The following is a 57,095-nucleotide window of genomic DNA, read 5'->3' as shown; positions in this document are numbered from 1 at the left end:
TTGATGGAGGAGCTGTTCAAGAATGGCGTGACCCTGGTGGCTACCTCCAACATCGTCCCGGACGGCCTTTACAAGGACGGCCTGCAACGTGCCCGCTTCTTGCCAGCGATTGCCCTGATCAAGCAGAACACTGAAATCGTCAACGTCGACAGCGGTGTGGATTATCGCCTGCGTCATCTGGAACAGGCGGAACTGTTCCACTTTCCGTTGAACGAGGCGTCCCAGGAAAACCTGCGCAAGAGTTTTCGGGCGCTGACGCCTGAGTGTACTCAGGCAGTGGAAAACGATGTGCTGATGATCGAGAACCGTGAGATCCGCGCAGTGCGTACCTGCGATGACGTGGCCTGGTTTGATTTTCGTGACTTGTGCGACGGTCCTCGCAGCCAGAACGACTACATCGAACTGGGCAAGATCTTCCACGCGGTACTGCTCAGCGGCGTGGAGCAGATGAGCGTCACCACCGACGATATTGCTCGGCGCTTCATCAATATGGTCGACGAGTTCTATGACCGTAACGTCAAGTTGATCATCTCCGCCGAAGTTGAGCTCAAGGATCTCTACACCGGGGGGCGGCTGACGTTCGAGTTCCAGCGGACCCTCAGCCGGCTGCTGGAGATGCAGTCCCACGAGTTTCTCTCGCGGGCGCACAGGCCGTAACCACAAGCCAATGAAAAAGGGCCTGCATCGCAGGCCCTTTTTTTATGCCGCCTGTTGCTGGAACTGCTGGCGGTACTGGTTGGGTGAGAGCTCGGTGTGCTGGCGGAACAGGCGGGCGAAGAAACTGGCGTCGTCATAGCCGACTTCGTAGCTGATGGTCTTGATGCTCTTGCGTGTCCCGGAGAGCAGGCCCTTGGCGGTTTCGATGCGCAGGCGCTGCAAGTAATGCAGGGGCTTGTCACCGGTGGCCGTCTGGAAGCGGCGCATGAAGTTGCGGATGCTCATACCGTGTTCGCGGGCCACGTCCTCGAAGCGGAACTTGTCGGCGAAGTGCTCTTCGAGCCAATGCTGGATCTGCAGGATGATCACGTCCTGATGCAGCTTCTGGCCACCGAAGCCAATGCGTCCGGGGGCGTAGCTGCGTTGCACTTCGTAGAGGATGTCCCGCGCTACTGCCTGGGCCACGTTGGCCCCGCAGAAGCGTTCGATCAGGTAGATGTACAGGTCGCAGGCCGAGGTGGTGCCGCCGGCGCAATACAGGTTGTCGGCGTCGGTCAGGTGCTTGTCCTGATTGAGCTGGACCTTGGGGAAGCGCTCGCTGAAGGCGCTGAAGAAGCGCCAGTAGGTGGTGGCTTCCTTGCCATCGAGCAATCCGGCTTCAGCCAGCCAGAACACCCCGGTGGCTTCGCCGCAGAGTACCGCGCCACGAGCGTGCTGGGCTCGCAGCCAGGGCAATATCTGTGGGTAGCGCTGGCATAGGGTGTCGAAGTCATCCCAGAACGCCGGGAGGATGATCACATCGGCGTCTTCCAGCGGGCCATCCACCGGCATGATCACGTTGCTGAAACTGCAGACCGGCTGACCGTCGGGGCTGACCAGGCGGGTTTCAAATGCCGGAGTCAGGCCTTGGCCCAGTTGTTTGCCGTAGCGCAGGCTGGCCAGATGGAAAAAATCCTTGGCCTGCATGAGGGTAGAAGCGAAAACCCGGTCGATAGCCAGGATGCTGACGCGCCGCAAGGGCGTAGAGGTTTGGTTAGACATAAATTCAATTGTTCTTATAGGGGAAAGTGGTCACCAGACGGCTGGATCGTCTTATTTTTTGTCGGATGTGTCCAGTGTCCCGTGCAGGCACCTGGGCTTAGGCTCTGGCAGCTAATCTCGATCAACAACCACAGGTGGCTGCATGATTCCCAGAACCTTGTTCAGTTCCGAGCACGAGCTTTTCCGTGACAGCGTGCGTACTTTCCTTGAGAAAGAGGCGGTGCCCTTCCATGGGGAGTGGGAGAAGCAGGGTTATATCGACCGTCAACTGTGGAGCAAGGCCGGCGAGGCAGGAATGCTGTGCTCGCATATTCCGGAAGAGTACGGCGGCCTGGGCGCGGACTTTCTCTATAGCGCAGTGGTGATCGAAGAAGTCGGCCGGTTGGGGCTGACCGGCATCGGTTTTTCCCTGCATTCGGACATTGTCGCGCCCTATATCCTGCATTACGGCAGTGAGGCGCTGAAGCACAAGTACCTGCCCAAGCTGGTATCGGGTGAAATGGTTACCGCCATCGCCATGACTGAGCCGGGGGCAGGTTCCGACCTGCAAGGGGTGAAAACCACCGCGGTGCTCGACGGTGATGAGTACGTGATCAATGGCTCCAAGACCTTTATCACCAATGGCTTTCTGGCGGAGCTGGTGATTGTGGTGGTCAAGACCGATCCCAAGGCGGGGGCCAAGGGCACCAGCCTGCTCCTGGTGGAGGCCAATACCCCCGGCTTCTCTAGAGGCAAGCGTCTGGAGAAGATCGGGATGAAGGCTCAGGACACCTCTGAGTTGTTCTTCCAGGATGTGCGAGTGCCCAAGGAGAACCTCCTGGGGCAGGCCGGGATGGGGTTTGCCTATCTGATGCAGGAGCTGCCACAGGAACGCCTGACCGTCGCAATTGGTGGCCTGGCCAGTGCCGAGGCGGCTCTGCAGTGGACGTTGCAATACACCCGTGAGCGCAAGGCATTCGGCAAGGCCATTGCTGATTTCCAGAACACGCGTTTCAAACTGGCAGAAATGGCCACGGAAATTCAGATCGGCCGGGTCTTTGTCGATCGCTGCCTGGAGCTGCACCTGCAAGGCAAGCTCGATGTGCCGACGGCGGCGATGGCCAAGTATTGGGGCACTGACCTGCAGTGCAAGGTGCTGGACGAATGCGTGCAATTGCACGGCGGCTACGGCTACATGTTGGAGTACCCGGTGGCCCGGGCCTGGGCGGATGCCAGGGTGCAACGCATCTACGCCGGGACCAACGAGATCATGAAGGAAATCATCGCCCGCTCGTTGTAGAAGTGGCCGGGTAGCACTCGGCTAGCAGGTGAAACAAGGCAGCGCGGAGTCCGAGCTGCCTCATTTACTGATAAGCCGGCGTGTGGCGGCCTTATGGGGCTGGGTTGGGGTGGTCCTTGTGGATCGCCTCGATGCCGGCGAGCACCTCTTCCGACAGCTTCAACTCGGCACTGGCGATGTTGCTATCCAGTTGTTCCAGGGTGGTGGCACCGATGATGTTGCTGGTCACGAATGCCTGCTGGGTGACGAAGGCCAAGGCCATTTGTGCCGGATCCAGCCCATGCTCGCGGGCCAGGGCCACGTAGCGGCTGCAGGCTGCTTCCGACTGAGGGTTGAAGTAGCGACTAAAGCGGCTATAGAGACTCAAGCGCGCTTTGGCCGGGCGAGCGCCGCCTTCGTATTTGCCGGACAGATAACCGAACGCCAGGGGCGAGTAGGCCAGTAAGCCGCATTGTTCGCGAATGGCGATTTCCGCGAGGCCCACTTCAAAGCTGCGGTTGAGCAGGTTATAGGGGTTCTGGATCGAAACGGCCCGTGGCCAGCCACGGCTCTCGGCCAGGGCGAGGAATCTCATGGTGCCCCAAGGGGTTTCATTGGACAGGCCGATATGGCGGATCTTGCCAGCCTTGACCTGTTCATCCAGGGCTTCAAGGGTTTCTTCCAGTGGGGTGAAGTCTTCGTTGGCCTGGTGCTGGTAGCCCAGTTGGCCGAAGTAATTGGTACTGCGTTCGGGCCAATGCAGTTGATAGAGGTCAATCCAGTCGGTCTGCAGGCGTTTGAGGCTGGCATCCACGGCTTCGACAATGTGCTTGCGGTTGTGCTTGAGCTGCTTGTCACGAATGTAGTCGATGGTGTTGCCGGGGCCGGCAATCTTGCTGGCGAGGATCCAGTCGGCGCGATCACCACGCTGCTTGAACCAGTTGCCGATATAGCGCTCGGTAGTCGCGTAGGTCTCGGCCTTGGGTGGGACCGGGTACATTTCGGCGGTATCAATGAAATTGATTCCGGCGTCCTTGGCGCGTTCGATCTGGGCGAAGGCTTCAGCCTCGGTGTTTTGCTCGCCCCAAGTCATGGTGCCCAGGCAAATCGCACTCACATTCAGATCGGTTCGGCCCAGCTGGCGATAGTCCATCGGGTGCTCCCTTGGCAAAACAATCATAAAAGCAGGTTGAAATTTTTTTCGCAATCTGCATAATTCGGCAGCTCTTTCTGCAGTGGAAGTGATGCGCCGCCTGCCGAAGAATCTTGCCGTATATCAGACGCGCTGACCCGAGCCCCCGAAAGCGTCTGTGTTCGGCTGCCTTTGACCTTGTCAAAGTACGCACTATTCAGTAAGATCCGCCGTCTATTTTGCTGGACGGCCCCTGAGGCTATAAAGAATGAAAACTTTTACTGCTAAACCGGAAACAGTAAAGCGCGACTGGTTTGTCGTCGACGCTGCTGGTCAGACCCTGGGTCGTCTGGCCACCGAAATCGCGAGCCGTCTGCGTGGCAAGCACAAGCCTGAGTACACTCCTCACGTTGATACCGGCGACTACATCGTCGTGATCAATGCCGAGCAGGTACGTGTTACTGGCGCTAAAACCACTGACAAAATGTACTACTCCCACTCCGGTTTCCCGGGCGGCATCAAGTCGATCAACTTCGAAAAGCTGATCGCCAAGGCCCCTGAGCGCGTGATCGAGACCGCGGTAAAAGGCATGCTGCCTAAAAACCCGCTGGGTCGCGACATGTACCGTAAGCTGAAAGTCTATGCGGGCGCTGCTCACCCTCATACTGCTCAGCAGCCCCAAGAACTGAAGATTTAACGGAATAGTTCATTATGTCGGCGACTCAAAATTACGGCACTGGCCGTCGCAAGACTGCAACCGCACGCGTTTTCCTGCGTCCGGGTACTGGCAATATCTCCATCAACAACCGCACTCTGGAGAACTTCTTCGGTCGCGAAACTGCCCGCATGGTAGTTCGTCAACCGCTGGAGCTGACCGAGACTGTTGAGAAGTTCGATATCTACGTTACCGTTATTGGCGGCGGCGTAAGTGGTCAAGCTGGCGCAATCCGCCACGGCATCACTCGTGCTTTGATGGACTACGATGACACCCTGCGCGGCGCGCTGCGCAAAGCTGGCTTCGTTACTCGCGATGCCCGTGAAGTTGAACGTAAGAAAGTGGGTCTGCGTAAAGCGCGTAAGCGTCCGCAATACTCCAAGCGTTAATTCGCAGCTGCGTTCCAAAAACGCCCAGCCTCCTCGCGGAGCTGGGCGTTTTTTATTGTCTGAAATTTGCTCTGTGACAACTTGCCACATCCGCGGAAGCCCTATACTGCAAGGCTTCTGGCTTGGCCAGCTTGGTAATTACCTTGTCAGAATAGGGGCTTTTCATTACCATTCGGCAAAATTTTTATAAGTTCAGATTTTTACTTAGTAGATGCCTGATTTAACAGGCCACAAAGCTGATGGGAGAGGACTGAATGAGCAATGACGGCGTGAATGCAGGCCGGCGTCGCTTCTTGGTAGCAGCCACATCCGTGGTGGGTGCTGCTGGAGCGGTGGGGGCTGCGGTCCCGTTCGTGGGGTCATGGTTTCCCAGTGCCAAGGCGAAAGCCGCAGGTGCACCGGTGAAAGTGAATATCAGCAAGATCGATCCAGGCCAGCAGATGATTGCTGAGTGGCGCGGTCAGCCGGTGTTCATCGTCCGCCGTACCGAGGAAATCCTGGGCAATCTTAAAAAGATCGAGGGCCAGCTATCTGACCCGGACTCCAAGAACTCGGTACAACCAACCTACGTCGACCCGGAAGTGCGTTCGATCAAGCCAGAGATCCTTCTGCTGATCGGTATTTGCACCCACCTGGGCTGTTCTCCGACCTTCCGTCCTGAAGTGGCGCCCGCAGATCTGGGCAAGGATTGGGTCGGTGGTTATTTCTGCCCTTGCCACGGCTCCCACTACGATCTGGCTGGTCGCGTCTACAAGTCGCAACCTGCGCCTTTGAACCTGCCAGTACCGCCGCATTCCTATGAGTCGGATGACATCATCGTCATTGGCGTCGACACGGAGAAAGCGTGATGAGCAAGTTCATGGATTGGGTGGATGCGCGCTTCCCCGCAACCAAAATGTGGGAAGACCATCTCAGCAAGTATTACGCTCCGAAGAACTTCAACTTCTTCTATTTCTTTGGCTCCCTGGCACTGTTGGTTCTGGTCAATCAGATCGTTACCGGCGTCTGGCTGACCATGAGCTACACCCCTTCGGCGGAAGAAGCCTTTGCTTCCGTTGAATACATCATGCGTGACGTCGAATACGGCGCCATCCTGCGATTACTGCACTCCACTGGCGCTTCGGCGTTCTTCATCGTGGTCTATCTGCACATGTTCCGTGGCCTGCTTTACGGTTCCTACCAGAAGCCTCGTGAGCTGGTGTGGTTGTTCGGCATGCTGATCTATCTGGCGTTGATGGCCGAGGCCTTCATGGGCTACCTGTTGCCTTGGGGACAGATGTCCTACTGGGGTGCCCAGGTGATCATCTCGCTGTTCGGTGCGATCCCGGTTATCGGTGACGACCTGACCCAGTGGATTCGTGGTGACTACCTGATTTCCGGGATCACCTTGAACCGCTTCTTCGCCTTGCACGTCGTGGCCTTGCCAATCGTTATTCTTGGCCTGGTGGTGCTGCATATCCTCGCGTTGCACGAGGTGGGTTCGAACAACCCGGATGGCGTGGACATCAAGAAGCACAAGGACGAGAACGGTATTCCGCTGGACGGCATTCCTTTCCACCCTTACTACACCGTGAAAGATATCGTCGGCGTGGTGGTGTTCCTGTTCATCTTCTGCTCGATCGTGTTCTTCTTTCCGGAAATGGGTGGTTATTTCCTCGAAAAACCGAACTTCGAACAAGCTAACGCGTTCAAGACGCCTGAGCACATTGCTCCGGTGTGGTACTTCACTCCGTTCTACGCAATTTTGCGTGCAATCCCAGACAAGCTCATGGGTGTTGTTGCCATGGGTGCCGCTATTGCCGTGCTGTTCGTGCTGCCATGGCTGGACCGTAGTCCGGTCAAGTCAATGCGCTACAAAGGCATGCTGAGCAAGATCTGGTTGCTGGTGTTCTGCATCTCGTTCGTGATCCTGGGAGTGCTGGGCGTGCTCGCACCGACTCCGGGTCGTACGTTGCTGTCGCAGGTGTGTACCTTCCTGTACTTCGCCTACTTCATTCTGATGCCGTTCTATACCAGGCTCGAGAAGACCAAACCGGTTCCGGAAAGGGTGACTGGCTGATGAAAAAGCTATTTGCTGTACTGATTCTTGCTGCTATGCCTGTATTGTCTTTCGCAGCCGAGCACGGTCCTGAGTTGGAAAAGGTCGACATCGACCTGTCTGACAAAGCTGCCCTGCAAGATGGTGCGCGTACCTTTGCCAACTACTGCATGGGCTGCCACAGCGCCAAGTTCCAGCGTTATGAGCGAGTTGCCGATGACTTGGGCATCCCTCACGACCTGATGCTGAGCAATCTGGTGTTCACCGGAGCAAAGATCGGTGACCACATGAACATCGGCATGCAGCCGGCGGATGCCAAGACCTGGTTCGGTGCTGCGCCGCCGGACCTGACCTTGGTAGCTCGTGTGCGTGGTACCGACTGGCTCTATGGTTACCTGAAGTCCTTCTACGAGGACCCTTCGCGGCCTTGGGGTGTGAACAACACGGTGTTCCCGAATGTGGGTATGCCTAACGTTCTGGTCGGTCTGCAAGGCCGTCAGGTGATTGGTTGCAAGCAGGTCCAGATTGTCGAGGACGGCAAGAAGCAATACGATCCGCTGACCGGCACGCCTCTGACGCATGAGGCTTGCGATCAGCTGACCATCAAGGAAAACACGGGCACCCTCAATGAGGCGCAGTTCGACGAGAAGGTCAAGAATCTGGTGACCTTCCTGGCTTACTCGGCCAACCCGGTCAAACTGCAGCACCAGCGCATCGGTACTTATGTACTCTTGTACCTGGCCTTCTTCTTCGTGTTCGCCTATCTGCTGAAGCGCGAATATTGGAAAGATGTGCATTAATAACGTTTTAAGCATCAGTTGTTGAACGTGCGCGCCCAAGGGCGTCTCTGAAACTGTAACAACCCTGTATCATCCGGGTGTTACCAGAGGCGCCTTCAGGGCGCGCTCGTTTTTTCTGCTTCCGATAATTTCAACAAGCGAGGAGGACCGCCATGGGCGTGACCAATCGGTTGGCCTGTTACTCCGACCCCGCCGACCACTATTCCCACCGGGTGCGCATTGTGCTTGCGGAGAAAGGTGTCAGCGCCGAGATCATCAGTGTGGAGGCGGGTCGTCAGCCGCCAAAGCTGATCGAAGTGAATCCATACGGGAGCTTGCCTACGCTGGTCGATCGTGACCTGGCGTTGTGGGAGTCGACAGTGGTGATGGAGTACCTGGATGAGCGTTATCCGCACCCACCATTGCTGCCGGTTTATCCTGTGGCGCGGGCTAATAGCCGTTTGCTGATACACCGGATTCAGCGTGACTGGTGTGGGCAGGTGGACTTGATTCTTGATGCTCGAACCAAGGAAGCCGCTCGGGTGCTGGCGCGTAAGGAATTGCGTGAAAGTTTGACCGGAGTTTCTCCGCTATTCGCAGACAAGCCATTTTTCCTCAGTGAGGAACAAAGCCTGGTGGACTGCTGCCTACTGCCCATACTCTGGAGATTGCCGATTCTGGGTATTGAACTGCCGCGGCAGGCCAAGCCGTTGCTCGATTATATGGAGCGTCAATTTGCGCGTGAGGCTTTCCAGGCGAGTCTGTCTGGTGTCGAACGTGATATGCGCTGAGGCTTAAGGAGCCGCTATGAACTCCAGTCGACCTTATCTGGTCCGTGCGCTCTATGAGTGGATTGTGGACAACGATTGCACCCCGCACATGCTGGTGAATTCCGAGTACCCGGCGGTGCAGGTGCCCCAGGGCTTTGCCAGTGACGGACAGATCGTCCTGAACATTTCGCCCAGTGCTGTGCGCCATCTGCACATGGACAACGATGCCGTGACCTTTGAGGGACGCTTTGGTGGTGTGCCTCACAGCTTGCACGTGCCTATCGCTGCGATTCTCGGGATTTACGCGCGAGAGAATGGCCAGGGTATGGTCTTCGATCTCGAGTCGTCTCTTGATGAAGATGAAGAGGGCGTCGAGTCGGATGATGATATGCCGCCACCTGACAGTGAGCCGCCGCGTCCAAGTGGCCGGCCGAGCTTGAAGGTGGTCAAGTAATAAAAAAGGCGATCCGAATGGATCGCCTTTTTTGTATCTGTCAGAGCTGCGTGTCAGTCGATGTATTCAAACAATTTGACGATTCTCTGTACGCCGGAAACGCCCTGCACCAGGTTGGTGGCTTGAGCGGCTTCCTGTTGGGTCAGCAGGCCCAGCAGGTAAACGATGCCGTTCTCGGTCACGACCTTGATGCGCGAGGCGGGTACGCTAGCGTCGGCGAGCATCTGGGTCTTGATCTTGGTGGTCAGCCAGCCATCGTTCTGGCGCGCCAGAAATCCGGAAGGCGGTAGTACCTGCAGTTCGTTATGGACCTTCTTGACCCGCTGTACCTCGCTGGCGGCCTGCTCGGCCATGGCCTTGAGGTCGGCGCGCGGTGTCTGGCCCGCCAGCAGAACGATGCCGTTGAAGCTGCTGACGACGATGTGCGAGTTGTTTTCCAGGTCCGGGTTGGCTTTGGCGACGTTGACGCTGACTTTGGTCTCGATCAGTGAGTCGTCGATCTTGCTGCCGAAGGTGCGAGTACCGCGATCATCATCAATGGGCTTGTCGCGGGTGGCGGTGATCACCGAGCTGCAACCAGTGATGCTTAGACACAAGGTCAGGGCTAGAAGGCCAAGGCGATTAGGGGTCATTCTTCACTCCCGAACAATTGGCTGTCGATCAAGTCGCAAAGGCAGTGGATCGCCAGCAGGTGGACTTCTTGAATACGTGCAGTGACGGTGGCCGGGACGCGAATCTCGACATCTTCGGGCAGTAGCAGCGAAGCCATGCCGCCGCCGTCGCGGCCGGTCAATGCTACGACAATCATTTCTCGATCATGTGCGGCCTGGATGGCTTGAATAATGTTCGCCGAGTTGCCACTGGTGGAAATCGCCAGCAACACATCGCCGGGCTGGCCCAGGGCGCGGATCTGTTTGGAGAAGATTTCGTTGTAGCTGTAGTCGTTGGCAATCGAGGTAATGGTCGAGCTGTCGGTGGTCAGGGCAATCGCCGGCAGGCTGGGGCGTTCACGTTCAAAGCGGTTGAGCAGCTCGGAGGAGAAGTGCTGGGCGTCGCCGGCGGAGCCACCGTTGCCACAGGAGAGCATTTTGCCTTCGTTGAGCAGGGCGTTGACCATGACCTGGCTGGCTTGCTCGATGTGCGGTGCAAGTACGTCCATCGCCTGTTGCTTGGTATCGATACTGGCCTGAAAAAGCTGGCGAATTCGGGATTGCATGTCCATCTGTGTGACCTTAAGTGGCGCGGCTTGGTGGCACGTGAATGTGCAGCCCGCAAAGCAAAGAGCAAAAAAGTTGAGTGAAAATGGGTGCGGCCTGAGGGCGTCTTTCAGCTGTCAAAGGCATTGCGTAGCCAGTTCAAGTGGGCTTCTGCACCCGGGCTGCCGTCAATGGCGACCACGTCGAAACGGCAGGGGTGGTTGGACCAGCGTGATTCGCGTTGCAGGAAGCTCTGCGCAGCGAGGATCAGCTTTTGGCGCTTGCGCCCATCGATACTGCCCAGCGCGCCACCCCATTGAGTGTGTTGTCTGTAGCGGACTTCGACGAATACTACTGTATCGCCGTCAAGCATGACCAGATCAAGCTCGCCGCGCTTACACAGCCAGTTCTGCGCCAATAGGCGCAGTCCTTGCTGCTGCAGATGCCTGAGTGCTTGGCACTCGGCATCTCTTCCGCTTTGCTGGCGTGATCCTTGAGGCATTAGCGCGGCGTGTCGGGCAGGCGAGTGACCTGGCCCCCGACGAACTTGGCCCATGGCAACTGGCGTTCGATGCGCTGGCCTGCGGCCATGCCCAGGCTGCCGGATTCACCTTCTATCCGGCTGTCTGGCAAAGCCTTGAGTTGGCCCAGGCGTGGCGCCAGGCGATAGGCGTCGGCCCCCATGGCGTAAAGACGGCCGAGGCTGCCTCCGGCTTGTGGCCATTGTGCGGTGACCTGACGGCGCAGAGTGCCGTTGGCATCCAGCAGCCAAGGCGTTTCGCAGAACATCACGCCATTCATGTCGTTGTACTGGTTCTGGTCCCCGCTGGCGCTGAACACGTTGGAGGTGGCGTACACCGGAACGTCGCCAGCGTACTGGAAGTTCAGGGTCGGCTTGATCTGTTGGGCCTGTTGCGGAGTGGCAGCGAGGAAAATGAACTCGATGTCCTGGCGGCGCGATGGTTGTGCGGCGACTTGAGTGCCTACGGTGCTCTGCAGGCTCTTGGCGCGGCCTTCGCTTTGGCGCAATTTGAACAGGTCGGCAATCTGCTGGGCCAAGGCGACAGGTTGGTCAACGCGTTCGATACCGATCACGCTACCGCCATTGGCTTCCCAATCCTGGCGGAAGGCCTTCAGCACGCGGTCGCCCCACTCGCCTTTGGGGACCAGCGCAGCAGCACGATGCAAACCATCGGCGCGGGCGCGGCGAGAAACTTCACGAGCTTCGTCTTCTGCCGCCAGGCCAAACTGGAACAACTGCGCCGGGCCTTGTTCGCCCTCGCTGTAGTTCAGGGCAAGGGTAGTGATCGGCAGTTGTGGGCGCGCGGCGAGTTGCTTGACCAGTGGTTTTTCCAGCGGGCCAACCACCAGTTGCACGCCGGCAGCCTGGGCCTTGCGGTAGAAGTCATCCAGGGAGCTCAGGCGCGAGCTGTCGTAGAACTCGATGCTAGGTGGTTTTTGTCCGGCTTGCTGAGCCTGATAGTGAGCGGCCATGAAGCCTTCACGCAGCGCTTTGGAGACTGAAGCCAGAGGGCCGTCCTGTGGCAGCAGCAAAGCGATTTTCGAAATCGGCTGGCTGGCCAGTTCCTTGAGCTTGATCAGCGGTTGCGGCAGTTGAAGGGCGGCAGGGTGCTTCGGATTCTGCGCGCGCCAGTTATCGATGGCTGCCTGTTGCTGCTCCAGGGTGCCCGCAGTCTTGACTGCCAGGGCCAGGCTCAGCCAGCCGGCCAGGTCGTCGTTGCCTGCAGGCTGCAACTGATCGGTGGGCAGGGCGGCAATCAGGGCCCAGATGGCCTCATGGTTTTTCGCTGCGGCGTCATCTTTCAGTAGCGGTGCGATCAGGATTCGCTGCTTTGCAGCGGCCAATGTCTGGCCATCGGCTTCCAGGGCACGAGCGTAAACGCTGCCGGTACGGATCTGCTGAGCTGCTGGCAACTCGCCCAAGTGTTGCAGGCTGGGGTGGCTCAGCGCGGTCAGCGCAGCTTTTGGCTGATTGCGCACCATCGCCAGTTCTGCAGCCAGGGTGCTGGCAAAGATCTGCTGGGCGGGTTTGAGCTGGTCCAGCGGTACTTGCTGGAGGATCTGTCCGGCGCGTCCGGCATTGCCTTGACGATAGGCCAGGTCAGCAGCGCTCAGGCGCAAGAGGGCGGCCTTGTCCGGGCTTTTGCTGGCGGCGGCCTGTTCGAGCAGCTGCTCGATGCTGGCATCCGGTGTCCGTGGAAGTTCGCCAAGACTGGAGGAGGGCGAGCTGGCGCAAGCCACCAGAAGGGTAGCCAGGCAGAGGGCAAGAAACAGCCGCAGGCAAGCGATCATGTAAGTGTTCCTGATACTCGATCAAATTAGCGTGGAATTGTACCCAAGCGCTGGCCGGGGCGCGATGTTAGAGGTGATAAACCGTCTATTTAGCTGATGCAAATGTTGCTGTGGTGCATAAAAGGTCGCAATGGGCTGGAGCGTTGCGCGATTGTGAGGCGTATTGAGAAGACTTCAACGCGCTACAATGACGCTTTTGTCGATCAAGAGGTGTGCGCTTTGACTGCTCCAGGTCCTTTGAATTCCATTGCTGGCTCGCTTTATGTGGTGGCGACGCCCATTGGCAACCTGGATGACATCAGTGCTCGGGCCCTGAAGTTATTGCGCGAGGTGTCATTGATCGCGGCTGAGGATACTCGGCACTCCCAGCGATTGATGCAGCACTTCGGGATTTCCACTCCTTTGGCAGCCTGTCATGAGCATAACGAGCGTGATGAGGGTAGTCGTTTCATTACCCGTTTATTGGCGGGCGATAACGTTGCCTTGATCTCCGATGCTGGTACCCCGCTGATTTCCGATCCGGGTTATCACTTGGTGCGCCAGGCTCGGGCCGCAGGTATCAACGTGGTGCCGGTGCCAGGGGCTTGTGCGCTGATCGCAGCGCTGTCGGCAGCGGGCCTGCCGTCGGATCGGTTTATCTTCGAGGGATTTCTGCCGGCCAAGGCCGTTGGGCGTCGGGCGCGACTGGAGTTGGTCAAGGAAGAGCCGCGGACGCTGATTTTCTATGAGGCGCCGCATCGCATTCTCGAGTGTCTGCAGGACATGGAGTCGGTGTTCGGTGGTGAGCGGCCGGCGTTGCTGGCTCGTGAACTGACCAAAACCTTCGAAACCCTCAAGGGCTTGCCGCTTTCCGAGTTGCGCCAGTTCGTCGAGTCCGACAGCAATCAGCAGCGTGGAGAGTGCGTGGTGTTGGTCGCGGGATGGACGGTGCCGGAAAGTGACGAAGCGATCAGCAGTGAGTCGATGCGTATTCTTGATTTGCTGCTCAAGGAGATGCCGCTCAAGAGGGCGGCTGCGTTGGCTGCTGAAATTACCGGTGAGCGCAAGAATGTGCTGTATCAGGTGGCCCTGGATAAACAGAAGGGGCAATAAATTACGTAGCAGGGTGGCCAAAGGCTTTTAGCGCTTGTTCTTAGGCCGCTCTGCCGTTAATCTGCGCGGCGGAGAGTCGATTGGACAGTCGCTGCCCTCTATGAAAATTAGAGGGGGGAGGAAAGTCCGGGCTCCATAGGGCGGAGTGCCAGGTAATGCCTGGGAGGCGCGAGCCTACGGAAAGTGCCACAGAAAATAACCGCCTAAGCACTTCGGTGCCGGTAAGGGTGAAAAGGTGCGGTAAGAGCGCACCGCACGTCTGGTAACAGTTCGTGGCTAGGTAAACCCCACTCGGAGCAAGACCAAATAGGGTTCCAAGGCGTGGCCCGCGCTGGAACCGGGTAGGTTGCTAAAGATGTCCAGTGATGGCCATCGTAGAGGAATGACTGTCCTCGACAGAACCCGGCTTACAGATCGACTCTCCACCTTTTCCCTCCCTGCTTGAATCAATAGCAGAAGCGTTCTTGTAATACCGAAAAAATCTTACTCTTAACAAATCACTTTAACTTCGTGCTGTAGCTCAATGAGCTGTCTGAAGTTAATGCTCTGGAACGCCCCCCTAATTCTCGTTACCTCTCCTTTTTGCGTCCTAAATCTCCGTTCTATAAGGCTTTTCCGTCGCTGCGCGCCTTGACGGTGGTATGGGCGCATTCCTATAGTGTGCGCAAGTGGCGGAAAGTGGCATGAAGTGGGTTTTTTGAGCGTAAAACGCTAAAAATTGGAGAAACGCTGACGTGTTTCGCGGAGCTAACGCTATCAGTCTCGATGCAAAAGGCCGTCTCGCCATGCCGAGCCGGTATCGTGACGAGCTCGTTTCGCGAAGTTCCGGGCAGTTAATCGTCACGATTGACGCTGTTGATCCTTGTTTGTGTGTTTATCCCCTCGATGAGTGGGAGCTTATAGAAACCAAACTGCGCGCACTGCCTTCGCTGCGTGAAGAAAACCGTCGTTTACAGCGTTTGCTGATTGGTAATGCCGTCGATCTTGAACTCGATGGCAGTGGTCGTTTTCTGGTGCCGCCGCGCCTGCGTGAATATGCCAAGTTGGATAAGCGCGCAATGCTGGTGGGCCAACTGAACAAGTTCCAATTGTGGGACGAGGATGCCTGGAATGCTGTCTCTGCAGCGGACCTGGCGGCTATTCAACAACCGGGCGCGATGCCTGATGAACTGCGTGATTTGATCCTGTGACTATTGATAGCGGCTTTAACCACATCACCGTGCTGCTTGACGAAGCCGTCGAGGCTCTCGCCGTACGCCCTGATGGCTGCTATTTAGATGGCACCTTCGGCCGTGGCGGGCATAGCCGGCTGATTCTCAGCAAGCTCGGGCCGGACGGCCGGCTCCTTGGATTTGACAAGGACCCACAAGCGATTGCCACCGGGCAAGCGCTAGCGGCCGAAGACGGCCGCTTTGTCGTTGTACAGCGCAGCTTTGCCGAGCTTGGTTCCGAGGTCGCTGATCGCGGCCTGGCAGGCAAGGTCAGTGGTGTGTTGCTGGACCTGGGGGTGTCGTCGCCACAGCTGGACGACCCTGAGCGTGGTTTCAGCTTTCTCAATGATGGCCCGCTGGATATGCGTATGGATCCAACGCGTGGCGTCAGTGCTGCGCAGTTCATTGCCACGGCGCCCGTGGAAGAAATCGCCCGGGTATTCAAGGAGTACGGTGAAGAGCGCTTCTCTGGTCGTATGGCGCGCGCAGTGGTTGAGCGGCGTGAGATCCAGCCTTTCGAGCGTACTGCTGATCTGGCCGAAGTATTGAAAGTCGCCAACCCGGCTTGGGAGAAGGGCAAGAACCCGGCTACCCGCGCTTTTCAGGGTTTGCGCATTCACGTGAATAACGAACTGGGCGATCTCGAGGCCGGCCTTGAAGCTGCACTGGAGTCCTTGGAAATCGGTGGTCGCCTGGTGGTGATCAGCTTCCACTCCCTGGAAGATCGCATCGTCAAGCTGTTCATGCGGCGCCTGGTAAAAGGTGAGTCCGATAATCTGCCGCGCAACCTGCCGGTACGTTTTGAAGCTTTTGTGCCGAAAATCAAGGTTCATGGCAAAGCGCAGTTCGCCTCCGAGGCTGAACTCAAAGCCAACCCCCGCTCCCGTAGTGCTGTCATGCGTATCGCGGAGAAGCTTCGGTGAGCAAGCTTTTCGCCAAGCCACTTCCAGGCGGAAGCTTTTTCATGCTCCTGCTATTTGTTGGGGTTTTGGTTTCCGCGATTGCGGTGTCCTACAGCGCCCACTGGAACCGTCAGCTACTCAATACGCTGTTTGGCGAGCTGAGTGTGCGTGACAAGGCCCAGGCCGAATGGGGTCGGCTGATTCTTGAGCAAAGCACCTGGACTGCCCACAGCCGGATCGAAGTGCTGGCCACCGAACAGCTGAAAATGCACATCCCCGGTGCTGCTGAAGTTCGCATGGTGACGCCATGAAACTTGAAGGCGCTCTCTATCCTTGGCGTTTTCGTCTGGTGTTGGGCTTGCTGGCAATCATGGTGTCGGCAATTGCCTGGCGCATTATCGACTTGCAAGTGGTCGACCGTGACTTCCTCAAGGGGCAAGGCGATGCGCGTAGCGTCCGCCATATTCCTATTCCTGCACACCGTGGCTTGATCACTGACCGCAACGGCGAGCCGTTGGCGGTGAGTACGCCGGTGACGACCTTGTGGGCCAACGCCAAGGAAATGCAATTGGCCAAGGACCGTTGGCCAGCGCTGGCTATGGCCCTGGGGCAGGATCCGAAAGTCTTGAGCGAGCGTCTTGAGGCCCAGGCCAACAAAGAATTCATCTACCTGGTTCGGGGTCTGACTCCGGAACAGGGCCAGGCTGTGCTCGATCTGAAGGTTCCAGGTGTCTATGGCATTGAGGAGTTCCGGCGGTTCTATCCGGCCGGTGAAGTGACCGCACACATGGTGGGTTTTACCGACATCGATGACCGTGGTCGTGAAGGGGTCGAACTGGCCTATGACGAATGGCTTGCGGGGGTTGCTGGTAAGCGTCAGGTGATCAAGGACCGGCGTGGCAGGTTGATCAAGGATGTTCAGGTCACCAAGAACGCCAAGGCCGGCAAGCCTTTGGCGTTGTCGATCGACCTGCGCCTGCAGTATCTGGCCAACCGCGAACTGCGCAACGCCATTGTCGAGAACGGCGCCAAGGCCGGCAGCCTGGTGATCATGGATGTGAAGACTGGCGAGATCCTCGCCATGGTCAACCAGCCGACTTACAACCCCAACAACCGCCGCAACCTGCAGCCAGCGATGATGCGTAACCGCGCGATGATCGACGTGTTCGAGCCAGGCTCGACCATGAAGGCGATCTCCATGAGTGCTGCGCTGGAAACCGGTCGCTGGAAGCCCAGCGATACCGTGGAGGTCTACCCGGGCACTCTGCAGTTGGGCAAGTACACCATCCGCGACGTCTCCAAGACCGAAGGGCCGGTGCTCGACCTGACCGGGATCCTGATCAACTCCAGTAACGTGGGCATGAGTAAGGTCGCCTTCGATATTGGTGGTGAAACCATTTTCCGTCTGGCGCAGAAGATCGGTCTGGGCCAGGACACGGGCCTTGGCTTCCCTGGCGAGCGGGTCGGTAACCTGCCGAACTATCGCGAGTGGCGCAAAGCCGAAACCGCGACCCTGTCTTATGGCTACGGCCTGTCGGTGACGGCGATCCAGTTGGTTCACGCATTCTCTGCATTGGCCAACAACGGGCGCATCGCTCCACTCACGCTGATCAAGTCCGACAAGGCTCCGCAAACCACGCAGGTGATTCCGGAAAACATCGCCAAGACCATGCAGGGCATGCTGCAGCAAGTGATTGAAGCACCTCGTGGCGTGTTCCGTGCCCAGGTGCCGGCCTATCACGTGGCGGGCAAGAGTGGTACGGCGCGTAAGACTTCGGTAGGTACCAAAGGGTATGCCGAGAATTCCTATCGCTCACTGTTTGCCGGCTTTGGCCCCATGAGCGATCCACGCTACGCCATCGTGGTGGTGATCGATGAGCCAAGCAAAGCCGGTTACTTCGGTGGCCTGGTATCCGCGCCGGTATTTAGCAAAGTAATGTCCGGAACCCTGCGTTTGATGAACATCACCCCGGATAACCTGCCGACTACGCAACAGGCCAACGCGGCACCCGGTACACCTGTACGAGCCAATGGAGGGCGCGGCTAATGTCTCTTAGCCTGAATAAGATTTTCGCCCACGCCGGTCGTGACCTGTTGATCCGCGAGTTGACCCTGGACAGCCGAAATGTTCGCGCTGGCGATCTGTTCCTGGCGGTACCCGGTGCCAAGTTCGATGGTCGTGCGCACATCGCCGACGCATTGCAACGCGGTGCGGCTGCGGTGGCCTATGAGGTCGAAGGGGCAACGGTATTGCCGCTGACCGATGCGCCGCTGATTCCCGTCAAGGGCCTGGCGGCGCAGCTCTCGGATATTGCCGGGCGCTTCTACGGCGATCCAAGTCGTCAGTTGAACCTGATAGGCGTGACCGGTACCAACGGTAAGACCAGCGTCACCCAGTTGGTGGCCCAGGCGCTGGATCTGCTCGGCCAGCGCTGCGGGCTGGTGGGCACCCTGGGCACGGGGTTCCATGGCGCACTGGAAAGTGGTTTGCACACCACGCCGAACCCGATTGCCGTGCAGGCAACCCTGGCTGACCTGAAGAATGCCGGCGCCAAAGCCGTAGCCATGGAGGTTTCCTCTCACGGCCTGGATCAGGGGCGCGTGGCAGCCCTGGCGTTCGATGTGGCAGTGCTGACCAATTTGTCCCGTGATCATCTGGATTATCACGGGACCATGGAAGCCTATGGTGCGGCCAAGGCCAAGCTCTTCAATTGGACCGACCTGCGTTGCCGGGTGATCAATCTCGACGACGGCTTTGGGCGGCAATTGGCGGCGGACAAGCACGAGTCGCGATTGATCACCTACAGCCTCGAAGACTCTGCTGCCTACCTGTTCTGCCGCGAAGCGAATTTTGACGACGACGGCGTGCGCGCGACTCTGGTGACCCCGCAAGGCGAACATCATCTGCGCAGCAGCCTGCTCGGGCGCTTCAACCTGAGCAATGTGCTGGCTGCCGTGGGAGCGTTGCTGGGCCTGGAGTATGCGCTGGATGAAATCCTTGCAGTCCTGCCCAAACTGGAAGGTCCTGCTGGACGCATGCAGCGCCTGGGCGGCGGTACCCAGCCGTTGGTAGTGGTCGATTACGCCCATACCCCGGACGCCCTGGAAAAGGTCCTGCAGGCCCTGCGTCCCCACGCCAAGGGTCGTTTGCTGTGCCTGTTCGGCTGCGGTGGCGATCGTGATCGCGGCAAGCGTCCATTGATGGCGGAAGTGGTCGAGCGTCTGGCCGACGGCGTGCTGGTCACCGATGACAATCCGCGCAGCGAAGACCCAGCACAAATTTTCGACGACATTCGCGCCGGCTTCAACACGGTGGACAAGGTCGACTTTGTCGCCGGTCGTGGTCTGGCGATCGCCCGCTTGATTGCTTCTGCATCGGCCGATGATGTGGTGGTTCTGGCGGGCAAGGGCCATGAGGACTACCAGGAAATCAATGGCCAGCGCCATGCCTTCTCTGACCTGGCCGAGGCGGATAAAGCTTTGACTGCGTGGGAGGTGGCCCGTGCTTAAAGTCTTGAGGCTCAGTGACGTATCAGCTCCGTTGGACGCCCGCCTGATCGCGGGCGATGTTCGTTTCAGCGGTGTCAGTATTGATAGTCGGGCAATCCAGGCCGGGCAGCTGTTTGTTGCCCTGACCGGCCCGCGTTTTGATGGCCACGACTACTTGAATGACGTGGCGAGTAAAGGTGCGGTGGCGGCGTTGGTGGAACGTGAAGTTGCCGATAGCACGCTGCCGCAACTGCTGGTCAAGGATACCCGTCTGGCGCTGGGGCAATTGGGCGCGCTCAACCGCGGAGCCTTTACCCGTCCGGTTGCTGCGGTGACCGGTTCCAGTGGCAAGACCACGGTCAAGGAAATGCTCGCCAGCATCTTGCGCACCCGTGGTCCGGTGCTGGCCACTCGTGGCAACTTGAATAATGATCTGGGCGCGCCGCTGACGCTGTTGGAGCTGGCCCCGGAACACACCGCTGCGGTGATTGAGCTCGGCGCGTCGCGCATCGGCGAGATTGCCTACACCGTGGCCATGACTCGACCTCATGTAGCAATCATCAGTAACGCCGGTACCGCTCACGTCGGTGAGTTTGGCGGTCCGGAGAAAATCGTCGAGGCCAAGGGTGAAATCCTTGAAGGGCTCGATACTGCCGGGATTGCCGTGCTCAACCTGGACGATAAGGCGTTCCCGATCTGGAAGGCTCGCGCAGGTGCTCGTCAGGTGCTGAGCTTCGCCCTGAGCAACAGTGCCGCCGACTTTCATGCCTCTGAGATGGGCCGTGACGCCCGCGGCTGCCCGTCCTTCAAGTTGCACAGCCCCAAGGGTGTGGAACGGGTCCAGTTGAACCTGCTGGGCACGCATAACGTCGCCAATGCCCTGGCCGCTGCAGCCGCGGCCCACGCCATGGGCGTGTCGCTATTTGGCATCGTCACCGGCCTGAATGCGGTGCAACCGGTCAAGGGACGCACCGTCGTGCAGCTGGCGAAAAATGGCATGCGGGTGATCGATGACACTTACAACGCAAACCCCACCTCAATGTGCGCTGCCGTTGATATACTCACCGGCTTTTCCGGCCGCACCGTCCTGGTGCTCGGAGACATCGGCGAGTTGGGCGAGTGGGCGGAGCAGGGGCACCGCGAAGTAGGTGCGTATGCCGCTGACAAGGTTTCGGCCCTCTACGCCGTAGGCCCGATGATGGCTCATGCCGTCGCCGCCTTTGGCGAGCACGCGCGCCACTTTGCCAGTCAGGCTGATCTGATTGCCGCCCTGGGCGTCGAGCAAGACCCAAACACCACAATTTTGATCAAGGGATCGCGCAGCGCGGTGATGGAAAACATCGTCGCGGCTTTGTGTGGTCCCCATCTTCAAGAAAAAAACGGAGAGAAACATTAATGCTGCTGCTGCTAGCGGAGTACCTGCAACAGTTCTACAAAGGCTTTGCGGTCTTTCAGTACCTGACCCTGCGCGGGATTCTCGGAGTACTGACGGCTCTGTCTTTGTCGCTGTGCCTGGGTCCGTGGATGATCCGTACTCTGCAGAACCGGCAGATTGGCCAGTCCGTGCGTAACGATGGCCCGCAGTCGCACCTGTCCAAGTCGGGCACCCCGACCATGGGCGGGGCACTGATTCTTTCTGCCATCGGTATCAGCACCCTGCTTTGGGCCGACCTGCGCAACCATTATGTGTGGGTGGTGTTGCTGGTGACCCTGGCGTTCGGTGCCATCGGCTGGGTCGATGACTATCGCAAAGTGATCGAGAAAAACTCCCGTGGGCTGCCCAGCCGCTGGAAGTACTTCTGGCAATCGGTGTTCGGCCTGGCTGCCGCGATCTTCCTTTATGTGACTGCGCAGAGCCCGGTGGAAACCACTCTGCTGATCCCGATGCTCAAGGACGTGAGCATTCCCCTGGGTATCGGCTTTGTGGTCCTGACCTACTTCGTCATCGTCGGCTCCAGCAACGCGGTCAACCTGACCGATGGCCTCGATGGCCTGGCGATCATGCCGACGGTAATGGTCGGCGGTGCGCTGGGGATCTTCTGCTACCTGTCGGGTAACGTGAAGTTCGCCGAATACCTGCTGATTCCTTATGTACCGGGAGCGGGGGAGCTGATTGTCTTCTGTGGCGCGTTGATCGGTGCCGGCCTGGGTTTCCTGTGGTTCAACACCTACCCGGCGCAAGTGTTCATGGGCGATGTCGGTGCGCTGGCGCTGGGCGCGGCCTTGGGCACTATTGCGGTGATCGTGCGTCAGGAAATCGTCCTGTTCATCATGGGCGGTGTGTTCGTGATGGAAACCCTGTCCGTAGTGATCCAGGTCGCCTCCTTTAAATTGACCGGTCGGCGAGTGTTCCGCATGGCGCCGATTCACCACCACTTTGAACTCAAGGGCTGGCCCGAGCCACGCGTGATCGTCCGTTTCTGGATTATTACCGTGATCCTCGTGTTGATCGGCCTTGCCACCCTGAAGCTGAGGTAGAACGAGTGTCTCTGATCGCTTCTGACCACTTCCGCATCGTTGTCGGCCTCGGCAAGAGCGGCATGTCCCTGGTTCGCTTCCTGGCGAGCCGGGGCGTTGCTTTTGCAGTGGCCGATACGCGGGACAATCCACCTGAACTGGCCACGTTGCGTCGTGACTATCCGCAGGTGGAAGTGCGTTGTGGCGACTTGGATGTCGAGTTCCTGTGCCGCGCCGACGAGCTGTACGTGAGCCCCGGCCTGGCCCTGGCGACCCCGGCGTTACAGGCCGCGGCCGCCCGTGGCGTGAAATTGTCCGGTGATATCGAACTGTTCGCGCGTAACGCGAAGGCGCCGATCGTCGCCATCAGCGGCTCCAACGCCAAGAGCACCGTGACCACCCTGGTGGGCGAAATGGCCGCCGCGGCGGGTAAGCGTGTAGCGGTAGGCGGCAACCTCGGTACTCCGGCTCTGGACCTGCTCAGCGACGACATCGAGTTGTATGTCATGGAGCTGTCCAGTTTCCAGCTGGAAACCACCGACCAATTGGGCGCTGAAGTGGCCACCGTGCTCAACGTCAGCGAAGACCATATGGACCGCTACAGCGGTCTGCCGGCGTATCACCTGGCCAAGCACCGGATCTTCCGTGGTGCCCGGCAGGTGGTGGTCAATCGCCAGGATGCCTTGTCTCGCCCGCTGATGAGCGAGGGCCTGCCGTGCTGGACCTTCGGCCTGAGCACGCCCGACTTCAAGGCCTTTGGCCTGCGCGAAGAGAATGGCGAAAAGTACTTGGCTTTCGAATTCCACAACCTGATGCCGGTGCGCGAGCTGAAGATCCGCGGTGCCCATAACCAGTCCAACGCCCTGGCGGCATTGGCCCTGGGGCATGCGGTTGGCTTGCCGTTCGAGGCCATGCTCTCGGCGCTGCGCACCTTCGCCGGCCTCGAGCACCGCTGTCAGTGGGTGCGCGACCTGGATGGTGTGGGCTATTACAACGACTCCAAAGCCACCAACGTCGGTGCTGCACTGGCTGCCATCGAAGGGCTGGGTGCTGACATCGACGGCAAGGTCGTGCTGATCGCCGGTGGCGATGGCAAGGGTGCCGAGTTCAAGGATCTACGTGATCCGGTGGCGGCCAACTGCCGCGCCGTGATCTTGATGGGCCGCGACTCCGACAAGATCGGTGAGGCCATCGGCGATGCCGTGCCGTTGATTCGCGTTGGCTCGCTGCTCGACGCCGTAGCGCAATGCCGTGCCACCGCCCAAGCCGGTGACGTGGTGCTGCTATCGCCTGCCTGCGCCAGTTTCGACATGTTCAAGAATTATGAAGACCGTGGTCACCAGTTCGTCCGCGTCGTGGAGGATCTGGCATGAACCTGAGAAACATCATCAAGCCCTACCCATCGCCGATCATCACCGGGCGCGGTATCGACCTCGATTTCCCGATGCTCGTCGGTTGCCTGACGCTGCTGGGGCTTGGGCTGGTCATGATTGCATCGGCTTCGACCGAAGTGGCGGCGGCCCAGTCGGGCAGCGCGCTGTATTACATGACGCGTCACCTGATCTATATCTTGCTGGGCCTGGTGGCCTGCGTCGTCACCATGATGATTCCCATCGCTACCTGGCAACGCCTGGGCTGGCTGATGCTGATTGGCGCGTTCGGTCTGCTGGTGATGGTGATCATCCCGGGGATCGGTCGTGAAGTGAACGGCTCGATGCGCTGGATCGGCTTCAGCTTCTTCAACGTGCAGCCTTCCGAGATCGCCAAAGTGTTCGTGGTGATCTACCTCGCCGGCTACCTGGTGCGACGTCAGAAAGAGGTGCGTGAAAGTTGGATGGGCTTCTTCAAGCCGTTCATTGTTCTGCTGCCGATGGCGGGCCTGCTGCTGATGGAACCGGACTTTGGTGCCACGGTGGTGATGATGGCGGCGGCGGCGGCGATGTTGTTCCTCGGCGGCGTCGGGTTGTTCCGTTTTTCCTTGATGGTGGTCCTGGCGGTCGCGGCGGTGGTTTTGCTGATTCAGATGCAGCCTTACCGAATGGCGCGCTTGACCAACTTTGCCGACCCCTGGGCTGACCAGTTCGGTGCGGGTTATCAGCTGTCCCAGGCGTTGATCGCCTTCGGTCGCGGTGAGTGGCTGGGCGTTGGCCTGGGCAACAGCGTGCAGAAACAGTTCTACCTGCCGGAAGCCCACACCGACTTCGTGTTCTCGGTATTGGCCGAAGAGCTGGGCGCGGTAGGTTCGCTGTGCACCCTGGCGCTGTTCGTCTTTGTCTGTATTCGTGGGATGTACATCGGCTTGTGGGCCGAGAAAGCCAAGCAGTTCTTTGCTGCCTATGTCGCTTATGGCCTGTCGTTCCTGTGGATCGGCCAGTTCCTGATCAATATCGGGGTGAACGTCGGCCTGCTGCCGACCAAGGGCTTGACCTTGCCATTCCTCAGTTATGGCGGCAGTTCGTTGGTGATCTGCTGTGCCTGTCTCGGGTTGTTTCTGCGCATCGAGTGGGAGAGTCGGACCCACCTGGGCAGTGAAGAGATGGAGTTCAGTGAAAGTGACTTTGCCGAGGAGCCGACCCATGGGCGCTAACGTGCTGATCATGGCCGGCGGCACCGGCGGCCACGTGTTCCCGGCGCTGGCTTGCGCTCGCGAGTTCCAGGCCCGCGGCTACAGCGTGCACTGGCTGGGTACCCCGCGAGGGATCGAGAACGACCTGGTCCCGGCAGCAGGGCTGCCGTTGCACCTGATCAACGTCACCGGGCTGCGGGGCAAGGGCAAGCTGTCCCTGCTCAAGGCGCCGTTCGTGTTGATCAAGGCGGTGCTCCAGGCCCGGCGGATCATTCGTCAACTGAAGCCGGTCTGTGTGCTGGGTTTTGGCGGTTATGTGACCGGCCCTGGTGGTGTTGCCGCCAAGCTGTCCGGAGTGCCGGTAATCGTTCACGAGCAGAACGCGGTGGCCGGTACCGCCAATCGGCTGCTGGTGCCGTTGGCCGCCCGAGTCTGCGAAGCTTTCCCGGACACCTTCGGGGCGTCCGGCAGTCGCCGCACCACGGGCAATCCGGTACGTACCGAACTGTTCCTCGAAACACCGCGCGAGGCCCTGGCCGGACGCAAGGCGCGTTTGCTGATCCTGGGCGGAAGCCTGGGGGCAGAGCCGTTGAACAAGCTACTGCCGGAAGCCCTGGCACAGGTCGCCCCCGAGCTGCGCCCGGAGGTGTTCCATCAGGCCGGTAAAAATCACGATGAAGTCACTGCAGAGCGCTATCGCGCCGCCGGCGTCGAGGCGCAGGTGCAGCCCTTCATCAAAGACATGGCCCAAGCCTATGGCTGGGCCGATCTGGTGGTCTGTCGCGCAGGTGCGTTGACCGTCAGTGAACTGGCTGCCGCCGGTCTGCCCTCGATGCTGGTGCCTCTGCCCCATGCGATCGACGATCACCAGACCCGCAATGCCGAATATTTGGCACATGAAGGCGCTGCCTTCCTGATGCCGCAAAGAACGACTGGTGCAGCGGACCTTGCCGCTCGCCTGACAGAGGTTTTGATGCAACCAGAACGACTCGACAACATGGCCCAAGCTGCGCGCCGCCTGGCCAAACCCGATGCCACCCAGAATGTGGTGAATATCTGTCTGGAGGTGGCCCATGGTTGAGAATCAAAAAGCCATGCCACAACCGGAAATGCGCCGTATCCGTCGTATCCACTTCGTCGGCATCGGCGGCGTGGGTATGTGCGGGATCGCCGAAGTACTGCTGAACCTTGGGTATGAAGTGTCCGGCTCCGATCTCAAGGCGTCGCCGGTCACCGAGCGCCTGGAGTCCTTTGGCGCGCATATCTATATCGGTCACCGTGCCGAGAACGCCGCCAATGCCGATGTATTGGTCGTGTCTAGCGCGGTGAACACCTCCAACCCGGAAGTCGCTACTGCTCTGGAACGACGTATTCCGGTGGTGCCACGGGCGGAAATGCTCGCCGAGCTGATGCGCTACCGTCACGGCGTTGCCGTGGCCGGCACCCACGGCAAGACCACCACCACCAGCCTGTTGGCCTCGGTTTTTGCCGCTGGCGGCCTGGACCCGACCTTCGTCATCGGCGGCCGGCTCAATGCTGCCGGTACCAATGCACAGTTGGGCACCAGCCGCTACCTGATCGCCGAAGCTGACGAAAGCGATGCCAGCTTCCTGCACCTGCAGCCGCTGGTGGCTGTAGTCACCAACATCGACGCCGACCATATGGCGACCTACGACGGTGACTTCAACAAACTGAAGAAAACCTTCGTCGATTTCCTGCACAACCTGCCATTCTACGGGTTGGCGGTGATGTGCCTGGACGACCCGGTGGTGCGCGATATCCTGCCGCAGGTGAAGCGTCCGACCGTGACTTACGGCTTCAGTGAAGAAGCTGACGTGCGCGCCATCAATGTTCGTCAGCAAGGCATGCAGACTTTCTTCACCGTGCTGCGTCGCGACCGCGAGCCGCTGGACGTGTCGGTGAATATGCCTGGCAACCACAACGTGCTGAACTCCCTGGCGACTATCTGTATCGCCACTGACGAAGGCATCAGCGATGAAGCCATTGTTCAGGGGCTGTCGGGCTTCCAGGGCGTCGGCCGACGCTTCCAGGTCTATGGCGAATTGCCTGTGGAAGGCGGCAACGTGATGCTGGTGGACGACTACGGGCACCACCCGACCGAGGTTGCGGCCGTGATCAAGGCCGTGCGTGGTGGCTGGCCTGAGCGCCGCCTGGTGATGGTCTACCAGCCGCACCGTTTCAGCCGTACCCGCGACTTGTACGACGACTTCGTGCAGGTGCTGGCCGATGCCAACGTATTGCTGTTGATGGAGGTCTACCCGGCCGGCGAAGAGCCGATCCCCGGTGCTGATAGCCGCCAGCTGTGCCACAGCATCCGTCAACGTGGCCAGTTGGACCCGATCTACATCGAACGTGGCGTCGATCTGGCGCCGCTGGTCAAGCCGTTGCTGCGCGCCGGCGACATCCTGCTGTGTCAGGGCGCCGGTGATATCGGCGGCCTGGCGCCAAAACTGCTCAACAGCCCGCTGTTTGCCGGTGCTGTGGCCGCTGGCAAGGGGGCGAAATGACTGCTGCCTACGCCAACCTGTTCTCCACCGTAAAGCCGAGTGATTTCGGTCGCGTTGCCGTGCTGTATGGCGGCAAGAGCGCCGAGCGCGAAGTCTCGCTGAAGTCCGGCCAGGCCGTGCTTGAGGCCCTGCAGAGCGGCGGTGTGAACGCCTTCGGCATCGACGTCGGCGACGACCTGCTGCAGCGCCTGCTGAGCGAGAAGATCGATCGTGCCTTCGTTATTCTTCACGGCCGTGGCGGTGAAGACGGCAGCATGCAAGGCCTGCTGGAGTGCCTGGGCATTCCTTACACCGGCAGCGGCATCCTCGCTTCGGCCCTGGCCATGGACAAGTTGCGCACCAAGCAGGTGTGGCACAGCCTGGGCATTCCGACGCCGCGCCACGCAGTATTGAGCTCCGAGGCCGACTGTATTTCCGCGGTGGCGGAACTGGGCCTGCCTTTGATCGTCAAACCGGCTCATGAAGGCTCCAGTATCGGTATGGCCAAGGTGACTTCCGCGTCTGAGTTGATCGATGCATGGAAGGCGGCCAGTACCTACGATTCGCAAGTGTTGGTCGAGCAATGGATCCAAGGTCCGGAGTTCACCATCGCGACCCTGCGTGACCAGGTCTTGCCACCTATCGCTCTGGGCACTCCCCACACTTTTTACGACTACGACGCCAAGTACCTGGCTTCCGATACCCAGTACCGGATCCCGTGCGGGCTTGAACACTCCAAGGAACAGGAACTCATGGACCTCACGGCGAAAGCCTGTGAGGCACTCGGTATCGCCGGTTGGGCACGTGCCGATGTGATGCAGGACGCTCAGGGGCAGTTCTGGTTCCTGGAAGTGAACACTGCTCCAGGCATGACCGATCACAGTCTGGTGCCAATGGCCGCACGTGCGGCCGGGTTGGATTTCCAGCAGTTGGTATTGGCCATCCTGGCAGCCAGTCTTGAGGCGAGAGGTTAAGTCCATGCAAGGCGCGTCGCTTCGTCATCAGCAGCAACCCGCACCCGGCCGCAAGCCGGTGCCGCGGGGTGCCAGCCGAATGGTGGCCAAAGAGCCGATGTCGGTGCGCCTGCCGAAAGCCAACTTCGGCTTTCTGAAAAGCCTGTTCTGGCCGGTGTTGCTGGTGGCATTGGGGTTTGGCACCTATGAAGGCGCCCAGCGTTTGCTGCCCTATGCCGACCGGCCGATCACCAAGATCGCCGTGCAGGGGGACTTGAGCTACATCAGCCAGCAGGCGGTGCAGCAGCGGATCGCGCCTTACGTCGCGGCGAGCTTCTTCACCATCGACCTGGCGAGCATGCGCACCGAGCTGGAACAGATGCCCTGGATCGCTCACGCCGAAGTTCGTCGGGTGTGGCCGGACCAAGTGGTGATTCGCCTGGAAGAACAACTGCCGGTGGCCCGCTGGGGCGACGAGGCACTGTTGAACAACCAGGGCCAGGCCTTCACTCCGCGTGAACTGGCGAACTATGAACATTTGCCGCAGTTGTTCGGGCCGCAGCGGGCCCAGCAGCAAGTGATGCAGCAGTATCAGGTGTTGAGCCAGATGCTGCGGCCGCTGGGCTTCTCGATCGCCCGTCTGGAGCTGCGCGAGCGCGGCAGCTGGTTCCTGACCACCGGCGCCGGCAGTGCCGGCCCGGGTATCGAGTTGCTGCTGGGTCGCGATCATCTGGTGGAGAAGATGCGCCGCTTCATTGCCATTTATGAAAAAACGTTGAAAGAACAGATTACGAACATCGCGCGCATCGATCTGCGCTACGCCAACGGCCTCGCCGTTGGCTGGCGCGATCCAGCGGCACCCACGACGGCGCAACCTGCCGTCGCGAAGAATTAAGAAGAGGCAGGACCATGGCAAATGTGCAAAGCGGCAAAATGATCGTCGGCCTGGATATCGGCACCTCCAAGGTGGTGGCGCTGGTGGGCGAAGTCGCGGCCGATGGCTCGCTGGAAATCGTCGGCATCGGCACCCATCCTTCCCGCGGCCTGAAGAAGGGCGTGGTGGTGAACATCGAGTCCACCGTGCAGTCGATCCAGCGTGCGGTGGAAGAAGCGCAACTGATGGCGGGCTGCCGTATTCACTCGGCGTTCGTCGGTGTGGCGGGCAATCACATTCGCAGCCTCAACTCCCACGGCATCGTGGCGATCCGCGACCGTGAAGTCAGCTCGGCGGACCTGGAGCGGGTACTGGACGCGGCACAGGCCGTGGCGATCCCGGCTGACCAGCGGGTCCTGCACACCCTGCCGCAGGATTACGTGATCGATAACCAGGAAGGCGTTCGCGAGCCCCTGGGCATGTCCGGCGTACGCCTGGAAGCCAAGGTGCACGTGGTGACCTGTGCGGTGAACGCGGCGCAGAACATCGAGAAGTGCGTGCGTCGCTGTGGCCTGGAAATCGACGACATCATCCTCGAGCAACTGGCCTCGGCCTACTCGGTACTCACTGACGACGAGAAAGAACTGGGCGTATGCCTGGTGGACATCGGCGGCGGCACCACCGACATGGCGATCTTCACCGAAGGCGCGATCCGCCACACCGCGGTGATCCCGATTGCCGGCGACCAGGTGACCAACGACATCGCCATGGCCCTGCGTACCCCGACCCAGTACGCCGAGGAAATCAAGATCCGTTACGCCTGCGCCCTGGCCAAGCTGGCCGGTGCCGGTGAAACCATCAAGGTGCCAAGCGTTGGCGATCGTCCACCGCGCGAACTGTCGCGCCAGGCCCTGGCCGAGGTGGTCGAGCCGCGTTACGACGAACTCTTCACCCTGATCCAGGCCGAGCTGCGCCGCAGTGGCTACGAAGACCTGATTCCGGCGGGCATCGTGCTCACCGGTGGTACTTCGAAGATGGAAGGCGCAGTTGAATTGGCCGAGGAAATTTTCCACATGCCGGTTCGCCTGGGCGTGCCCCACAGTGTCAAGGGCCTGTCCGACGTGGTGCGCAACCCGATCTATTCCACCGGCGTTGGCTTGCTGCTGTACGGACTGCAGAAACAGTCCGACGGTATCTCGTTCTCCGGCATCGGCAGTCGCGACAGCTACAGCAACGACGAACCCAAGGCCGCCTTGCTCGATCGCATCAAGAGCTGGGTACAAGGCAATTTTTGACAAACAGTTTCAAGCAGTAAGTTTCAAGCAACAGGCAGTAGGCAGTAGGCGAAAAACTAGAGAAATGAAAGGAGAGGGAAAATGTTCGAACTCGTAGACAACATCCCGCAAAGTCCGGTAATCAAGGTTATCGGTGTTGGCGGTGGCGGCGGCAACGCAGTCAATCACATGGTCAAGAGCAACATCGAAGGCGTCGAGTTCATCTGCGCCAACACGGATGCTCAAGCACTGAAAAGCATTGGTGCGAAAACCATCCTGCAACTGGGCACCGGTGTGACCAAGGGCCTGGGTGCGGGTGCCAATCCTGAAGTCGGCCGTCAGGCCGCGCTGGAAGACCGCGAGCGTATTGCCGAGGTTCTGGCGGGCACCAACATGGTGTTCATCACCACTGGCATGGGTGGCGGTACCGGTACCGGTGCGGCGCCAATCATTGCTGAAGTGGCCAAGGAAATGGGGATCCTCACCGTTGCGGTGGTGACTCGTCCGTTCCCGTTCGAAGGCCGCAAGCGCATGCAGATTGCCGATGAAGGCATTCGCGCGCTGAGCGAAAGCGTCGACTCGTTGATCACCATTCCCAACGAGAAGCTGCTGACCATCCTCGGCAAGGACGCCAGCCTGCTGTCGGCTTTCGCCAAGGCAGACGACGTGTTGGCCGGTGCCGTTCGCGGTATTTCCGACATCATCAAGCGTCCGGGCATGATCAACGTCGACTTTGCCGACGTACGTACCGTGATGAGCGAAATGGGCATGGCGATGATGGGCACTGGCTGCGCCAGCGGTCCGAACCGTGCGCGTGAAGCCACTGAAGCGGCGATCCGCAACCCGTTGCTGGAAGACGTGAACCTGGAAGGTGCACGCGGCATCCTGGTGAACATCACCGCCGGTCCTGACCTGTCCTTGGGTGAGTACTCCGACGTGGGTAGCATCATCGAAGCCTTCGCTTCCGAGCACGCCATGGTCAAGGTCGGTACCGTTATCGATCCGGATATGCGTGACGAGTTGCATGTAACCGTAGTGGCCACCGGCCTGGGCGCGAAAATCGAGAAGCCTGTAAAGGTCATCGACAACACCGTTCAGACCTCCATGTCCGCGCAGTCGCAAGCGCCAGTTACTGCTCGTCAGGAACTGCCGTCGGTGAACTACCGTGACCTGGATCGTCCGACCGTGATGCGCAATCAAGCACAGTCGAACGCGGCGACCGCGGCGAAGCTGAATCCGCAAGATGATCTGGACTACCTGGACATCCCGGCATTCCTGCGTCGCCAGGCCGATTGATGGAATGTATCAGGGGTATTAGGGTGATTGGTGTTCAGCAAAGGCATGGTCTGCTATTATCGCCAGCCTTTGTTGATACCAGTTCGCAATTTGCGCTGAAGCGGCCCAAGCCATGATTAAACAACGCACCCTGAAGAATATTATCCGTGCCACAGGTGTAGGCCTGCATTCCGGGGAGAAGGTTTACCTGACCCTCAAGCCTGCGCCTGTCGACACCGGCATTGTGTTTTGTCGTGCCGACCTGGACCCTGTGGTGCAGATTCCTGCTCGCGCGGAAAATGTTGGCGAAACCACGATGTCGACCACGTTGGTCAACGGTGACGTCAAAGTAGACACGGTGGAGCACTTGCTCTCGGCCATGGCTGGCCTGGGCATCGATAACGCCTACGTCGAGCTCTCCGCGTCTGAAGTCCCGATCATGGATGGTAGCGCCGGACCCTTCGTATTCCTGATTCAATCTGCTGGCCTCGAAGAACAGGACGCAGCTAAAAAGTTCATCCGCATCCTTCGTGAAGTGACCGTGGAAGACGGCGACAAGCGCGCCACTTTCGTGCCTTTCGATGGTTTTAAAGTGAGCTTCGAGATCGATTTCGATCACCCGGTTTTCCGTGACCGCACCCAAAGCGCAAGCGTGGACTTCTCCAGTACTTCGTTTGTAAAAGAAGTCAGTCGCGCCCGTACCTTTGGTTTCATGAGTGATATCGAGTACCTGCGCAAGCACAACCTCGCACTCGGTGGCAGCGTGGAAAACGCCATTGTGGTCGATTCGGATGGCGTACTGAATGAAGACGGTCTTCGCTACGAAGACGAATTCGTCAAGCACAAGATCCTGGATGCAATTGGTGACCTCTACCTGCTGGGCAACAGCCTGATAGGTGAGTTCAAAGGCTTCAAGTCGGGCCACGCACTGAACAACCAGCTCCTGCGCAAGTTGATTGAGCAGAAAGATGCCTGGGAAGTCGTGACCTTCGAAGACGCCAGCACTGCACCGATCTCTTACATGCGTCCCGTTGCGGCCGTGTAAGTTACTCTCTCTTTCCTTTTGTTTTTGAAGGCCATCCCCCCGGATGGCCTTTTTTTATGCCGCAAGAATCAGGCGCTGCGCTTGGCGGCGCTCTGGGACATATTGGAAACCACCCGGTTACGACCGCTGTACTTGGCCTGATACAGCGCCTTGTCGGCGTTGCTGATCCATTCGTCGAGACTGATGTCGGGATTGCCCGACCAAGTGTTGATGCCGATGCTCACTGTCAAGGGTGAGGCCTGTTCGCTGACCGCCGGCAAGGCTTCGATGCGGGCACGGATCTTCTCGGCGAGCACTGAAGCGCCGGCGGTATCGGTGCCGGGAAGAATCACTGCAAACTCTTCGCCACCGTAGCGGGCCGCAAGGTCCGTTGGACGTCCCGTGCAAGCGCCAATGTTCTGCGCTACCACACGCAATGCCTGGTCCCCCAGCGGGTGGCCAAAGCGGTCGTTGAAGGCCTTGAAGTGATCGATATCGATCATCAGCAGCGACAGCGGCTGGAATGAGCGCCGAGCCCGAGCCCATTCACTGTTTAGGGTCTGGTCCAGGGTACGGCGATTGGCCAGGCCGGTGAGGGCATCGATGGCGGCCAGGCGCGCCAATTTCTGCTCGGCACTCTGCCGGCGCCGCAGTTCGCGGCACAATAGCCAGGTCAGCCAGAGCAGGGCGATGCACAGCACCCCGGTGGCACCGCTGATCAGCAGTGCGGTGCGCTGCCATGCACTGAAGACCTCATCGGTGGACAGCGCGACAATCACGATCAGCGGTAGGTCGCCGACCTGGGAAAAAGTGTACAGCCGCTGAGTCTGGTCAACGCTGGAGATGCTACTGAAGCTGCCATTGCCTTCACGCAGAATGCGCATGAAGTTGGGACGCTGGCTGAAGTCCTTGCCAATCAGGTCGTCTGCCAGGGGCGGCTGCTGAGCCAACAGAATGCCGTCGCGGCTGATCAGATTGATCGTGCCGTTGCGGCCGATGTCGAGACTCTTGAACAGTTGGTTGAAATAGCTCAAGCGCATGGCCGCCTCGGCCACGCCGATGAACTCGCCGTTTTCGCCGCTGAGTCGGCGGCTGAAGCTGATGCGCCAGTCCTGTTCGGCAGTACGGGCGCGAAACGGAGGGCTGATCATCATTCCAGGGTCGGGATTGTCGACATGGGATTGAAAGTACTGGCGATCAGCGAAATTGCCGGTGCGCGGCACCACCGATGCCGAGTCGGCGAGCACATCACCGTGTTTATCCAGCAGCAGGATGTCGCCTTTGTAGGGCGCAGCGGTAGCGCGGTCGAAGAGCGTCAGATGGCGAATGGGTGCGGAGATGCCCCTCAGGTCGCTGCGCTGTGCTGCGCTGATCAGGCCTTTGAGCGACAGATCGTAGAGTTCTACGTTGCGCAATACGTCGGCATCGATCAGTTGCACGATGTTGCTCGCGGCACGGGTCGCCGCCTGCTCGGCGGCGGCGTGTTCACGGATCAACAGGTAGGTGACGATGCTGAGAATGGCCGCGACGATCAGCGTGCTGGCCAGGATCAATAATCGTATCGAATTTGACGCGGTTTTCCCTGTGCGGGGTGTCGCACTGCTCACGCTCATGGTTCTGATTTCTGCTACGTCGACGTTTTCAAGGCTAGTGTGGACGTGGGCTACAGAAATTGGTCACGCCTTCGCGCCTGTATAAATCCCAGATAACAAAAAGGCCAGCAAAACCTGCTGGCCTTTCATTCATCGCGGTTTAGAACACATTGATCGGGTAGTCGATGATCACCCGATATTCATCGGTGTCGTTGTCCACGACGCCGTAACCGTTGCCGCCACGGTTGGTGGCCCACTGCAGGCGTACTGCCAGATCCTTGGCCGTGCCGCCTTGCACCACGTACTTGAGATCCAGGTCGCGTTCCCAGTGTTTGGCGTTCTTGCCGTCGGCGCTGTACCAGTTGGCATAGCCGCGGCTGGCCGGATCGACCTTGGTCAGGTCCAACTCGCCCCGGGAGTAAGAGAGTGCCGAGGTCAGGCCCGGCAGGCCGACGCCGGCAAAATCGTAGGCGTACTTGAGCTTCCAGGAGCGCTCGTTGGGGCCGTTGAAGTCCGAGTACTGCTGGGAGTTATCCAGGTAGATGCTGTCGCCCTGGGCGATGTAGTCGAACGGCGTGTTGCCGTTGACCCGCTGGTAGGCCGCAGTGACGCTGTGGCTGCCCACGCCCACGGTGAAGTGCAGGCTGTAGGTGTTGTTGTCGATGTTGCCCAGCAGCGCCTGGCCAGTGTCCTGGGTGTGATAGAAGTGCAGGCCCGGATTGAGGCTGACCAGATCGTTGAGCGCGTAGGTGTAGTCCAGGTCGTAGTAGTACTGGTTCCAGATGTCCTTGAGCTCGGAGGCATAAAGGCTGCTGGTCAGGCCCGGAACACCGCTCCAGGCCACCCCGGTCCAATTCAGGTGCAGGCTTTCGTCACCTTTTTGCAGGTTGCCGTAGGAGGTGCCGATGCGCTTGTGACCGCTCTGGTTGTAGGGCTTGGTGAAGCTGGCCTGGCCGCCTTCGATCAACCAGCCGTCGAAGCTGTGGTTGGTCAGGCTGACGCCACGGAAGGTCTGCGGCAGCATGCGGCTCATGCCCCCGGCGATCACCGGGTTGTTGAGAAACAGATCGCCGGCTTTGAGTTCGGTATCGAAGGCTCGCATCTTCAAGGTGGCACCGGCGGTGGAGAACGAGCCGGGCGCCTTGTGCTGGCCATCCTCGCTGAGGGGCAGGATGCTCGATTTGGTGGTGCCGCCTCCGCCGTCCAGCTTGAGGCCGAGCATGGCGTTGGCATCCAGGCCGAATCCCACGGTGCCCTGGGTGTAGCCGGACTCGAAGACACCGAGGAAACCCTGGCCCCACTCGATGTTGTCATCGGCTTGCTGGTGCCGGTTGCGATTCATGTAGTAGTTGCGGGCATTGAGCTTGAGGCTCGAACCGGCGACGAAACCCTCGGCATTGGCCTCCTCGGCGGCTTGGCCCAATGAAGGGATCGTTGCAGCGATTGCAATGAACAGTGGACTGATTTTCAGTGAGGTCCTGAACAACGTGTAGCTCCTTTGGTGAATGAACATGATTTTTTATTGTGAATTCGGTTGTTGCTTGTTCTATGCATGACGAATTTGCCGAGGGTTTCTCCACGGCAAAAAAAAGCCGCTGAAGTCAGCGGCTTTAAGACAACTTGCTCCAGGGTTGAAAGCAGAGAAGTTGTCGAGGGAAACGAGTCGGTATCGCGGATCAACTGTCTTTCTGAGCATCCGTCTTGCTGTGCTCGGCAGTGATCTTCTGGGCTTGCTGACTGTTTTGCTGCTGGGTGGCCTGGGCGATCTGTGCTTGTTCGAAGGCGGCGGCGCGTGCGGCATTTCTCGCCACGAATCCCTGGGATTCTTCGGCCATGGCCATTGGCGCCACGAACAGGGAGGACAAAACAAAGGCGCTGGCAATACCCATACTGTTGGACATTTCTGAAGACCTTCTTGCAGAGCAAGTTCAATTCGGTGCGACAAAAATATAACCACGAGGCTGCTGGAAAAAGAGCCGAACAGGATAAGGACTGTTACAGAAAAAACAACAGTTGGCGCTGTCTTGTAGGAGCTGGCTTGCCAGCGAACGCGCCATATCGTCTTGCACCGGATGTGTTGACGCCTTCGCCGGCAAGCCGGCTCCTACAGAATCCGAGAATCCGAGAATCCGAGAATCCCGAGTCAGAGAGGCAGGTACAGGCCGAAGGTATTGATGCCCTGCTCGCTGCGCACGAAGACATCGCCACCGTGCATCAAGGCGATGGCCTTGACGATGGCCAGCCCCAGGCCGTGGTTGGCGCCACTGTTACTGCGCGAGGCATCGACCCGGTAGAAGCGCTCGAACAATCGGGGCAGGTGTTCACTGGCGATGCTCTGGCCCGGATTGCTCACGGCTATTGCCACTTGCTCCTGGTGAACCTCGATGCGGACCTGGATCACCTCTCCTGCCGCCGTGTGCTGCACGGCATTGCTCAGCAGATTGATCAGCGCCCGACGCAGATGGGCAATCTCGATCCGCACCTGGGCATCGCCCTGGACCTCGACCCTGACTTGGGCGTCTTCAAGGATGAAGTCCAGATAGTCCAGGGTCGTCGCGACTTCCAGTGCCAGGGAGGTGCTGGTGAGCTTGGTGGCCTTGCTGCCTTGGTCGGCGCTGGCGAGGAACAGCATGTCATTGATGATCGAGCGCAACCGCTCGAGCTCTTCGAGGTTGGATTGCAGCACTTCGAAGTAATGCTCCGCCGAGCGTCCCCGGGTCAGTGCCACCTGGGTCTGGCCGATCAGGTTGGTCAGTGGCGAGCGCAGTTCATGGGCGACGTCGGCGTTGAAGGATTCCAGGCGTGAGTAAGCCTGCTCGACCCGCTCCAGGGTGGAGTTGAAGGAGTTGACGAACTGGCTCAATTCCGGTGGCAGGGGCGACAGTTGCAGGCGCCCCGAGAGTCGTGGCGGTGCCAGGCGCTGGGCTTCCTGGGACAGCTTGATCAGTGGCTTGAGACCGATCCGCGCCACCCAGTAACCCAGGGCTGAGGCCAGCAATACGCCGACGATGGCCAGGCCGATCAGGGCCATCAGCAGCTGATGCTGGGTCTGATGGAAGGCATCGGTGTCGATGGCAATCAGGAAGCGCAGGGCAGGCCGCTGCTCCTTGGCCGATAGCTGACTGACCAGGACCTTCAACGGGTAGGGGTGATCGCTCAGGGTCAGGTCGCGCATGCCCAGTGGGCCTTGGGCAAGTTGGCGGATCTGCGGGTCGGGGTTGCCGTACTCATAATTCGCATCACCACTCACCGCCCAGAAGCGGATGCGTTTGTCTTCTTCGCTCAGCAACTTGAGCTTGCTGGTGATCTTGGCCCAGTGCTCGAGGTTGCCGTAGCGGGTCAGGGCCGACTCCAGCACGCTGTAGCGCGCATCCAGTTCGGCTTCCGGCAACAGCCCCAGGCCCTTGTCCACTTGCTGATACAGCGCCCCGCCAATCAGCAGGAAGATCAACAGCGCCACCAGGGTGAACAGCCCGCTCAGGCGCAGGGCGATGGAGTTACTCGGCACTGCGATTCTCCAGCACATAGCCCATGCCGCGGATGGTGTGCAGCAGCTTCTGCTCGAAAGGCCCGTCGAGCTTGGCCCGCAGGCGCTTGATCGCCACTTCGACGACATTTGCGTCGCTGTCGAAATTGATGTCCCAGACCATCTCGGCAATCGCGGTCTTGGACAGGATCTCGCCCTGGCGCCGAGCCAGTACGCTGAGCAGGGAAAACTCCTTGGCGGTCAGGTCGAGGCGGCTGCCGGCGCGGCTGGCCTTGCGGCTGATCAGGTCGATCCACAGGTCGGCGATGCTGATCTGCACGGGTTCGTGGCCGCCGCTGCGGCGCGTCAGGGCTTGCAGCCGGGCGACCAGTTCGAGGAAGGAAAAGGGCTTGCCCAGGTAATCGTCGGCGCCATCGCGCAGGCCCTTGATCCGGTCTTCGACCCGCTCGCGTGCGGTGAGCATGATGACCGGGGTCTGCTTGCGTGCGCGCAACGCCCGCAGCACGCCAAAGCCGTCCAGGCCCGGTAGCATTACGTCGAGCACAATCACCGCGTAGTCGCTTTCCAGGGCCAGGTGCAGGCCTTCGACGCCGTCCCGGGCCAGATCCACGGTGTAGCCTTGTTCGGTCAGTCCGCGATGCAGGTAGTCCGCGGTTTTTTCTTCGTCTTCGATTATCAGAACGCGCATGACCCGCCTCAGGTATGGGTGGCCGGCGAAAGGGCCGGCTGGGGCCGGTGGAACAGCCGCTCAAGCCACAAGTATATGACCGGCGTGGTGAACAGCGTCAGTGCCTGGCTGACCAGCAAGCCGCCGACCACGGCGATGCCCAGGGGTTGGCGCAGCTCGGCGCCGGTGCCGTAGCCGAGCATCAGCGGCAGCGCGCCCAGCAAGGCGGCGAGGGTGGTCATGATGATCGGCCGGAACCGGGTGATGCAGGCCTGGTAGATCGCCTCTTCCGGGGGCAGGCCGCGGTTGCGCTGGGCCTCCAGGGCGAAGTCGATCATCAGAATGCCGTTCTTCTTGACGATGCCGATCAGCAGCACCAGGCCAATCAGCGCCATGATGGAAAAATCCTGGCCGCAGAGCCAGAGCATGAGCAAGGCGCCGAGCCCCGCCGAGGGCAGGGTGGAAATGATCGTCAGCGGATGCACGAAGCTTTCGTACAGCACCCCGAGAATGATGTAGACCGCCACCAGCGCGGCAAGGATCAGGTACGGCTGGCTGGCCAGGGAACTCTGGAAGGCCTGGGCCGCGCCCTGGAAGTTGCCACTGATGGCCGCCGGCATGCCGATCTCGCTCTTGGCCTGGTTGAGCATGATCACCGCATCGCCCAGGGCTACGCCCGGAGCCAGGTTGAACGACAGGTTGGCTGCCGGGAACATACCGTCGTGGGCGATCGACAGCGGGCCGATGGTGGGGGCATCGAAACGCGCCAGGGCCGACAACGGGACCATTTCCCCGGTCAGCGGCGAGCGCAGGTAGAAATAGTTGAGGCTTTCGGCCTTGCCCCGTTGCTGGGTGTCGAGTTCGAGGATCACGTTGTACTGGTTGATCTCGGTCTGGAACTCGTTGATCTGACGTTGGCCGAAGGCGTCGTACAGCGCTTCGTCGACATCGCTGGCGGTCAGGCCGAAACGGGCAGCGGCGACTCGGTCGATGTTGATGTGAGTGATGCTGCCCCCCAGTTGCAGGTCGTTGGAAATATCGCGGAAGGCCGGGTTGCTGCGTAGCTTTTCGGTCAGGCGCTGGGTCCAGGTGCTCAGGGTCGGGCCGTCGTTGCTTTTCAGCACGTACTGGTACTGGGCACGGCTGGGGCCAGAGCTGAGGTTGATGTCCTGGCCGGCCCGCAGGTAGAGAACGATGCCGGGCACCTTCATCAGTTGCGGGCGGATGCGGTCGATAAAGGCGCTGGCCGAGACGTCCCGGTCGCCACGATTTTTCAGCGAGATCCAGAAGCGGCCGTTGGCGATGGTCTGGTTGCTGCCGGAAACCCCCACTGAATGAGAGAAGGCCTGCACCGCTGGATCGGCGGCGACGATCTCGGCCAGCGCCTGGTGCTTCTTCACCATGTCCGGGTAGGAGATGTCCGCCGCCGCTTCGGTGGTGCCGAGCACGAAGCCGGTGTCCTGAATCGGGAAGAAGCCCTTGGGAATCAGGATATAGCCCGCTACGGCCATGCTCAGGGTCAGGGCGAATATTCCCAGCATCAGTTTCTGATGGGCCAGGGCTTTGCGCAGGCCGCGCTCGTAGAGGGCCAGCAGGCGCTCGCCGAAGCCCGGTTTGGCGTGTTCTGGATGGACTGGCACCCGCATGAACAGTGCTGCCAGGGTCGGCGCCAGGGTCAGTGAGACCACCACCGAAATCATGATGGTCGAGGTTGCGGTCAGGGCGAACTCCTTGAACAGCCGGCCCACCACGCCCCCCATGAACAGCAGGGGAATGAACGCCGCCACCAGCGAGAAACTGATCGATACCACGGTGAAGCCGATCTCCCCGGCACCCTTGATCGCGGCCTCGCGCATGCCGTCGCCGGCCTCCAGGTGGCGGTGGATGTTCTCCACCACGACGATGGCATCGTCCACCACAAACCCCACGGCGATGACGATGGCCACCAGGGTCAGGTTGTTCAGGCTGAAGCCCATCACATACATCAGGGCGAAGCTGGCGGTCAGGGACACCCCCAGCACCGCGGAGACAATCATGGTTGCCGACCACTGGCGCAGAAACAGCGCCATTACCGCCACCACCAGCAGCACAGCGATCAGCAGGGTTATTTCCACTTCGTGCAGCGAGGCACGGATGGTCTGGGTGCGGTCCACCAGCACCTGGACCTGTACCGAGGCCGGGAGCATTGCCTCCAGGCCCGGCAGGGCGGCCTGGATCCGGTCCACCGTATCGACGATGTTGGCCCCCGGCTGGCGCGAGATCACCAGGTTGACCCCGGGCTGGTTACCGGACCAGGCCTGGACGTAGGCGTCTTCGGAGCCGTTGACCACTCGTGCCACGTCTTGCAAGTGCACCGGCGCGCCGTCCTTGTAGGAGACGATCAACTGGCCGTATTCCTCGGGGTGGAACAACTGGTCGTTGGTGGACAGGGTCGAGATGCTCGACTCGCCGTACAGCGCGCCCTTGGCCAGATTGAGGCTGGTCTGCTGGATCGCCAGGCGAATATCGGCCAAGGTCAGGCCGATGGCCGCCAGCTTGTCCGCCGAGGCCTGGACCCGGATCGCCGGTCGCTGCTGGCCGGTAATGTTGATCTGGCCGACGCCGTCGATCTGGCTGATCTGTCGGGCCAGCAGGGTTTCCGCGTAGTCGCTCAGCTCGGTGCCGGGCATCTGCGTCGAACTGATGCTGAGGATCAGCACCGGGCTGTCCGCCGGGTTGACCTTCTTCCAAGTGGGCAGCGTGGGCATGTCCTTGGGCAGCTTGCCGGCAGCGGTGTTGATCGCCGCCTGGACTTCCTGGGCAGCGGTGTCGATGCTCTTGTTCAGGGTGAACTGCAGGGTCAGCAGAGATGAGCCCAGGGCGCTGCTGGAGGTCATCTGGGTCATGCCGGGAATGGCACTGAACTGCACTTCCAGGGGCGTGGCCACCGAAGAGGCCATGGTGTCCGGGCTGGCCCCGGGCAGGGAGGCCGAGACCTGGATGGTCGGGAACTCGGCCTCTGGCAAGGGCGCCACCGGCAGACGCGGAAAGGCGATGGCGCCCAGCAGCACCAGGGCGAAGGTCAGCAGGACGGTGGCGACCGGATGGTCGATGCACCAAGCGGATAGGGAACCCCGGCCCTTCATGGCGTTGGCTCCTCGGCCTGCACCACTTGTGGCGGGTCACTCAGCACCTGGACCTGGGAGCCGGGCTTGAGCCGCGACTGGCCATCACTGACCAGCACATCGCCGGCCTGGACCCCGGAAATGATGTTCAGGCCACTGTCCTGATAGACCACCTGCACCGGCACGGTTTCCACCTGCTGGTCTTTGACCCGGAACACGAAGTGCTGATCCAGGCCACGTTGGACCACCGTGGGTGGCACGGTCAGGGCGCCCTGATCCAGCGCGGTCTGGATCTTTACCGTGACCAATTGCCCGGGCCAGAGCTTCTGTTGGGCGTTGTCGAATTCCGCCTTGGCGCGGATGGTGCCGGTGCCGGCGTTGATCTGGTTGTCGATCAGGGTCAGGTGGCCGTTGCCCAGCAAGGCTCCGGCATTGTTGCTGTCGGCGCCGAGGTAGACCTTGACCGTTGCCGGGTCCTGGGCGCGGATCAGTTGCTGCAGGGTCGGCAGCATTTGCTGGGGCAGGGAAAATTCCACGGCAATGGGGTCGATCTGGGTCACCGAGAACAGGCCCTGGGTATCGGTCATGCGCAGGAAATTGCCTTCGTCCACGCTACGAATCCCCACCCGGCCCGTGACGGGGGAGCGGATCTGGGTGTAGGAGAGTTGCACCTGGGCGGCGTCGATGGCGGCCTGGTTACCCTGGGCCGTGGCGTTGAGCTGATTGACCAGTGCCACTTGCTGGTCGTAGGTCTGCTTCGAGATGCCGTCATCCACCGACAGCAGCTTGTAGCGCTTGAGGTTGATCTGCGCCACCTGCAACTGGGCCTGGTTTTGTGCCAGTTGGGCCCGAGCCTGATCCAGGTTGGCCCGGATCGAGCGGTCATCGATGGTCGCCAGCAGATCGCCGGTCTTGACCAGTTGTCCTTCCTTGACCAGTAACCTGGTGAGAATGCCATCCACTTGGGGGCGAATGATCACGCTGTGCAGCGACAACACCGAGCCGATACCGCTGGTGTAGCGCGGTACGTCCTGCTGGATCACTTGTACCACCCGCACCGGAATCGCCGTGGGAGCGGCCAGCTTGGTCGCGGCCGGCTTGTTCAGCAGCCACACCGCACCGGCGATGAGGCCCAGAAGCAGGGTTGCGGTCACGACGGTTTTCTTGGCAATGGGCATGGGAGGAGAGCGCCGGGGCAAGGGTGTCGGAAGGATGGCCATGATCTGTGGACAGTTATAGCCCGGCAACCCGGTCAGCAGCGTGACTGCCAGCTGTCGGCGCTGTCAGAAAACTACTGATGAGCCGCTGTAACCCAGGTTAAAGATCCGTGGCACACAGGTATACTGCCGGCCACTGTGGCTCGTACCCCGGCCCGGATTTCCTTTCCCCCTGGAGTTTCCATGAATTCCCCTGAACACCCTTCAGCCGATGACGCCCTGAGCGCTGATCCTGTGGCTGAATCGACCGTCACTGAAATCGAAGGCAAGGCCGAGATCCCGGCGTTCAAGTTTCCTTTCAAACCGTCGGAATTCGCCTCCGCGAAAAACGCCCAGTTGCCCTGGTACAAGAACGGCGCCAGCAACGGCCACACCAAGACCCCCGGCGCAGCGCCTCCTGGCACCCGTCGCTCCATGGGTAAACGCTGATATCGCCGACAATCGAAGACGAAGTCCTGATTTGCGCTTTTTAATCGCAATGATGGCTAATTGCTTTAAACCTGAGCTGGATCAGTATTTGTAGCATCAGTGCGCTTAGAGTCAGCAGCCCTGCCGACTCCTCCCAACAAATACGAGCGCGCTTCCCATGAAGACCAACCTTCCGGTTACTGGGCGAAACGTGGACTTTGCCCCTGATGCGAACATCCTTTCGACCACCGATCTGACCAGCGCGATCACTTACGCCAATCCCGATTTCATCAATATCAGCGGCTACACCCGGCAGGAGCTGCTGGGCTCGCCGCATAACTTGATGCGCCACCCGGACATGCCGGCCGCGGCTTTTTCCCATATGTGGCGCACCCTCAAGCGCGGCCGCTCGTGGATGGGCCTGGTGAAAAACCGTTGCAAGAACGGCGATCACTATTGGGTCAGCGCCTACGTCACCCCGGTGACCCGCGACGGTCAGGCGGTGGAGTACCAGTCGGTGCGCACCAAGCCCACCCAGCAGCAGATCGAGGCGGCGCAACGGGCCTACGGCCAACTGAACACTCCCGGGACCTCCTGGTGGAACCTGTTGCCGGTCATGGGCCTGCGCCTGCGCCTGTGGACATCGATCAGTGCCAGCTTTATTGGCACCTACGGCGTCTCCGTGTGGTTGTTGCCGGAGTCCTGGATGCTCCAGGGCGCGGTGGTGGCCATGGGGTGGTGCCTGAGTGTGACGGGCGTCAGCCTGCAACTGCGCCCACTGAACCGGCTTAGCGAACGCGCCCGGCAGATCGGTGACAACCCCTTGAGCCAGGGTATCTACACGGGGCGCGCGGATGAGTTCGGGCGTATCGAATTTGCCTTGCAGATGCTCGAAGCCCAGGTGGGCGCAGTGGTGGGCCGGATCGGCGATGCCTCCCAGCGTCTGGCCGGGCATGCGGCGGAGTTGGTCGAGCATCTGCACAGCAGCCACAACAGCACCCTGGAGCAGCAGGCCGAAACCGATCAGGTGGCGGCCGCGATTCACCAGATGGCGGCCAGCGTGGCTGAGGTCGCGACCCATGCCCAGCAAGCTTCGGTGGCGGCCGATCAGGCGGAGAACGAAACCCGTGAAGGCCATCAACTGGTGGGTGAAAGCCGCAGTGCAGTGCTGCGGCTGGCCAGCGAGCTGGCGCGTGCCACCGAAGTCATTCATCAGCTAGAGAGCCACAGCACGGATATTTCCGGGGTGTTGGAGGTGATCCGCAGCATCGCCGAGCAAACCAACCTGCTGGCCCTTAACGCGGCGATCGAGGCGGCGCGGGCCGGGGAGCAGGGGCGCGGATTTGCCGTGGTGGCGGATGAGGTGCGCGGGCTGGCCCAGCGGACCCAGGACTCCACCAACGAGATCCAGCGCATGATCAGCACCCTGCAAAACGGTGCGCGCAATGCGGTAGAAGCCATGCAGCACAGCAGCCAGCACGTCGAGAGCAGCGTCGATCAGGCTCAGCGTGCCGCGCTGGCCCTGGATGGCATCAGCCAGCGGGTCAACCAGATCACCGAGATGAGCCTGCAGATTGCCGCGGCGGTGGAAGAGCAGAGCGCCGTCAGCGAAGACATCAACCGCAACATCATCGGCATTCGCAATGCCTGTGAGGCTACGGTTACCGCCGGCCAACTGAGTCACGCCAACTCGGGCGACGTGGCCGGGCTGGCGGGGGATTTGCGGCAGTTGGCCCTGGAGTTCTGGCACAAGCGCGGCTAGGGCTGTTCGTCGGTACGCCGGCTTCTGCAAGGCGGCGTGTCAGGCGGCTCGCAATGAGATGAATACGTAGTCCAGGGGTGTTTCGCTGACTACCTGGGCGCCGGCGGCCTGGACTTGGCCGGCGATTTCGTCCCCGGACAGATGAAAGCGCCAGGGTGGATTCGATGCCGCTGGCGGTGCCGCCTGGACCTGATCGATGGCAGTGGCCAGGGCCGCTATGTTGGGCAGGTAGGCGGTGAAACCATCCCCCTTGAGCGCCGTGGTGCGAATGCCCAGCAAGGCGCAGATGGCTTCCTTGGTGTGGATATCATCGCGGTCGGCCTGGCGCGAGCGCTGGATCAGTTCGGCCAGTTGCTTATCCACCAGTTCGCCACCCACGATCAGTTGCGGGCCCTGCTCCCAGGATTCCGGCGGGCAGTCCTTGGCCAGAGGGTTGAGGGGAACATGCGGGTTGATCTCCATGGGATAGATGCGGCACACCAGCGGCCGCCGTTCATAGATGCTGCACAGCTGATCTTCGTCAAGATTCCGGCAGGGGCCGACGTTGTAGGCGGCAAAGGTAATCGCCACATAGGCTTCGGCACTGCCACTGAGCACCCGGCAGGAGCGGCGTTCGGCATGCTCGCGCTGGTGCGCCGGCAGGCCCAGGCCGTTGTCGAGAAAGGCCTCCACCAGCACGATCACCTGACCGCCGTCGGCGGCCCAAGCCCGGGCTTCTGCGAGGGTCAGGGGCACATGGTGATCGTTGCAGCACTTGCCGCAACCTACGCAGGAAAACTGAGTGTTCATGGAGCGAAAGACCCTTGTGGACAAACGGAGGTTACGTCGCCAATGCCGTCATCGACGTTGCTGGGGCAGTCTCAAAGCAAGTTATGCGCCATTCACCGGGTCTTGGTTACTGGACGGATAGAGTCCCATTCGCTGATTGCGGCTTTACCGGTTTGCTTGTTGTACAGGCACAGCTCGATGCCTGATCGGCCCTGCAGGTGTTTCTGCGGGTATTGGCCTTGCAGCAGGAGTGCGGTGTAGCCGACCTGGTCGGGAAATTGCGCGGTGTTGCCAACAGGCTTGGGGTTCTTCAAGCCGCTGGCTTGGGTACAACTGTTCAGTACTGCTTTATCCAGGGCCTCCCAGGCTTCACTGCTGGAGGCTTGGGCCTGGCAGGTGAGGATGCTGAGGCAGATGAAACCGAGGACTTGGGCATTCATGAAGATCGCACCTCGTGGTGTGCAAGGGGGAGTCGTGCTTTCTGCGCGGCATGCGGCCCCGGGATCGGGCCAGGAATCTTGGGCCGCTGCCCAGTGCCTAGGGCAGCAGTTCGCGACGCACTACATGCAGGCCAACGCTTTCATACAGGCGGCGGGCAGGCAGGTTGTCTTCCAGTACCCGAAGATCGACAAAGCCTTCCCGGCGTTCGGCGAACATCACCAGGGCTTGTTGCAACAAGGCGCGACCCAGCCCCTGGCCACGGGCACGAGGGTGCACCACCAGGTCCTTGATGTAGGCGCTTGTCCAGCACTGGGCGACGCCAACTAATCCTGCGGCGTCTCGCACCAGCAGGCACAGTTCGGGGTCGTATTCGGCATCGGTTTCAAAGGCCTTGAGCCAACGCTCCAACGTCGGAATCTGGCCGCCGCCGTCGAGATAGGCCAGTTGCAGCAACTGATGCACGGCTTGCGCCTGCTCTGGGGTGTAGTGCTGCACAGTGATTCCGGCCGGCCATTGAGGGGCGACCTGCGGCGCGATCAGCTCGCGGCGCATCAGCAGGCAGTGGGTCCCGGTCACGCGTCAGGCGCCTTGGGTGGCGATGGCTTTGGCCGCATCGATCAGGCAGCGGGTCAGTTCTGGCGAGGAGAACTTGGTGAGCACCGCGTTGGCGCCGGCCAGGCGAGCTTTCTCGCTGTTCATGGCGCTGTCCAGCGAGGTGTGCAGCAACACGTACAGGTGGGCGAAGTCCGGGGTTTCCCGCAGGGTCCGGGTCAGGGCGTAGCCGTCCATTTCCGACATCTCGATGTCCGAGACAATCAGGTTGATCTCGCTGGCCGTGCCTTGCAGTTCCAGTAGGCAGTCGATGGCCTCTTTGGCGCTGCGGGCGGTGTGGCATTGCAGCCCGAGGTTGCGCAGGGTGTGTACCGATTGCTGCAGCGCCACCTGGCTGTCGTCCACCACCAGGATGCGGGCATTGCCCAGGGCCTCGGCATCTTCCATGCTCAGCTCGGTGGGCGCGGTCTCGATCTGTGCCGGGGCGATGCCGTGGATGACCTTCTCGATGTCCAGCACTTGCACCAAGGTTCCGTCCACCTGGGTCACCCCGGTGATGTAGGACTTGATACCACCGGAACCGAAGGGTGGAGGACGGATATCGGTGGTCAGGCAATGCACGATCTTGCTCACCGCTTGCACGTGCAGGCCCTGCTTGGAGCGGCTGACGTCGGTGACAATCAGGCAGCCACTGTCCGGGTCCGCCAGGGGGCGTTCGCCGATGGCTCGGCTGAGGTCGATCACCGACAGGGAGTTGCCCCGCAAGGTGGCGATGCCTTTTACGTGGGGGTGGGATTCCGGCAGTTTGGTCAGGGGCGGGCAAGGAATGATTTCACTGACCTTGAGCAGGTTGATTGCCATCAGCTTGCCGCTACGCAAGGTAAACAGCAGAAGCGAAAGCGAGTCTGCGCGGGCTTTGGTGGAGGACATAAAAACCTTCTATGGAAAAATTGGCTCGTGGCTCGACCCACGGACAACCATTGATAACGGGTTATCGACGTGTTCAGGCCTGGCTTTAGCGGCAACCCTGCTTTCCGTCGGCCTGTCGCACGCGGCTCTTGCGCGACGGCGTGGTCGTCAGCGAGTCAGCGCTGTTCTCTGCGCTGGCAAGCCGACTCTCATGGGCTCTAGGTTGCGCTGTCGGCGCTGACTTGCCAGCGAAACCCAGGGTCAGGGCGTCCTCGAGTCCATGGTGCATTCTTCGCTGGTAAGCCGGCTCCTACCTGAGGCCCAGGCGCTTGGCCAGGCGATTGAGGTTGGCCCTGTCCAAGCCTAGCTCACGGGCGGCACTGGCCCAGTTGTGCTGGTGCCGTTCAAGGCAGGCGTTGATCAATTGGCGCTGGTAGTGCTCAGTGGCTTGGCGCAAGTCACCGTTGATGGACGCTACGGGGGCGCTTTCAAGGCTGGGTTCGGCTGTCACGTGCTCCTTTTCACTGACACGGGGCAGGTCCAGGTCTGCCACATCCAGGCTGAGAATCTTCGGCCGCTCGCGGCAGCTGCCCAGGGCCTTGAGGGCACTGCGACCAATCAGGTGCTCCAGTTCGCGGACGTTGCCCGGCCAGCTGTAGGCCAGTAGCGCCTGTTGTGCATCGGCACTCAGGCGCAGGCTGCCCAGGCCCATGCGCGAGCGGTTCTGCTCAAGGAAGTAACCGCTGAGCAGCAGCACATCGCGGCCACGATCACGCAGGGCTGGCACCCGCAGCGGATAAACGCTGAGGCGATGGTAGAAGTCGGCGCGATAGCGACCGTTACGCACCTCTTCCGCCAGGTCACGGTTGGTGGCAGCGATCAGGCGCACGTCCACCTGGTGTTCCTTGTCCGAACCGAGGCGCTGCAACTGGCCGCTTTGCAGCACCCGCAGCAGCTTGGCCTGCACCGTGAGTGACAACTCGCCCACCTCATCGAGAAACAGGGTGCCGCCATTGGCCAGCTCGAATTTGCCTCGGCGATCCTGGGTGGCGCCGGTGAAGGCGCCACGTACATGGCCGAACAACTCGCTCTCCACCAGCGTGTCAGGCAGGGCTGCGCAATTGAGGCTGATGATCGGTTGTTCGGCTCGGGGCGAGGCGGCGTGAATGGCCTGGGCCACCAGCTCTTTGCCGACTCCGGTCTCACCGGTGATCAGCACCGTCAGGTCGCTGCCACCCACCAGGTTGATTTCTTCCAGCAGGCGTTTATGGACCTTGCTCTGGCCGATCATCTCGCGGTTTTGCCCGCTGGCCTGGCGGTAGACCTCGGCCCGCTGATGCTCGTTCTCGGCGCGCTGGGCCAGGCGCTCGATGCGCTCGGCGGCGCTGACGGTGGCGGCAGCGAGGCTGGCGAAGGCTTGCAGGGCATCCAGTTCGATGGGCTCGAAACGTTGCGGGTCCAGGGCATCGAGCGTCAGCAAGCCCCAGGGGCGCTCATCAATGAACAGTGGGCAGCCCATGCAGTCATGCACTTCCAAGTGCTCATCCAAGCCTTCTACCAAACCGTCGTAAGGGTCCGGCAATTCACTGTCGCTGGCAAAACGGGTCGGCCCGGGGCTGCTGAGCAGGGCGACAAAACGTGGATGCTCACTGACCTTGAAGCGCCGGCCCAAGGTGTCGGTGCTCAGGCCGTTGACCGCCAGTGGCACCAGCCATTCGCCATCCAGGCGCAACAGCGCCGCGGCATCGCAGGGCAGCAGGGCGCGCAGGGCTTCCAGCAGGCGGCGGTAGCGCTCGCCCTCGGGCAGTTCCCGTGACAGGTCGGTCACCAGGGGCAGCAGGGTCGTTAGTAGGGATTTTGCAGTCATAATGACTCCGTATAGTCTTAATGACTATAAATGCATGTGTGTCTTTTTGACTATTAATTTATTAAGTTATTGATTTATATAGATAATATTTATGGCACGAAAACTGATATGACAAGGACAACCTGCAAGCAGTCAAAAAGTCCAGGAGTTGTCCTTATGCTAAGCGTTCAAGATCGCGCCATTATCAAAGCCACTGTGCCCCTGCTGGAAAGCGGTGGCGAAGCCCTGATCACTCACTTCTACCGGATGATGCTGTCCGAGTACCCGGAGGTGCGGCCACTGTTCAACCAGGCGCACCAGGCCAGTGGCGATCAGCCCCGGGCCCTGGCCAATGGCGTACTGATGTATGCCCGGCACATCGACCAGTTGGATCAACTGGGGGACTTGGTGGCCAAGATCATCAACAAGCACGTGGCCCTGCAGATCCTGCCGGAGCATTACCCCATTGTCGGCACCTGCCTACTGCGGGCGATCTCCGAAGTGCTGGGCAGCGAGATCGCCACTCCTGAGGTGATCAGCGCCTGGGGTGCGGCCTATAACCAACTGGCGGATATCCTGATCGGTGCCGAGGCTGCGATCTATGACCAGAAGGCCCAGGCACCGGGCGGCTGGCGTGGTGCGCGGGAGTTCAAGCTGGTGCGTAAAGTGGAAGAGAGTGCGGAAATCACCTCCTTCTATTTCGAGCCGGCGGACCAGGGGCCGATCCTTGCCGCCGAGCCAGGCCAGTACATCGGTTTGCAGCTGTTGGTCGACGGTGCGGAAATACGCCGCAATTACTCGCTGTCGGCGCTTGCCAGCCAGGGGCAGTACCGTATCAGCGTCAAGCGCGAAACCGGTGGCGTGGCCTCCAACTACCTGCATGATCAATGTCCGGTGGGCGCGAGCATCATGCTGTTTCCACCCGCCGGTGAGTTCACCCTGGTGGACAGCGACAAGCCACTGGTGCTGATCAGCGGCGGGGTGGGCATTACCCCGACCCTGGCAATGCTGGAAGCCGCCTTGGCCACCGAGCGTCCAGTGCATTTCATCCACTGCGCGCGCAACGGCCAGGTGCATGCCTTTCGCCATTGGGTTGACGGTCTGGCCCAGCGTCATCCACAGCTCAAGCGTTTCTACTGCTACGCCGAGGACGACGGCATCAGCCCGGCGGCCGACAAGCTGGGCCTGTTGACCCGGGAGCAGTTGGCGCAATGGTTGCCTGAGCAGCGGGACCTGGATGCCTACTTCCTCGGACCCAAGGGGTTCATGGCGGCGATCAAGCGTCATCTGAAGGCCCTGGGCATTCCCGAGCAGCAGAGTCGCTATGAGTTCTTTGGCCCGGCAGCGGCCCTGGAGTGATACCCCGGCCGGTTCTGTTCCAGGACCGGCCTTTTCCCTTCCCCAAGCGTGATCCAGACTTCCGGTCTGGACGGCTTCCTTTATGCAATCCCGCCATTTCAGTACATTTCGTACAACGGTTAATCCACTCTTAACCTGTTTATCGCTATTGTCCGCAACTGAGTAGAACTGCGGCTGCGAGGCAGCTCTGTGGCCCTGCATTGGCACCAAGCCCCTGCATTCAAAGGTCATGTTCAACGTGTAGACTTCCCGGCAGCCGGGTACGCCACTGCGAGCACGGACCGGGTCACGGTCCACGGGTTCATTTTTAAGACAGCCTCCGCCTGGCGCCGCGAGTGCCGGCAGGCAGGCTGAATACACAACATAAAGGGAATAGGGATGAGTGACGACAGACTGCGTTTAGGGCGTGAACGGCGCTTCTTGGTACTACTGGGGATAATCTGCCTGGCGCTGATCGGTGGTGCCTTGTACATGCAGGTGGTGCTGGGTGAGGCGCCTTGCCCACTGTGCATCCTGCAACGTTATGCCTTGCTGCTGATCGCGCTCTTTGCCTTCATCGGCGCGGCCATGAGTTCGAGACGCGGCATCACCATCATGGAAACCCTGGTAGTCATCAGCGCCATCTTTGGTGTCGCCGTGGCCGGGCACCATGTGTACACCCAGTTCTACCCGGCAGTGAGCTGTGGCATCGACGTGCTGCAGCCGATTGTCGACAGCCTGCCGCTGGCAGCAATCTTTCCCCTGGGGTTTCAGGTCGACGGTTTCTGTTCAACGCCTTATCCGCCGATCCTTGGGCTGTCTCTGGCCCAATGGGCCCTGCTGGCGTTCGTGCTGACGGTGATCCTGGTTCCGCTGGGGATCATCCGCAATCGCAAGAAAACCTACTGATTTACCCGGAAAAGCCCCGGTCCCTCTGCAGGGGTCGGGGCTTTTTCATGTGGTTCATTCGACACCTGAAAAGTCCGTGATTTACGGCAAGTGCGGGTGCGGCAGAAGTGCGACATGTTGTCACACTGTCGCGACCATAGAGGGGCGGTGGAAGTGTTTCAACAGACTGCATTCAGGCTGACTGGTTCAATTGAAGCCTGTCAGTTTGTGTATGTCGGGCAGCCAGGCAAAAATCATAGCCTGCTATCTATACAAATCTTCACAGACCCCGTTTTACAAGGGGTGAAGCCCTATGAAAGGCCGCCTTCAACGGCTTCTCAAGCTCATGGATGGAGCATTTCCCAGGTCTTTTTTTTGGTTTTTGTTGCGAATGAAAATCGATATGATTGAAGTCCTTCGCAACAATCATGCGCGATTGTTGCGCCCAGTGATAAAAATTATTTCGGGATAAGACATGGTTTATAAAACGCGACATATCTACAATCGCCCGCACTGAATTTCCGACGCTGCTCAACCCTGAGCACACGTGGACGGTCGAGGGGCGGATTGAGCGCTCTATGCGACTGCGGGTGTCGGCACCTTCCAAACTTCCGCACCAAATGGAATTGGTCTGTAACAAGGCCTTTGACCACGAGATCGAATAAGAACCACTGCTAGCCCGGGATGTGTCGTTGAGCGTTTAACGCAACGGGCAGGCCCTTATTCAATTGAAGAAAAATGCCAACCCTTGGCAGGGTGAAGTGTTGGCGATCAAAACCCAACTGCATTGCGCAAGCTGCTTTAGAGGTCGTGAGATGAGTAAAAACAGGTACCCCCGATTACTAGGCTTATTGCCGCTGCTCGGCATGTTGATGCTGGGAGGCTGCAAGTGGACCTTGCTCGATCCCAAGGGTCAGGTCGGTCTGGATGAACGAAACCTGATCATCACGGCGACCATCCTGATGCTGCTGGTGGTTGTGCCGGTCATCATCATGACCTTCGCCTTCGCCTGGAAATATCGCGCCTCCAACAAGGAAGCGACCTACGCGCCGAAGTGGTCCCACTCCACCAAGATCGAGATCGCGGTGTGGCTGGTTCCAGTGCTCATCATCATTGCCCTGGGTTACATCACCTACAAGTCGACCCACGCCCTGGACCCTTACCGTCCGCTGGATTCCGACGTCAAGCCGATCACCATCGAAGTGGTCGCCATGGACTGGAAGTGGCTGTTCATCTATCCCGACCAAGGGATCGCCACCGTCAACAAGATCGTGTTCCCGGCCCATACCCCGGTCAATTTCCGGGTGACTTCCGACACCGTGATGAACTCGTTCTTCATCCCGGGCCTGGGCGGCCAGATCTACGCGATGGCGGGCATGACCACCAAGCTGCACCTGATTGCCAACCAGAACACCGAACTTGAAGGTATCTCCGCCAACTACAGCGGCGCGGGTTTTACCGGCATGAAATTCAAAGCGGTCGCAACCACTCAAGAAGATTTCGACGCCTGGGTAAATGAAGTCAAGAAGGCACCTAAACAGCTGGACACCGCTGAATACGAAGCCCTTTCCAAGCCAAGCCAAAACAACCCTGTAGAACTCTACTCCGCGTACGCACCGAACCTGTTCCAGACCATCGTCGACAAGTACGAAGGCATGAAACCGGGCTCGCCGCTCAAGCACGAGAAGAAAGAAAAGGAAGTTGCCGCAACGCAAGGAATGGACGTGAGTTCGCATTCAGCTGCCGGGGCAGAGGAGTAAACGATGTTTGGTAAATTAAGTCTGGACGCGATTCCGTTCCACGAGCCGATTGTCATGGTGACCATTGCCATGATCGCGCTCGGTGGTCTGGCGCTTTTCGCGGGAATCACCTACTTCAAGAAGTGGACCTACCTGTGGACCGAGTGGCTGACGTCGGTCGACCACAAGAAAATCGGCGTGATGTACATCATCGTCGCCATGGTCATGCTGCTGCGCGGTTTTGCCGACGCCATCATGATGCGTACCCAGTTGGCCATGGCCACCGAGGGTTCGCCTGGCTACCTGCCACCTGAACACTATGACCAGATCTTCACCGCCCACGGTGTGATCATGATCATCTTCATGGCGATGCCATTCTTCACCGGCCTGATGAACCTTGTCGTGCCGCTGCAGATCGGCGCGCGTGACGTGGCCTATCCGTTCCTCAACTCCCTGAGCTTCTGGCTGCTGGTGTCGGGCGTGGTGCTGATCAACCTGTCCCTGGGCGTTGGCGAATTCGCCAAGACCGGCTGGGTTGCCTATCCGCCGCTGTCGGGCCTGCAATACAGTCCGGGCGTGGGTGTGGACTACTACATCTGGGCGCTCCAGCTATCCGGGCTAGGTACGACATTAACCGGGGTCAACTTCCTGGCCACCGTGCTGAAAATGCGTACCCCAGGCATGAAGATGATGGACATGCCGATCTTCACCTGGACCTGCACCTGGGCCAACGTGCTGATCGTCGCTTCGTTCCCGATCCTCACCGCTACCCTGGCACTGCTGACGCTTGACCGTTACATGGATTTCCACATTTTCACCAATGAACTTGGTGGCAATCCAATGATGTACGTGAACCTGTTCTGGGCCTGGGGTCACCCCGAGGTGTACATCCTGATCCTGCCAGCGTTCGGCATCTTCTCCGAAGTCATCTCGACCTTCTCGGGCAAACGCCTGTTCGGCCACCACTCGATGATCTACGCTTCCGGCGCGATCTCGATCCTGGGCTTCATGGTTTGGCTGCACCACTTCTTCACCATGGGTTCGGGGGCCAGCGTCAACGCCTTCTTCGGCCTGGCGACGATGCTGATTTCGATCCCGACGGGGGTGAAGCTATTCAACTGGCTATTCACCATCTACCACGGCCGCTTGCGCATCACCAGCCAGGTTCTGTGGACCCTGGGCTTCATGGTGACCTTCGCCATCGGCGGCATGACCGGCGTACTGCTGGCCATCCCGGGTGCCGACTTCGTCCTGCACAACAGCCTGTTCGTGATCGCTCACTTCCACAACGTGATCATCGGCGGCGCGGTATTCGGCTACATCGCCGGCTTCAGCTTCTACTTCCCGAAAGCCTTCGGCTTCAAGCTGCATGAAGGTTGGGGCAAGGCTGCGTTCTGGTTCTGGATCTCGGGCTTCTTCGTCGCGTTCATGCCGCTCTATGCACTGGGCTTCATGGGCATGACCCGTCGTCTGAACGCCACTACCAACCCTGAGTGGGTGCCGTACCTGTACGTCGCCATGGTGGGTGCAGTGATGATCGCGGTAGGTATCGCCTGCCAGTTGATCCAGCTGTACGTCAGTGTGCGTGATCGCAAGCAGAACATGTGCGTCTCCGGCGACCCATGGAATGCTCACACTCTGGAATGGTCGACCTCGTCGCCACCACCGTTCTACAACTTCGCGGTACTGCCGAAAGCCGAAGGCATCGACCCGTTCACCGAAGCCAAGGAAGACGGCACTGCCTACGCGCAGCCAGGTCGCTACCAGCCGATCCACATGCCCAACAACACCGCTACCGGTGTGGTCATGGGGGCTCTGCTGACCGTGTTCGGTTTCGCCATGATCTGGCACATCTGGTGGCTGGCCATCGCAAGCCTGGCCGGCACCGTGATCTATTTCGCGATCCACGCTGCCCGTGATGATCAAGGCTACATGGTGCCGGTCGAGACGATCGAACGCATCGAAGCCGAACAGCACAAGCGTCTGGTATCGGAGAACAAGATCCCGGCTACCCGTGTTGAAACCTCGTTGGAACAGGCTTAATCCATGTCGAACTTAGTGACCAATGCTGGACACGCCCATGTCGATGACCATGGGCACGATGACCATCACCACGACTCGGGCGAGATGACCGTATTCGGTTTCTGGCTCTACCTGATGACCGACTGCATTCTGTTTGCGTCGATCTTCGCGGTATACGCGGTACTGGTTAACAACGTAGCGGGTGGCCCGTCGGGCCACGACATCTTCGAACTGCCATACGTACTGGGCGAAACCGCTCTGCTGCTGTTCAGTTCGATCACCTACGGCTTCGCCATGCTGGCGTTCTTCCGGGGCAACAAGAAGCAGGTACTGGGCTGGTTGGCCATGACCTTCCTGTTCGGCCTGGGCTTCATCGGCATGGAGATCAACGAGTTCCACCTGCTGATCTCCGAAGGCTACGGCCCTAGCCGCTCCGGCTTCCTGTCCGGGTTCTTCACCCTGGTCGGTACCCACGGTCTGCACGTGACCAGTGGTCTGATCTGGATGGCGATCATGATGTATCAGGTGCAGAAAAAAGGCCTGACGGCGACCAACAAGACCCGTCTGAGCTGCCTGAGCCTGTTCTGGCACTTCCTGGACGTGGTGTGGATCTGCGTATTCACCGTTGTTTATCTGATGGGGACTATGTAAATGGCTAACACACACTCCCACGACGAAGCCGGCCACGGCAGCGTCAAATCCTACGCCATCGGCTTCATCCTGTCGGTCATCCTGACAGTGATTCCATTCGGCCTGGTGATGTACCCATCGCTGCCCAAAGACGTGACCCTGTGGATCGTCCTGGCGTTCGCGGTGATCCAGGTGCTGGTGCACCTGGTGTACTTCCTCCATCTGGACCGCTCCGAAGCGCAGCGCAACAACGTCGTCGCGTTCATCTTCGCCGCGTTGGTCATTGTTCTGCTGGTTGGTCTGTCGTTGTGGATCATGTTCAGCATCCACACCGTCATGATGGCGAAGTGAGGTAAGCCCGATGTCGCTCAAGCACTTTATCCAAATCACCAAACCGGGGATCATTTTCGGTAACGTGCTTTCTGTGGCAGGCGGGTTTTTCCTGGCCTCGAAAGGGCATGTCGATCTGGCCATTTTCCTGGCCGCGATGATCGGCACCTCGCTGGTGGTAGCGTCCGGTTGCGTGTTCAACAACTGCATCGACCGTGACATCGACCTGAAGATGGAGCGCACCAAGAACCGCGTGCTGGTCCAGGGCCTGATCTCCCTGGAAGCGGCCCTGGTCTACGCCTCCATCCTCGGCATTGCCGGCGTCGCCTTGCTGTACTACGTGGCCAATCCGTTGGCCGCGTTGTTCGCGGTAATCGGCTTTGTCATCTACGTCGGGTTCTACAGCCTGTACCTCAAGCGCAAGTCGGTTCACGGCACGCTGGTGGGCAGTCTGTCGGGGGCCATGCCGCCAGTGATCGGCTATGTCGCGGTCAGCAACAGCTTCGACATGGCTGCACTGACCCTGCTGGTGATGTTCAGCCTGTGGCAGATGCCGCATTCCTATGCCATCGCGATCTTCCGCTTCAACGATTACCTGGCTGCATCGATTCCGGTGTTGCCAGTGAAGCGTGGGATCCGCGTGGCCAAGAAGCACATCCTGCTCTACATCCTGGCATTCCTGGTAGCGACCCTGATGCTGACCTTCAGCGGTTACGCCGGCATGAGCTACCTGGCGGTAGCGGCGGCGATGGGCATGTACTGGTTGTACATGGCCTGGACCGGCTACAAGGCGGTGGATGACACCGTGTGGGCGCGCAAGCTGTTCGTGTTCTCGATCTTCACCATCACCGCGCTGAGCGTGATGATGTCGGTGGATTTCAAGGCCCCGACCGAGCTGTTGCTGACCTACGCGCACTAAGCTGTCCAGGCCACAGAAAAGCCCCGCCTTCGAGAGAAGCGCGGGGCTTTTTTATAGCGCTTCGGGGGCCGTCACATCATTTAAAGCTTTTCGGCCCGATGAGGTTGCAT

General features: G+C 59.9%; 53 protein-coding genes, 1 other RNA gene and 1 pseudogene (1 of these 55 running past the window's edge). 37 read left to right on the top strand and 18 right to left on the bottom strand.

What is annotated here, in order from left to right:
* A protein-coding gene (gene zapE, locus GV818_RS20525) for a cell division protein ZapE (RefSeq protein WP_161777364.1) crosses the window boundary here: on the top strand, positions 1-657 show its 3' portion. 438 nt of this gene lie to the left of the window's left edge; 657 of the gene's 1,095 nt are visible here — the last part of the coding sequence; its start codon lies beyond the left edge, outside the window; its stop codon occupies positions 655-657.
* A gap of 42 nt (positions 658-699) precedes the next feature.
* On the opposite strand, the gene GV818_RS20520 is transcribed toward zapE, so the two are convergent.
* Positions 700-1,599, bottom strand: coding sequence for a GlxA family transcriptional regulator (locus tag GV818_RS20520; protein WP_178125030.1), 900 nt, complete (start codon positions 1,597-1,599; stop codon positions 700-702).
* A gap of 241 nt (positions 1,600-1,840) precedes the next feature.
* Here GV818_RS20520 and GV818_RS20515 point away from each other — a divergent pair, with 241 nt between their 5' ends.
* Positions 1,841-2,977, top strand: coding sequence for an acyl-CoA dehydrogenase family protein (locus GV818_RS20515; RefSeq protein ID WP_161756746.1), 1,137 nt, complete (start codon positions 1,841-1,843; stop codon positions 2,975-2,977).
* Positions 2,978-3,068: 91 nt separating this feature from the next.
* On the opposite strand, the gene GV818_RS20510 is transcribed toward GV818_RS20515, so the two are convergent.
* Positions 3,069-4,109 (bottom strand): NADP(H)-dependent aldo-keto reductase, encoded by a 1,041-nt coding sequence (locus tag GV818_RS20510; protein ID WP_161777362.1) that lies wholly within the window; start codon positions 4,107-4,109, stop codon positions 3,069-3,071.
* A gap of 247 nt (positions 4,110-4,356) precedes the next feature.
* Here GV818_RS20510 and rplM point away from each other — a divergent pair, with 247 nt between their 5' ends.
* The 7 genes from rplM (at position 4,357) to GV818_RS20475 (ending at position 9,233) form a co-directional block, all read left to right on the top strand.
* Positions 4,357-4,785 (top strand): 50S ribosomal protein L13, encoded by a 429-nt coding sequence (gene rplM / locus GV818_RS20505; protein WP_007928449.1) that lies wholly within the window; start codon positions 4,357-4,359, stop codon positions 4,783-4,785.
* A gap of 14 nt (positions 4,786-4,799) precedes the next feature.
* The gene (gene rpsI / locus GV818_RS20500; protein WP_161756744.1) at positions 4,800-5,192 is read left to right on the top strand and encodes a 30S ribosomal protein S9; all 393 of its coding nucleotides are present in this window, start codon (positions 4,800-4,802) and stop codon (positions 5,190-5,192) included.
* 254 nt (positions 5,193-5,446) lie between these two features.
* A complete protein-coding gene (petA, locus tag GV818_RS20495) occupies positions 5,447-6,040 on the top strand; it encodes a ubiquinol-cytochrome c reductase iron-sulfur subunit (RefSeq protein WP_011063329.1) in 594 nt (197 codons plus the stop codon).
* Positions 6,040-7,251, top strand: a complete 1,212-nt coding sequence (locus GV818_RS20490; protein ID WP_161756743.1) for a cytochrome b — start codon at positions 6,040-6,042, stop codon at positions 7,249-7,251. The genes petA and GV818_RS20490 overlap by 1 nt, the downstream gene beginning before the upstream one ends.
* Entirely contained in the window at positions 7,251-8,030 is a 780-nt protein-coding gene (locus GV818_RS20485; protein WP_161756742.1) for a cytochrome c1, read from the top strand. Before GV818_RS20490 ends, GV818_RS20485 begins: the two co-directional genes overlap by 1 nt.
* Positions 8,031-8,182: 152 nt before the next feature.
* Positions 8,183-8,800, top strand: coding sequence for a glutathione S-transferase N-terminal domain-containing protein (locus tag GV818_RS20480; RefSeq protein ID WP_161777361.1), 618 nt, complete (start codon positions 8,183-8,185; stop codon positions 8,798-8,800).
* A gap of 16 nt (positions 8,801-8,816) precedes the next feature.
* Complete coding sequence (locus tag GV818_RS20475; RefSeq protein ID WP_161756740.1) at positions 8,817-9,233, top strand: ClpXP protease specificity-enhancing factor; 417 nt, start codon at positions 8,817-8,819, stop codon at positions 9,231-9,233.
* 53 nt (positions 9,234-9,286) lie between these two features.
* On the opposite strand, the gene GV818_RS20470 is transcribed toward GV818_RS20475, so the two are convergent.
* The 4 genes from GV818_RS20470 to GV818_RS20455 form a co-directional block, all read right to left on the bottom strand.
* Positions 9,287-9,865, bottom strand: coding sequence for a BON domain-containing protein (locus tag GV818_RS20470; protein WP_161756739.1), 579 nt, complete (start codon positions 9,863-9,865; stop codon positions 9,287-9,289).
* Positions 9,862-10,455 carry a phosphoheptose isomerase gene (locus GV818_RS20465; RefSeq protein ID WP_024073509.1) on the bottom strand — a complete coding sequence of 198 codons (594 nt, stop codon included), beginning with the start codon at positions 10,453-10,455 and terminating at the stop codon, positions 9,862-9,864. The genes GV818_RS20470 and GV818_RS20465 overlap by 4 nt, the downstream gene beginning before the upstream one ends.
* Before the next feature lie 104 nt (positions 10,456-10,559).
* Complete coding sequence (locus tag GV818_RS20460; RefSeq protein WP_161756738.1) at positions 10,560-10,931, bottom strand: YraN family protein; 372 nt, start codon at positions 10,929-10,931, stop codon at positions 10,560-10,562.
* Positions 10,931-12,742 (bottom strand): penicillin-binding protein activator, encoded by a 1,812-nt coding sequence (locus tag GV818_RS20455; protein ID WP_161777360.1) that lies wholly within the window; start codon positions 12,740-12,742, stop codon positions 10,931-10,933. The genes GV818_RS20460 and GV818_RS20455 overlap by 1 nt, the downstream gene beginning before the upstream one ends.
* Before the next feature lie 219 nt (positions 12,743-12,961).
* On the opposite strand from GV818_RS20455, the gene rsmI reads away from it, so the two are divergent.
* From rsmI to lpxC, 18 genes are all read left to right on the top strand, one after another.
* Positions 12,962-13,834, top strand: a complete 873-nt coding sequence (gene rsmI / locus GV818_RS20450) for a 16S rRNA (cytidine(1402)-2'-O)-methyltransferase (protein ID WP_161756903.1) — start codon at positions 12,962-12,964, stop codon at positions 13,832-13,834.
* Positions 13,835-13,906: 72 nt separating this feature from the next.
* Positions 13,907-14,260: RNase P RNA component class A (gene rnpB / locus GV818_RS20445), an RNA gene on the top strand.
* A gap of 308 nt (positions 14,261-14,568) precedes the next feature.
* Positions 14,569-15,024, top strand: a complete 456-nt coding sequence (gene mraZ / locus GV818_RS20440; protein ID WP_011063319.1) for a division/cell wall cluster transcriptional repressor MraZ — start codon at positions 14,569-14,571, stop codon at positions 15,022-15,024.
* Complete coding sequence (rsmH, locus tag GV818_RS20435) at positions 15,021-15,968, top strand: 16S rRNA (cytosine(1402)-N(4))-methyltransferase RsmH (RefSeq protein WP_372242107.1); 948 nt, start codon at positions 15,021-15,023, stop codon at positions 15,966-15,968. Before mraZ ends, rsmH begins: the two co-directional genes overlap by 4 nt.
* On the top strand, positions 15,965-16,258 hold the full coding sequence (gene ftsL, locus GV818_RS20430) for a cell division protein FtsL (RefSeq protein ID WP_161756736.1): 294 nt from the start codon (positions 15,965-15,967) through the stop codon (positions 16,256-16,258). The genes rsmH and ftsL overlap by 4 nt, the downstream gene beginning before the upstream one ends.
* A complete protein-coding gene (locus GV818_RS20425) occupies positions 16,255-17,994 on the top strand; it encodes a peptidoglycan D,D-transpeptidase FtsI family protein (protein WP_161756735.1) in 1,740 nt (579 codons plus the stop codon). Before ftsL ends, GV818_RS20425 begins: the two co-directional genes overlap by 4 nt.
* Entirely contained in the window at positions 17,994-19,457 is a 1,464-nt protein-coding gene (locus GV818_RS20420) for a UDP-N-acetylmuramoyl-L-alanyl-D-glutamate--2,6-diaminopimelate ligase (RefSeq protein ID WP_161756734.1), read from the top strand. The genes GV818_RS20425 and GV818_RS20420 overlap by 1 nt, the downstream gene beginning before the upstream one ends.
* Positions 19,450-20,832 carry a UDP-N-acetylmuramoyl-tripeptide--D-alanyl-D-alanine ligase gene (locus GV818_RS20415; RefSeq protein ID WP_161756733.1) on the top strand — a complete coding sequence of 461 codons (1,383 nt, stop codon included), beginning with the start codon at positions 19,450-19,452 and terminating at the stop codon, positions 20,830-20,832. The genes GV818_RS20420 and GV818_RS20415 overlap by 8 nt, the downstream gene beginning before the upstream one ends.
* Complete coding sequence (gene mraY, locus GV818_RS20410) at positions 20,832-21,914, top strand: phospho-N-acetylmuramoyl-pentapeptide-transferase (RefSeq protein WP_161756732.1); 1,083 nt, start codon at positions 20,832-20,834, stop codon at positions 21,912-21,914. The genes GV818_RS20415 and mraY overlap by 1 nt, the downstream gene beginning before the upstream one ends.
* Before the next feature lie 5 nt (positions 21,915-21,919).
* Positions 21,920-23,266, top strand: a complete 1,347-nt coding sequence (gene murD, locus GV818_RS20405) for a UDP-N-acetylmuramoyl-L-alanine--D-glutamate ligase (RefSeq protein ID WP_161756731.1) — start codon at positions 21,920-21,922, stop codon at positions 23,264-23,266.
* On the top strand, positions 23,263-24,480 hold the full coding sequence (gene ftsW / locus GV818_RS20400) for a putative lipid II flippase FtsW (RefSeq protein WP_161756730.1): 1,218 nt from the start codon (positions 23,263-23,265) through the stop codon (positions 24,478-24,480). Before murD ends, ftsW begins: the two co-directional genes overlap by 4 nt.
* Positions 24,470-25,540: an undecaprenyldiphospho-muramoylpentapeptide beta-N-acetylglucosaminyltransferase gene (gene murG, locus GV818_RS20395; protein ID WP_161756729.1), complete on the top strand. Its 1,071-nt coding sequence runs from the start codon at positions 24,470-24,472 to the stop codon at positions 25,538-25,540. Before ftsW ends, murG begins: the two co-directional genes overlap by 11 nt.
* Entirely contained in the window at positions 25,533-26,987 is a 1,455-nt protein-coding gene (gene murC, locus GV818_RS20390) for a UDP-N-acetylmuramate--L-alanine ligase (protein WP_161756728.1), read from the top strand. The genes murG and murC overlap by 8 nt, the downstream gene beginning before the upstream one ends.
* Positions 26,984-27,940, top strand: a complete 957-nt coding sequence (locus GV818_RS20385; RefSeq protein ID WP_161756727.1) for a D-alanine--D-alanine ligase — start codon at positions 26,984-26,986, stop codon at positions 27,938-27,940. The genes murC and GV818_RS20385 overlap by 4 nt, the downstream gene beginning before the upstream one ends.
* Positions 27,941-27,944: 4 nt before the next feature.
* A complete protein-coding gene (locus tag GV818_RS20380) occupies positions 27,945-28,814 on the top strand; it encodes a cell division protein FtsQ/DivIB (protein ID WP_161756726.1) in 870 nt (289 codons plus the stop codon).
* Positions 28,815-28,828: 14 nt separating this feature from the next.
* Entirely contained in the window at positions 28,829-30,088 is a 1,260-nt protein-coding gene (ftsA, locus tag GV818_RS20375; protein ID WP_161756725.1) for a cell division protein FtsA, read from the top strand.
* Positions 30,089-30,169: 81 nt separating this feature from the next.
* The gene (gene ftsZ / locus GV818_RS20370; protein WP_161756724.1) at positions 30,170-31,363 is read left to right on the top strand and encodes a cell division protein FtsZ; all 1,194 of its coding nucleotides are present in this window, start codon (positions 30,170-30,172) and stop codon (positions 31,361-31,363) included.
* A 112-nt stretch (positions 31,364-31,475) separates the two neighbouring features.
* Positions 31,476-32,387, top strand: a complete 912-nt coding sequence (lpxC, locus tag GV818_RS20365) for a UDP-3-O-acyl-N-acetylglucosamine deacetylase (RefSeq protein ID WP_011063304.1) — start codon at positions 31,476-31,478, stop codon at positions 32,385-32,387.
* Positions 32,388-32,455: 68 nt separating this feature from the next.
* On the opposite strand, the gene GV818_RS20360 is transcribed toward lpxC, so the two are convergent.
* The 7 genes from GV818_RS20360 to GV818_RS20330 all read right to left on the bottom strand — a co-directional run bounded on the left by GV818_RS20360 (position 32,456) and on the right by GV818_RS20330 (position 42,394).
* Positions 32,456-33,979 (bottom strand): sensor domain-containing diguanylate cyclase, encoded by a 1,524-nt coding sequence (locus tag GV818_RS20360; RefSeq protein ID WP_161777359.1) that lies wholly within the window; start codon positions 33,977-33,979, stop codon positions 32,456-32,458.
* Positions 33,980-34,118: 139 nt separating this feature from the next.
* Complete coding sequence (locus GV818_RS20355; protein WP_161756722.1) at positions 34,119-35,471, bottom strand: OprD family porin; 1,353 nt, start codon at positions 35,469-35,471, stop codon at positions 34,119-34,121.
* Positions 35,472-35,634: 163 nt separating this feature from the next.
* Entirely contained in the window at positions 35,635-35,859 is a 225-nt protein-coding gene (locus GV818_RS20350; protein WP_161756721.1) for a hypothetical protein, read from the bottom strand.
* A 242-nt stretch (positions 35,860-36,101) separates the two neighbouring features.
* A complete protein-coding gene (locus GV818_RS20345; protein WP_161777358.1) occupies positions 36,102-37,466 on the bottom strand; it encodes a heavy metal sensor histidine kinase in 1,365 nt (454 codons plus the stop codon).
* Positions 37,456-38,133 carry a heavy metal response regulator transcription factor gene (locus GV818_RS20340; protein ID WP_161777357.1) on the bottom strand — a complete coding sequence of 226 codons (678 nt, stop codon included), beginning with the start codon at positions 38,131-38,133 and terminating at the stop codon, positions 37,456-37,458. Before GV818_RS20340 ends, GV818_RS20345 begins: the two co-directional genes overlap by 11 nt.
* 8 nt (positions 38,134-38,141) lie before the next feature.
* On the bottom strand, positions 38,142-41,237 hold the full coding sequence (locus GV818_RS20335; RefSeq protein WP_161777356.1) for a multidrug efflux RND transporter permease subunit: 3,096 nt from the start codon (positions 41,235-41,237) through the stop codon (positions 38,142-38,144).
* Positions 41,234-42,394: an efflux RND transporter periplasmic adaptor subunit gene (locus GV818_RS20330; RefSeq protein WP_161756717.1), complete on the bottom strand. Its 1,161-nt coding sequence runs from the start codon at positions 42,392-42,394 to the stop codon at positions 41,234-41,236. The genes GV818_RS20335 and GV818_RS20330 overlap by 4 nt, the downstream gene beginning before the upstream one ends.
* Before the next feature lie 222 nt (positions 42,395-42,616).
* On the opposite strand from GV818_RS20330, the gene GV818_RS20325 reads away from it, so the two are divergent.
* The 3 genes and pseudogenes from GV818_RS20325 (at position 42,617) to GV818_RS20320 (ending at position 44,603) form a co-directional block, all read left to right on the top strand.
* On the top strand, positions 42,617-42,862 hold the full coding sequence (locus GV818_RS20325) for a hypothetical protein (RefSeq protein WP_161756716.1): 246 nt from the start codon (positions 42,617-42,619) through the stop codon (positions 42,860-42,862).
* Positions 42,863-43,019: 157 nt separating this feature from the next.
* A pseudogene (locus GV818_RS35070) lies at positions 43,020-43,301 on the top strand (PAS domain-containing protein); the annotation flags it as partial.
* A gap of 246 nt (positions 43,302-43,547) precedes the next feature.
* Positions 43,548-44,603 (top strand): methyl-accepting chemotaxis protein, encoded by a 1,056-nt coding sequence (locus tag GV818_RS20320; RefSeq protein WP_372242108.1) that lies wholly within the window; start codon positions 43,548-43,550, stop codon positions 44,601-44,603.
* Between the two features lie 39 nt (positions 44,604-44,642).
* Here the strand turns inward: GV818_RS20320 and GV818_RS20315 are convergent, their stop codons facing one another.
* The 5 genes from GV818_RS20315 to norR form a co-directional block, all read right to left on the bottom strand.
* Positions 44,643-45,392, bottom strand: coding sequence for a YkgJ family cysteine cluster protein (locus GV818_RS20315; RefSeq protein ID WP_161756714.1), 750 nt, complete (start codon positions 45,390-45,392; stop codon positions 44,643-44,645).
* A 92-nt stretch (positions 45,393-45,484) separates the two neighbouring features.
* Positions 45,485-45,811, bottom strand: a complete 327-nt coding sequence (locus tag GV818_RS20310; protein ID WP_161777354.1) for a hypothetical protein — start codon at positions 45,809-45,811, stop codon at positions 45,485-45,487.
* A gap of 97 nt (positions 45,812-45,908) precedes the next feature.
* Positions 45,909-46,388 (bottom strand): GNAT family N-acetyltransferase, encoded by a 480-nt coding sequence (locus GV818_RS20305; protein WP_161777353.1) that lies wholly within the window; start codon positions 46,386-46,388, stop codon positions 45,909-45,911.
* 3 nt (positions 46,389-46,391) lie between these two features.
* A complete protein-coding gene (locus GV818_RS20300) occupies positions 46,392-47,294 on the bottom strand; it encodes a chemotaxis protein CheV (RefSeq protein WP_161756711.1) in 903 nt (300 codons plus the stop codon).
* A gap of 289 nt (positions 47,295-47,583) precedes the next feature.
* Positions 47,584-49,140, bottom strand: coding sequence for a nitric oxide reductase transcriptional regulator NorR (gene norR / locus GV818_RS20295; protein ID WP_161777352.1), 1,557 nt, complete (start codon positions 49,138-49,140; stop codon positions 47,584-47,586).
* 156 nt (positions 49,141-49,296) lie between these two features.
* On the opposite strand from norR, the gene hmpA reads away from it, so the two are divergent.
* From hmpA to cyoE, 7 genes are all read left to right on the top strand, one after another.
* Positions 49,297-50,478 (top strand): NO-inducible flavohemoprotein, encoded by a 1,182-nt coding sequence (gene hmpA / locus GV818_RS20290; protein ID WP_161777351.1) that lies wholly within the window; start codon positions 49,297-49,299, stop codon positions 50,476-50,478.
* Positions 50,479-50,856: 378 nt separating this feature from the next.
* Complete coding sequence (locus GV818_RS20285) at positions 50,857-51,366, top strand: disulfide bond formation protein B (protein WP_161777350.1); 510 nt, start codon at positions 50,857-50,859, stop codon at positions 51,364-51,366.
* A gap of 794 nt (positions 51,367-52,160) precedes the next feature.
* Complete coding sequence (gene cyoA, locus GV818_RS20280; RefSeq protein ID WP_161756901.1) at positions 52,161-53,105, top strand: ubiquinol oxidase subunit II; 945 nt, start codon at positions 52,161-52,163, stop codon at positions 53,103-53,105.
* Between the two features lie 3 nt (positions 53,106-53,108).
* On the top strand, positions 53,109-55,127 hold the full coding sequence (cyoB, locus tag GV818_RS20275) for a cytochrome o ubiquinol oxidase subunit I (RefSeq protein ID WP_161756707.1): 2,019 nt from the start codon (positions 53,109-53,111) through the stop codon (positions 55,125-55,127).
* Between the two features lie 3 nt (positions 55,128-55,130).
* Complete coding sequence (locus GV818_RS20270; protein ID WP_161756706.1) at positions 55,131-55,757, top strand: cytochrome o ubiquinol oxidase subunit III; 627 nt, start codon at positions 55,131-55,133, stop codon at positions 55,755-55,757.
* On the top strand, positions 55,758-56,087 hold the full coding sequence (gene cyoD, locus GV818_RS20265; protein WP_161756705.1) for a cytochrome o ubiquinol oxidase subunit IV: 330 nt from the start codon (positions 55,758-55,760) through the stop codon (positions 56,085-56,087).
* A gap of 10 nt (positions 56,088-56,097) precedes the next feature.
* On the top strand, positions 56,098-56,985 hold the full coding sequence (cyoE, locus tag GV818_RS20260) for a heme o synthase (protein WP_161756704.1): 888 nt from the start codon (positions 56,098-56,100) through the stop codon (positions 56,983-56,985).
* Positions 56,986-57,095 lie beyond the last annotated feature (110 nt).

Source organism: Pseudomonas sp. Fl4BN1 (assembly GCF_009908285.1).
Taxonomy (GTDB): domain Bacteria; phylum Pseudomonadota; class Gammaproteobacteria; order Pseudomonadales; family Pseudomonadaceae; genus Aquipseudomonas.
This window is presented reverse-complemented; position numbering and strand designations above follow the sequence as displayed.

Bases quoted from the DNA above. Each gene is read 5' to 3' on its own strand.
- GV818_RS20515 (WP_161756746.1), top strand. From the start codon at position 1,841: ATGATTCCCAGAACCTTGTTCAGTTCCGAGCACGAGCTTTTCCGTGAC.
- GV818_RS20510 (WP_161777362.1), bottom strand. From the start codon at position 4,109: ATGGACTATCGCCAGCTGGGCCGAACCGATCTGAATGTGAGTGCGATT.
- rplM (WP_007928449.1), top strand. From the start codon at position 4,357: ATGAAAACTTTTACTGCTAAACCGGAAACAGTAAAGCGCGACTGGTTT.
- rpsI (WP_161756744.1), top strand. From the start codon at position 4,800: ATGTCGGCGACTCAAAATTACGGCACTGGCCGTCGCAAGACTGCAACC.
- petA (WP_011063329.1), top strand. From the start codon at position 5,447: ATGAGCAATGACGGCGTGAATGCAGGCCGGCGTCGCTTCTTGGTAGCA.
- GV818_RS20490 (WP_161756743.1), top strand. From the start codon at position 6,040: ATGAGCAAGTTCATGGATTGGGTGGATGCGCGCTTCCCCGCAACCAAA.
- GV818_RS20485 (WP_161756742.1), top strand. From the start codon at position 7,251: ATGAAAAAGCTATTTGCTGTACTGATTCTTGCTGCTATGCCTGTATTG.
- GV818_RS20480 (WP_161777361.1), top strand. From the start codon at position 8,183: ATGGGCGTGACCAATCGGTTGGCCTGTTACTCCGACCCCGCCGACCAC.
- GV818_RS20475 (WP_161756740.1), top strand. From the start codon at position 8,817: ATGAACTCCAGTCGACCTTATCTGGTCCGTGCGCTCTATGAGTGGATT.
- GV818_RS20470 (WP_161756739.1), bottom strand. From the start codon at position 9,865: ATGACCCCTAATCGCCTTGGCCTTCTAGCCCTGACCTTGTGTCTAAGC.
- GV818_RS20465 (WP_024073509.1), bottom strand. From the start codon at position 10,455: ATGGACATGCAATCCCGAATTCGCCAGCTTTTTCAGGCCAGTATCGAT.
- GV818_RS20460 (WP_161756738.1), bottom strand. From the start codon at position 10,931: ATGCCTCAAGGATCACGCCAGCAAAGCGGAAGAGATGCCGAGTGCCAA.
- GV818_RS20455 (WP_161777360.1), bottom strand. From the start codon at position 12,742: ATGATCGCTTGCCTGCGGCTGTTTCTTGCCCTCTGCCTGGCTACCCTT.
- GV818_RS20425 (WP_161756735.1), top strand. From the start codon at position 16,255: ATGAAACTTGAAGGCGCTCTCTATCCTTGGCGTTTTCGTCTGGTGTTG.
- GV818_RS20420 (WP_161756734.1), top strand. From the start codon at position 17,994: ATGTCTCTTAGCCTGAATAAGATTTTCGCCCACGCCGGTCGTGACCTG.
- mraY (WP_161756732.1), top strand. From the start codon at position 20,832: ATGCTGCTGCTGCTAGCGGAGTACCTGCAACAGTTCTACAAAGGCTTT.
- ftsW (WP_161756730.1), top strand. From the start codon at position 23,263: ATGAACCTGAGAAACATCATCAAGCCCTACCCATCGCCGATCATCACC.
- murG (WP_161756729.1), top strand. From the start codon at position 24,470: ATGGGCGCTAACGTGCTGATCATGGCCGGCGGCACCGGCGGCCACGTG.
- murC (WP_161756728.1), top strand. From the start codon at position 25,533: ATGGTTGAGAATCAAAAAGCCATGCCACAACCGGAAATGCGCCGTATC.
- GV818_RS20385 (WP_161756727.1), top strand. From the start codon at position 26,984: ATGACTGCTGCCTACGCCAACCTGTTCTCCACCGTAAAGCCGAGTGAT.
- GV818_RS20380 (WP_161756726.1), top strand. From the start codon at position 27,945: ATGCAAGGCGCGTCGCTTCGTCATCAGCAGCAACCCGCACCCGGCCGC.
- ftsA (WP_161756725.1), top strand. From the start codon at position 28,829: ATGGCAAATGTGCAAAGCGGCAAAATGATCGTCGGCCTGGATATCGGC.
- ftsZ (WP_161756724.1), top strand. From the start codon at position 30,170: ATGTTCGAACTCGTAGACAACATCCCGCAAAGTCCGGTAATCAAGGTT.
- lpxC (WP_011063304.1), top strand. From the start codon at position 31,476: ATGATTAAACAACGCACCCTGAAGAATATTATCCGTGCCACAGGTGTA.
- GV818_RS20360 (WP_161777359.1), bottom strand. From the start codon at position 33,979: ATGAGCGTGAGCAGTGCGACACCCCGCACAGGGAAAACCGCGTCAAAT.
- GV818_RS20355 (WP_161756722.1), bottom strand. From the start codon at position 35,471: ATGTTCATTCACCAAAGGAGCTACACGTTGTTCAGGACCTCACTGAAA.
- GV818_RS20350 (WP_161756721.1), bottom strand. From the start codon at position 35,859: ATGTCCAACAGTATGGGTATTGCCAGCGCCTTTGTTTTGTCCTCCCTG.
- GV818_RS20340 (WP_161777357.1), bottom strand. From the start codon at position 38,133: ATGCGCGTTCTGATAATCGAAGACGAAGAAAAAACCGCGGACTACCTG.
- GV818_RS20335 (WP_161777356.1), bottom strand. From the start codon at position 41,237: ATGAAGGGCCGGGGTTCCCTATCCGCTTGGTGCATCGACCATCCGGTC.
- GV818_RS20330 (WP_161756717.1), bottom strand. From the start codon at position 42,394: ATGCCCATTGCCAAGAAAACCGTCGTGACCGCAACCCTGCTTCTGGGC.
- GV818_RS20325 (WP_161756716.1), top strand. From the start codon at position 42,617: ATGAATTCCCCTGAACACCCTTCAGCCGATGACGCCCTGAGCGCTGAT.
- GV818_RS20320 (WP_372242108.1), top strand. From the start codon at position 43,548: ATGCTCCAGGGCGCGGTGGTGGCCATGGGGTGGTGCCTGAGTGTGACG.
- GV818_RS20315 (WP_161756714.1), bottom strand. From the start codon at position 45,392: ATGAACACTCAGTTTTCCTGCGTAGGTTGCGGCAAGTGCTGCAACGAT.
- GV818_RS20310 (WP_161777354.1), bottom strand. From the start codon at position 45,811: ATGAATGCCCAAGTCCTCGGTTTCATCTGCCTCAGCATCCTCACCTGC.
- GV818_RS20300 (WP_161756711.1), bottom strand. From the start codon at position 47,294: ATGTCCTCCACCAAAGCCCGCGCAGACTCGCTTTCGCTTCTGCTGTTT.
- norR (WP_161777352.1), bottom strand. From the start codon at position 49,140: ATGACTGCAAAATCCCTACTAACGACCCTGCTGCCCCTGGTGACCGAC.
- hmpA (WP_161777351.1), top strand. From the start codon at position 49,297: ATGCTAAGCGTTCAAGATCGCGCCATTATCAAAGCCACTGTGCCCCTG.
- GV818_RS20285 (WP_161777350.1), top strand. From the start codon at position 50,857: ATGAGTGACGACAGACTGCGTTTAGGGCGTGAACGGCGCTTCTTGGTA.
- cyoA (WP_161756901.1), top strand. From the start codon at position 52,161: ATGAGTAAAAACAGGTACCCCCGATTACTAGGCTTATTGCCGCTGCTC.
- cyoB (WP_161756707.1), top strand. From the start codon at position 53,109: ATGTTTGGTAAATTAAGTCTGGACGCGATTCCGTTCCACGAGCCGATT.
- GV818_RS20270 (WP_161756706.1), top strand. From the start codon at position 55,131: ATGTCGAACTTAGTGACCAATGCTGGACACGCCCATGTCGATGACCAT.
- cyoD (WP_161756705.1), top strand. From the start codon at position 55,758: ATGGCTAACACACACTCCCACGACGAAGCCGGCCACGGCAGCGTCAAA.
- cyoE (WP_161756704.1), top strand. From the start codon at position 56,098: ATGTCGCTCAAGCACTTTATCCAAATCACCAAACCGGGGATCATTTTC.